The organism is Paenarthrobacter sp. GQ52 (assembly GCF_059759005.1).
Map to the genome: position 1 here is coordinate 1 of NZ_JCAXEJ010000004.1, position 54,552 is coordinate 54,552.

The 54,552-nt window shown below is 62.5% G+C and carries 60 protein-coding genes and 1 tRNA gene (1 of these 61 only partly in view); 35 read left to right on the forward strand and 26 right to left on the reverse strand.

Annotated features, from left to right (window positions below):
* Positions 1–64: 64 nt before the first annotated feature.
* The 4 genes from AC6CH8_RS07020 to AC6CH8_RS07035 form a co-directional block, all read right to left on the reverse strand.
* The gene (locus AC6CH8_RS07020; RefSeq protein WP_178994066.1) at positions 65–958 is read right to left on the reverse strand and encodes a glucose 1-dehydrogenase; all 894 of its coding nucleotides are present in this window, start codon (positions 956–958) and stop codon (positions 65–67) included.
* A 186-nt stretch (positions 959–1,144) separates the two neighbouring features.
* The gene (locus AC6CH8_RS07025; protein ID WP_420179633.1) at positions 1,145–1,978 is read right to left on the reverse strand and encodes an alpha/beta fold hydrolase; all 834 of its coding nucleotides are present in this window, start codon (positions 1,976–1,978) and stop codon (positions 1,145–1,147) included.
* 60 nt (positions 1,979–2,038) lie between these two features.
* Positions 2,039–2,893 carry an alpha/beta fold hydrolase gene (locus tag AC6CH8_RS07030; protein ID WP_498189579.1) on the reverse strand — a complete coding sequence of 285 codons (855 nt, stop codon included), beginning with the start codon at positions 2,891–2,893 and terminating at the stop codon, positions 2,039–2,041.
* Positions 2,894–2,902: 9 nt separating this feature from the next.
* Positions 2,903–3,799 carry an alpha/beta fold hydrolase gene (locus AC6CH8_RS07035; RefSeq protein ID WP_498189581.1) on the reverse strand — a complete coding sequence of 299 codons (897 nt, stop codon included), beginning with the start codon at positions 3,797–3,799 and terminating at the stop codon, positions 2,903–2,905.
* Positions 3,800–3,874: 75 nt separating this feature from the next.
* Between AC6CH8_RS07035 and lysS the strand changes: the two genes are divergently transcribed.
* From lysS to AC6CH8_RS07065, 6 genes are all read left to right on the forward strand, one after another.
* Complete coding sequence (gene lysS / locus AC6CH8_RS07040) at positions 3,875–5,404, forward strand: lysine--tRNA ligase (protein WP_498189583.1); 1,530 nt, start codon at positions 3,875–3,877, stop codon at positions 5,402–5,404.
* Between the two features lie 2 nt (positions 5,405–5,406).
* Positions 5,407–5,580: a hypothetical protein gene (locus AC6CH8_RS07045; RefSeq protein ID WP_011772935.1), complete on the forward strand. Its 174-nt coding sequence runs from the start codon at positions 5,407–5,409 to the stop codon at positions 5,578–5,580.
* Between the two features lie 131 nt (positions 5,581–5,711).
* Positions 5,712–6,038 (forward strand): histone-like nucleoid-structuring protein Lsr2, encoded by a 327-nt coding sequence (locus tag AC6CH8_RS07050; RefSeq protein ID WP_014920382.1) that lies wholly within the window; start codon positions 5,712–5,714, stop codon positions 6,036–6,038.
* A 362-nt stretch (positions 6,039–6,400) separates the two neighbouring features.
* The gene (locus tag AC6CH8_RS07055) at positions 6,401–8,893 is read left to right on the forward strand and encodes an ATP-dependent Clp protease ATP-binding subunit (RefSeq protein ID WP_017196999.1); all 2,493 of its coding nucleotides are present in this window, start codon (positions 6,401–6,403) and stop codon (positions 8,891–8,893) included.
* Positions 8,894–9,045: 152 nt separating this feature from the next.
* The gene (locus AC6CH8_RS07060; protein ID WP_498189586.1) at positions 9,046–10,263 is read left to right on the forward strand and encodes a glycosyltransferase; all 1,218 of its coding nucleotides are present in this window, start codon (positions 9,046–9,048) and stop codon (positions 10,261–10,263) included.
* 129 nt (positions 10,264–10,392) lie between these two features.
* A complete protein-coding gene (locus tag AC6CH8_RS07065; protein WP_498189588.1) occupies positions 10,393–12,489 on the forward strand; it encodes a S9 family peptidase in 2,097 nt (698 codons plus the stop codon).
* A 21-nt stretch (positions 12,490–12,510) separates the two neighbouring features.
* On the opposite strand, the gene AC6CH8_RS07070 is transcribed toward AC6CH8_RS07065, so the two are convergent.
* The gene (locus AC6CH8_RS07070) at positions 12,511–13,749 is read right to left on the reverse strand and encodes a Fic family protein (protein WP_498189590.1); all 1,239 of its coding nucleotides are present in this window, start codon (positions 13,747–13,749) and stop codon (positions 12,511–12,513) included.
* A gap of 98 nt (positions 13,750–13,847) precedes the next feature.
* Here AC6CH8_RS07070 and AC6CH8_RS07075 point away from each other — a divergent pair, with 98 nt between their 5' ends.
* The 8 genes from AC6CH8_RS07075 (at position 13,848) to AC6CH8_RS07110 (ending at position 19,708) form a co-directional block, all read left to right on the forward strand.
* Positions 13,848–14,357: an amino-acid N-acetyltransferase gene (locus AC6CH8_RS07075; protein ID WP_498189592.1), complete on the forward strand. Its 510-nt coding sequence runs from the start codon at positions 13,848–13,850 to the stop codon at positions 14,355–14,357.
* Between the two features lie 171 nt (positions 14,358–14,528).
* Positions 14,529–15,977: an FAD-binding oxidoreductase gene (locus AC6CH8_RS07080; protein ID WP_498189594.1), complete on the forward strand. Its 1,449-nt coding sequence runs from the start codon at positions 14,529–14,531 to the stop codon at positions 15,975–15,977.
* Positions 15,978–16,364: 387 nt separating this feature from the next.
* On the forward strand, positions 16,365–17,366 hold the full coding sequence (dhaK, locus tag AC6CH8_RS07085) for a dihydroxyacetone kinase subunit DhaK (protein WP_498189596.1): 1,002 nt from the start codon (positions 16,365–16,367) through the stop codon (positions 17,364–17,366).
* A gap of 2 nt (positions 17,367–17,368) precedes the next feature.
* Complete coding sequence (gene dhaL / locus AC6CH8_RS07090; RefSeq protein WP_420179639.1) at positions 17,369–18,031, forward strand: dihydroxyacetone kinase subunit DhaL; 663 nt, start codon at positions 17,369–17,371, stop codon at positions 18,029–18,031.
* Complete coding sequence (gene dhaM, locus AC6CH8_RS07095; RefSeq protein WP_498189598.1) at positions 18,028–18,720, forward strand: dihydroxyacetone kinase phosphoryl donor subunit DhaM; 693 nt, start codon at positions 18,028–18,030, stop codon at positions 18,718–18,720. Before dhaL ends, dhaM begins: the two co-directional genes overlap by 4 nt.
* A gap of 90 nt (positions 18,721–18,810) precedes the next feature.
* Positions 18,811–18,987 (forward strand): CsbD family protein, encoded by a 177-nt coding sequence (locus AC6CH8_RS07100; RefSeq protein WP_035760998.1) that lies wholly within the window; start codon positions 18,811–18,813, stop codon positions 18,985–18,987.
* 97 nt (positions 18,988–19,084) lie between these two features.
* Positions 19,085–19,345: a DUF4235 domain-containing protein gene (locus AC6CH8_RS07105; RefSeq protein WP_420179641.1), complete on the forward strand. Its 261-nt coding sequence runs from the start codon at positions 19,085–19,087 to the stop codon at positions 19,343–19,345.
* Positions 19,346–19,348: 3 nt separating this feature from the next.
* Positions 19,349–19,708, forward strand: a complete 360-nt coding sequence (locus AC6CH8_RS07110) for a VOC family protein (protein WP_498189601.1) — start codon at positions 19,349–19,351, stop codon at positions 19,706–19,708.
* A 30-nt stretch (positions 19,709–19,738) separates the two neighbouring features.
* Here AC6CH8_RS07110 and AC6CH8_RS07115 read toward each other — a convergent pair whose 3' ends face one another.
* Positions 19,739–20,251 carry a VOC family protein gene (locus AC6CH8_RS07115; RefSeq protein ID WP_498189603.1) on the reverse strand — a complete coding sequence of 171 codons (513 nt, stop codon included), beginning with the start codon at positions 20,249–20,251 and terminating at the stop codon, positions 19,739–19,741.
* Positions 20,252–20,328: 77 nt separating this feature from the next.
* Here AC6CH8_RS07115 and AC6CH8_RS07120 point away from each other — a divergent pair, with 77 nt between their 5' ends.
* Positions 20,329–21,138, forward strand: coding sequence for a helix-turn-helix transcriptional regulator (locus AC6CH8_RS07120; RefSeq protein WP_498189605.1), 810 nt, complete (start codon positions 20,329–20,331; stop codon positions 21,136–21,138).
* On the opposite strand, the gene AC6CH8_RS07125 is transcribed toward AC6CH8_RS07120, so the two are convergent.
* The 4 genes from AC6CH8_RS07125 to AC6CH8_RS07140 form a co-directional block, all read right to left on the reverse strand.
* Entirely contained in the window at positions 21,135–21,932 is a 798-nt protein-coding gene (locus AC6CH8_RS07125; protein WP_498189607.1) for an SDR family NAD(P)-dependent oxidoreductase, read from the reverse strand. The genes AC6CH8_RS07120 and AC6CH8_RS07125 overlap by 4 nt on opposite strands.
* A 33-nt stretch (positions 21,933–21,965) precedes the next feature.
* Positions 21,966–22,448: a MepB family protein gene (locus AC6CH8_RS07130; protein WP_498189609.1), complete on the reverse strand. Its 483-nt coding sequence runs from the start codon at positions 22,446–22,448 to the stop codon at positions 21,966–21,968.
* A gap of 28 nt (positions 22,449–22,476) precedes the next feature.
* Positions 22,477–22,959, reverse strand: a complete 483-nt coding sequence (locus tag AC6CH8_RS07135) for a hypothetical protein (protein ID WP_498189611.1) — start codon at positions 22,957–22,959, stop codon at positions 22,477–22,479.
* 113 nt (positions 22,960–23,072) lie between these two features.
* Entirely contained in the window at positions 23,073–24,023 is a 951-nt protein-coding gene (locus tag AC6CH8_RS07140; protein ID WP_498189613.1) for an iron-sulfur binding domain-containing protein, read from the reverse strand.
* 135 nt (positions 24,024–24,158) lie between these two features.
* On the opposite strand from AC6CH8_RS07140, the gene AC6CH8_RS07145 reads away from it, so the two are divergent.
* On the forward strand, positions 24,159–24,887 hold the full coding sequence (locus AC6CH8_RS07145) for a hypothetical protein (protein WP_454809087.1): 729 nt from the start codon (positions 24,159–24,161) through the stop codon (positions 24,885–24,887).
* 20 nt (positions 24,888–24,907) lie between these two features.
* Here the strand turns inward: AC6CH8_RS07145 and disA are convergent, their stop codons facing one another.
* From disA to AC6CH8_RS07165, 4 genes are all read right to left on the reverse strand, one after another.
* On the reverse strand, positions 24,908–25,984 hold the full coding sequence (gene disA, locus AC6CH8_RS07150) for a DNA integrity scanning diadenylate cyclase DisA (protein ID WP_017197017.1): 1,077 nt from the start codon (positions 25,982–25,984) through the stop codon (positions 24,908–24,910).
* 288 nt (positions 25,985–26,272) lie between these two features.
* Positions 26,273–26,896: a Pr6Pr family membrane protein gene (locus tag AC6CH8_RS07155; RefSeq protein ID WP_498189616.1), complete on the reverse strand. Its 624-nt coding sequence runs from the start codon at positions 26,894–26,896 to the stop codon at positions 26,273–26,275.
* Positions 26,897–26,951: 55 nt separating this feature from the next.
* Positions 26,952–28,325 (reverse strand): DNA repair protein RadA, encoded by a 1,374-nt coding sequence (radA, locus tag AC6CH8_RS07160; protein WP_017197019.1) that lies wholly within the window; start codon positions 28,323–28,325, stop codon positions 26,952–26,954.
* A 104-nt stretch (positions 28,326–28,429) separates the two neighbouring features.
* Positions 28,430–29,557 (reverse strand): FUSC family protein, encoded by a 1,128-nt coding sequence (locus AC6CH8_RS07165; protein WP_498189618.1) that lies wholly within the window; start codon positions 29,555–29,557, stop codon positions 28,430–28,432.
* 236 nt (positions 29,558–29,793) lie between these two features.
* Between AC6CH8_RS07165 and pstS the strand changes: the two genes are divergently transcribed.
* The 4 genes from pstS to pstB all read left to right on the forward strand — a co-directional run bounded on the left by pstS (position 29,794) and on the right by pstB (position 33,936).
* Positions 29,794–30,915, forward strand: coding sequence for a phosphate ABC transporter substrate-binding protein PstS (pstS, locus tag AC6CH8_RS07170; RefSeq protein ID WP_420179650.1), 1,122 nt, complete (start codon positions 29,794–29,796; stop codon positions 30,913–30,915).
* A 136-nt stretch (positions 30,916–31,051) separates the two neighbouring features.
* Positions 31,052–31,984, forward strand: coding sequence for a phosphate ABC transporter permease subunit PstC (pstC, locus tag AC6CH8_RS07175; protein ID WP_017197022.1), 933 nt, complete (start codon positions 31,052–31,054; stop codon positions 31,982–31,984).
* Positions 31,985–33,088: a phosphate ABC transporter permease PstA gene (gene pstA, locus AC6CH8_RS07180; protein WP_178994029.1), complete on the forward strand. Its 1,104-nt coding sequence runs from the start codon at positions 31,985–31,987 to the stop codon at positions 33,086–33,088.
* 68 nt (positions 33,089–33,156) lie between these two features.
* Positions 33,157–33,936, forward strand: coding sequence for a phosphate ABC transporter ATP-binding protein PstB (gene pstB / locus AC6CH8_RS07185; RefSeq protein WP_017197024.1), 780 nt, complete (start codon positions 33,157–33,159; stop codon positions 33,934–33,936).
* Positions 33,937–34,096: 160 nt separating this feature from the next.
* Here pstB and AC6CH8_RS07190 read toward each other — a convergent pair whose 3' ends face one another.
* Positions 34,097–35,113 (reverse strand): inorganic phosphate transporter, encoded by a 1,017-nt coding sequence (locus AC6CH8_RS07190; RefSeq protein WP_420179651.1) that lies wholly within the window; start codon positions 35,111–35,113, stop codon positions 34,097–34,099.
* A gap of 1 nt (position 35,114) precedes the next feature.
* The gene (locus AC6CH8_RS07195; protein WP_043469600.1) at positions 35,115–35,732 is read right to left on the reverse strand and encodes a DUF47 domain-containing protein; all 618 of its coding nucleotides are present in this window, start codon (positions 35,730–35,732) and stop codon (positions 35,115–35,117) included.
* A 195-nt stretch (positions 35,733–35,927) separates the two neighbouring features.
* Between AC6CH8_RS07195 and AC6CH8_RS07200 the strand changes: the two genes are divergently transcribed.
* Positions 35,928–36,659, forward strand: a complete 732-nt coding sequence (locus tag AC6CH8_RS07200) for a hypothetical protein (RefSeq protein ID WP_498189622.1) — start codon at positions 35,928–35,930, stop codon at positions 36,657–36,659.
* Between the two features lie 235 nt (positions 36,660–36,894).
* Here AC6CH8_RS07200 and AC6CH8_RS07205 read toward each other — a convergent pair whose 3' ends face one another.
* Positions 36,895–37,554, reverse strand: coding sequence for a hypothetical protein (locus AC6CH8_RS07205; protein WP_091464593.1), 660 nt, complete (start codon positions 37,552–37,554; stop codon positions 36,895–36,897).
* A gap of 240 nt (positions 37,555–37,794) precedes the next feature.
* Here AC6CH8_RS07205 and AC6CH8_RS07210 point away from each other — a divergent pair.
* A tRNA-Lys gene (locus tag AC6CH8_RS07210) sits at positions 37,795–37,867 on the forward strand.
* A 139-nt stretch (positions 37,868–38,006) separates the two neighbouring features.
* Here AC6CH8_RS07210 and AC6CH8_RS07215 read toward each other — a convergent pair.
* Positions 38,007–38,612 carry a class I SAM-dependent methyltransferase gene (locus AC6CH8_RS07215; protein ID WP_498189624.1) on the reverse strand — a complete coding sequence of 202 codons (606 nt, stop codon included), beginning with the start codon at positions 38,610–38,612 and terminating at the stop codon, positions 38,007–38,009.
* Positions 38,613–38,812: 200 nt separating this feature from the next.
* Between AC6CH8_RS07215 and arfA the strand changes: the two genes are divergently transcribed.
* Entirely contained in the window at positions 38,813–40,339 is a 1,527-nt protein-coding gene (arfA, locus tag AC6CH8_RS07220) for an arabinosylfuranosidase ArfA (RefSeq protein ID WP_498189626.1), read from the forward strand.
* On the opposite strand, the gene AC6CH8_RS07225 is transcribed toward arfA, so the two are convergent.
* The 6 genes from AC6CH8_RS07225 to AC6CH8_RS07250 all read right to left on the reverse strand — a co-directional run bounded on the left by AC6CH8_RS07225 (position 40,336) and on the right by AC6CH8_RS07250 (position 43,759).
* Positions 40,336–40,710, reverse strand: coding sequence for a hypothetical protein (locus tag AC6CH8_RS07225; RefSeq protein ID WP_364307183.1), 375 nt, complete (start codon positions 40,708–40,710; stop codon positions 40,336–40,338). The genes arfA and AC6CH8_RS07225 overlap by 4 nt on opposite strands.
* A 97-nt stretch (positions 40,711–40,807) precedes the next feature.
* Positions 40,808–41,116, reverse strand: coding sequence for a hypothetical protein (locus AC6CH8_RS07230; protein WP_420179709.1), 309 nt, complete (start codon positions 41,114–41,116; stop codon positions 40,808–40,810).
* Between the two features lie 12 nt (positions 41,117–41,128).
* Positions 41,129–41,851 carry a GAF and ANTAR domain-containing protein gene (locus AC6CH8_RS07235; RefSeq protein ID WP_498189629.1) on the reverse strand — a complete coding sequence of 241 codons (723 nt, stop codon included), beginning with the start codon at positions 41,849–41,851 and terminating at the stop codon, positions 41,129–41,131.
* A gap of 123 nt (positions 41,852–41,974) precedes the next feature.
* Entirely contained in the window at positions 41,975–42,403 is a 429-nt protein-coding gene (locus AC6CH8_RS07240) for an ANTAR domain-containing protein (RefSeq protein WP_498189631.1), read from the reverse strand.
* A complete protein-coding gene (locus AC6CH8_RS07245; protein ID WP_498189633.1) occupies positions 42,388–42,756 on the reverse strand; it encodes a hypothetical protein in 369 nt (122 codons plus the stop codon). Before AC6CH8_RS07245 ends, AC6CH8_RS07240 begins: the two co-directional genes overlap by 16 nt.
* Positions 42,757–43,039: 283 nt before the next feature.
* Positions 43,040–43,759 carry a GAF and ANTAR domain-containing protein gene (locus tag AC6CH8_RS07250; RefSeq protein ID WP_498189635.1) on the reverse strand — a complete coding sequence of 240 codons (720 nt, stop codon included), beginning with the start codon at positions 43,757–43,759 and terminating at the stop codon, positions 43,040–43,042.
* 207 nt (positions 43,760–43,966) lie between these two features.
* On the opposite strand from AC6CH8_RS07250, the gene AC6CH8_RS07255 reads away from it, so the two are divergent.
* The 3 genes from AC6CH8_RS07255 to AC6CH8_RS07265 are packed head-to-tail and all read left to right on the forward strand — an operon-like array spanning position 43,967 to position 46,439.
* Positions 43,967–44,236 (forward strand): hypothetical protein, encoded by a 270-nt coding sequence (locus tag AC6CH8_RS07255; RefSeq protein WP_498189637.1) that lies wholly within the window; start codon positions 43,967–43,969, stop codon positions 44,234–44,236.
* A gap of 49 nt (positions 44,237–44,285) precedes the next feature.
* Positions 44,286–45,290, forward strand: a complete 1,005-nt coding sequence (locus AC6CH8_RS07260; protein ID WP_498189639.1) for a LacI family DNA-binding transcriptional regulator — start codon at positions 44,286–44,288, stop codon at positions 45,288–45,290.
* A gap of 48 nt (positions 45,291–45,338) precedes the next feature.
* Positions 45,339–46,439, forward strand: coding sequence for a D-TA family PLP-dependent enzyme (locus AC6CH8_RS07265; RefSeq protein ID WP_498189641.1), 1,101 nt, complete (start codon positions 45,339–45,341; stop codon positions 46,437–46,439).
* Positions 46,440–46,541: 102 nt separating this feature from the next.
* On the opposite strand, the gene AC6CH8_RS07270 is transcribed toward AC6CH8_RS07265, so the two are convergent.
* Positions 46,542–47,093: an SRPBCC family protein gene (locus AC6CH8_RS07270; protein ID WP_420179716.1), complete on the reverse strand. Its 552-nt coding sequence runs from the start codon at positions 47,091–47,093 to the stop codon at positions 46,542–46,544.
* Positions 47,094–47,396: 303 nt separating this feature from the next.
* Between AC6CH8_RS07270 and AC6CH8_RS07275 the strand changes: the two genes are divergently transcribed.
* Positions 47,397–48,056, forward strand: coding sequence for a biliverdin-producing heme oxygenase (locus AC6CH8_RS07275; RefSeq protein WP_498189643.1), 660 nt, complete (start codon positions 47,397–47,399; stop codon positions 48,054–48,056).
* Here the strand turns inward: AC6CH8_RS07275 and AC6CH8_RS07280 are convergent.
* The gene (locus AC6CH8_RS07280) at positions 48,042–48,563 is read right to left on the reverse strand and encodes a flavin reductase family protein (protein ID WP_498189645.1); all 522 of its coding nucleotides are present in this window, start codon (positions 48,561–48,563) and stop codon (positions 48,042–48,044) included. The genes AC6CH8_RS07275 and AC6CH8_RS07280 overlap by 15 nt on opposite strands.
* A 205-nt stretch (positions 48,564–48,768) precedes the next feature.
* Between AC6CH8_RS07280 and AC6CH8_RS07285 the strand changes: the two genes are divergently transcribed.
* The 8 genes from AC6CH8_RS07285 to AC6CH8_RS07320 form a co-directional block, all read left to right on the forward strand.
* The gene (locus AC6CH8_RS07285) at positions 48,769–49,071 is read left to right on the forward strand and encodes an urease subunit gamma (protein ID WP_091464608.1); all 303 of its coding nucleotides are present in this window, start codon (positions 48,769–48,771) and stop codon (positions 49,069–49,071) included.
* 12 nt (positions 49,072–49,083) lie between these two features.
* The gene (locus AC6CH8_RS07290; RefSeq protein WP_420179719.1) at positions 49,084–49,455 is read left to right on the forward strand and encodes an urease subunit beta; all 372 of its coding nucleotides are present in this window, start codon (positions 49,084–49,086) and stop codon (positions 49,453–49,455) included.
* A complete protein-coding gene (gene ureC / locus AC6CH8_RS07295; protein WP_498189647.1) occupies positions 49,452–51,182 on the forward strand; it encodes an urease subunit alpha in 1,731 nt (576 codons plus the stop codon). The genes AC6CH8_RS07290 and ureC overlap by 4 nt, the downstream gene beginning before the upstream one ends.
* An 8-nt stretch (positions 51,183–51,190) precedes the next feature.
* Positions 51,191–51,664, forward strand: a complete 474-nt coding sequence (gene ureE / locus AC6CH8_RS07300; RefSeq protein ID WP_091464614.1) for an urease accessory protein UreE — start codon at positions 51,191–51,193, stop codon at positions 51,662–51,664.
* A 138-nt stretch (positions 51,665–51,802) separates the two neighbouring features.
* Complete coding sequence (locus AC6CH8_RS07305; RefSeq protein ID WP_091464616.1) at positions 51,803–52,474, forward strand: urease accessory protein UreF; 672 nt, start codon at positions 51,803–51,805, stop codon at positions 52,472–52,474.
* A 21-nt stretch (positions 52,475–52,495) separates the two neighbouring features.
* Positions 52,496–53,113: an urease accessory protein UreG gene (gene ureG / locus AC6CH8_RS07310; RefSeq protein ID WP_474660154.1), complete on the forward strand. Its 618-nt coding sequence runs from the start codon at positions 52,496–52,498 to the stop codon at positions 53,111–53,113.
* Between the two features lie 124 nt (positions 53,114–53,237).
* Positions 53,238–54,158, forward strand: a complete 921-nt coding sequence (locus AC6CH8_RS07315) for an urease accessory protein UreD (RefSeq protein ID WP_498189650.1) — start codon at positions 53,238–53,240, stop codon at positions 54,156–54,158.
* A protein-coding gene (locus tag AC6CH8_RS07320; RefSeq protein ID WP_498189651.1) for a HoxN/HupN/NixA family nickel/cobalt transporter crosses the window boundary here: on the forward strand, positions 54,158–54,552 show its start. Its footprint extends 658 nt past the window's final position; 395 of the gene's 1,053 nt are visible here — the first part of the coding sequence; the start codon lies at positions 54,158–54,160; its stop codon lies beyond the right edge, outside the window. Before AC6CH8_RS07315 ends, AC6CH8_RS07320 begins: the two co-directional genes overlap by 1 nt.

The following is a 54,552-nucleotide window of genomic DNA, read 5'->3' on the forward strand; positions in this document are numbered from 1 at the left end:
TGGGGGGTCTCCCGCATTTAACAACAAAACCCACACCGCACGCTGACGGCGGCAACGGAACAAACTACGGAGTGGGGCTGCCACCGTTGACGTTCAGCGTTTCCCCGATCACGTAGCTGGACTCCGGTGAGGCAAGAAACACATACGCGGGAGCCAATTCTGCGGGCTGGCCGGCGCGGCCCAGGGGAGTGGATTGCCCGAACTCCGGTAGCGCTTCCTTGGGCTGGCCGCTGCTGACTTGCAGGGGAGTCCAAATGGGGCCGGGTGCCACGGCATTGACCCGGATGCCCTTGGGCGCGAGCTGCTGCGCGAGTCCCTTGGTGAAGTTGTTGATGCTGGCCTTGGTGGTGGCATAGTCCACGAGAGTAGGCGACGGGTTGTACGCCTGAATGGACGTGGTGTTGATGATGGTCGAGCCAGCGGGGAGATGCGGAAGGGCAGCCTTCGTCAGCCAGAACATGGCGTACACGTTGGTCTTCTGCGTGTGGTCGAACTGTTCGTCGGTGATCTCGGCCAGGTCTTCCTGAGCTACCTGTTTGCCGGCGTTGTTGACCAGGATGTCCACTCCGCCGAGGACTGCAATAGCGGTATCCACCACTTCCTGGCATGTGGCGGAGTCCTTGAGGTCTCCGGGCACTTTTACGGCCTTGCGGCCCGCTGCTTCGATGATGCCGGCAATTCTTGCTGCGTCTTCTTCCTCTTCGGGCAGGTATGAAAGGACAACGTCTGCGCCTTCCCGGGCAAAGGCGATGGCCGTGGCCGCGCCGATTCCCGAGTCCGCTCCGGTGACGATCGCCTTGCGGCCTTCCAGCCGTCCTGTCCCCCGATAGCTCTCTTCACCCAGGTCCGCCTTGGGCGTCAGTTCAGCATCGAGGCCCGGCTCGGGCTGGTGTTGTTTGGGCGGTGAAATCTGTTCGTAGGCGGTGACCGGGTTTCGGAACGTGTACTGATCAGTCATGATGGTCCTCCTGTTGCCGAGGTCTGGAACACGAAAGGGTGGTGCCGGGAAACTGAACCGGACACAGCACCCGCCCCTCAAAAGGTAAGGGGGCTTATGATTTACAGCCTAAAGGGGGCGTCAAATATCTGCAAAGACGCCTTCCTGGGCGTCAACACAACTTCGGCTAGTTGTGCTGCCTGGGGCCTAGCCCGAGAAGAACTCGGACAACTCCGAGATGAGCTTGTCCGGCGCCTTGTTGGGACCGTCATGCCCGAACCCGGGGAGGATGGTGTAGCTGGATCCGGACAGGACGTCGTGGATCTGGCCGCACGCGACTCCGAAGTATGCTGGACTCTTTTCGCCCACTACGATCAGGGTCTCCAGGGGCAGTTCAAGGAAAGGCTCGGCAGGCATGTCCGCGGCGATGACTGCCTTAATTTCGCGGACGCCGCAGGTCATCAGTTCGCGCATCTGCTTGCCCAATGGTGTCCCGGCTGCCAGCTTGTTGGCCAAGGTCAGCATGGACAGTGGCATTCGCGCGAAGGCGCCGCCGGTCTCCACTCCCTTGATGAGGACGGCGAGGGCGCGATCATAGTCTCCCGCCGCCGTCGCGCGTTCGTAGTCCGGTGTCCAGTCGGCCTTGACGCTGTGGTTGACCGAGACCGCGGGATCGTAAACCGCGAGGCGCTCGACCGGCAGCGTCCGGGCCGCGTGCAGTGCGACGGCGCCGCCGAAACTGTGCCCGAACACGTCGGTGCTGGACGTGTGCTTCATAACAGCTTCGAGGTCCCGAATGTCGGCTTCGAGCGTGTAATCCTCGGACTGCGGGGAGGAATCACCGCGGCCACGCCGGTTGAAAGTGTGAATGGGGCGGCCAAGGGCCTCGCTGAGTTTCTGGGCGAAACGCGTGTAGTCGGTGGCTGTCACCATGGAGGCAGGAACGACGACGACGCCGGAGCCTGCCGCTGCCAGCTCACCGCCCGTGGTGAGTACTTCGAGGTGTCCGCCGTCGTGGGTCATGATGATGTCGCGCGTCATGACTCGAGCCTAACCGAGCCACCTGAATGCGGGCAGCATGCCGGCGCGTATATGGACAAGTCAGCGCTTAAAGTAGTCCGTGATGTCGGAGACGAGTTCGTTGACCGCCGCCGGGACGGAGCCGTGGAAGCCCTTCGGGGAGACCTCCAACGTGCTGCCAGGGACGGCCCGGTTCAGGCGGGCTGCGGTGACCTTGTAGAACCGGGGACTCTTCTTGCCCACCATGAAGTGCGTGTTGGGAGGTAGGACCGAGAAATCCTGCGGCGTATCGGCGGCGTCGAAGGCTGCTTTGAGTTCACCGACACCCGACGGCATGAGCTCCCGGAAGAGCCTGTTGACCTTAGTCCCCGAGACCACTGCCATGAGTCCGGCCAATACCGGCTCCGGGACCCTGGCGAGGGCGGTTCCGGGATGCATGCCACGCTTCATCCGGGCCATCGCCCGTCCAACATGTCCCTGATTGACGGACTCCGCGAATCCGTCCAGCCAGCCCGTGTCCATGCTGCCGTCAATGTTCACTGCCGCGTCGTACACCGCGAGCTTGTCCGGTTGGTGGTGTGTGCCTGCGAAGGCCTGGGCTGCGTTGAGGGCTACGGCGCCACCCAAACTGTGGCCCATGATGTTGCGGGCACCCGTGGCGTCCATGATGGTGCGGACGTCGGCGATTTCCGTAGCCATGGAGTAGTTGTGGGGTTGCTCGGTTGACTTTCCCCGGCCCCGGCGATCGTACACGTCCACGGCCCAGCCATCGCCCAGGCCCTTTGACAGGGCAACGGAGAAGGGGCGGTAGATCAGTGCGGTGAGGAATGCACCTCCGATGAGCACTACGCGGCGTTCGCCGGGTGCGTCTTCCGTGCCGTAGCTATACAAGGCGAGCTTGCCGCCGTCGTGCGTTCTGATGTCCCGTTCCTTCACCGAAACATCCTAGGTGGCACTGGCGGGTTCTTCCTCCAGGTGCTTCCCGGAGAGGAAACGCGCGATGCGCGACGCGAGGCGCTTCCCGGGCCGGAGCGGGCCTTCATGGAACTGCAGAGGCACAACTGCGAAGTCAATGGAGGGCACTGCCCCGGCCAGGATCCGACCGGTCTCCGCGAAGTACGACGGACTCCAGCCACCGCTGAGCATGAGCGTGGGGGTGGAGAGTTTCATGAAGTCGTGAAGGTGGGCGTCGGCATCGAGGACGGCCCGCATTTCCGTGACCGCAGTGGGTAGGAGGGAGCGCATCTCCAGTCCCAGCCGCGTTCGGGCGGAGAGGACGCTCAGCGCACGGAGCGCGCCCATGGGCAGGTAGGAAATCGGCCCCGCGGTTCCCAGCCCCTGCACCAAGTGGGCCCAGGCATGGTCGAGCTGGCCTGCAGTCACTGCCTCCTCCAGTTCGGGCCGCCACCGGCCGCTGAGGTTGCCGGACAGGGACACTGCCGCGTCGTAGGTGACCAAACGGTTGATTCCGCCGCGCCGGGCGGCCTGCAACGCCACGAACCCGCCATAACTGTGTGCCACAACATCAGTGGAGCCGCTCGTTTCCATGACCGCTTGAAGGTCCGCGATCTCTGTGTCGACGGAATAGCCGGGCGGTTGCGGTGCGGATTGTCCGCGACCACGGCGGTTGTAGCTGTGAACAGGGCGCCCCAGCATGACGCTCAACGTCCGGGCGAAAGGCCAATACAAGGAATCGGTCACCAAGGTGCCATGAACAAGCACGACGCCGGCTGGTTCAGCGGGTGCCTTCGAACCCGGGAACGAGGCACCCGACGCCGGCCGGAAGGTATGCACCTCAAGCTGCCCGCCGCCGTCGTTTGTTTCAACCGTCCACGTTTCCACAGCCCGAGTCTATGCGTTTCCCTGATCTTGATGCCCGGAAGTAAAGGCCCGCAATCACCGGTAAACTTAAGGACTGTGACTTCCGCAAACACCCCCGCCCTGAACACCTCCGCAGAGCCCATCGACGCCAGCGAGCAAATGCGCATCCGTATGGAGAAGCGCGCCAAGCTGATCGAGCGTGGCACCGAGGCCTATCCGGTGGGTGTTGAACGGACCCATTCCCTGAGCGAAATCCGCGAAAAGTACGCGCACCTGGAAGCCGATGAGACTACCGGCGATACTGTGGGCGTCACCGGCCGTGTCGTGTTCGTCCGCAACACCGGCAAGCTGTGCTTCGCAACCCTCCAGGAGGGCGGCGTGGACGGCAAGGGCGTTCGCCTTCAGGCGATGCTGAGCCTGGCGAATGTCGGCGAGGAAGCGCTGGCCGACTGGAAGGCACTGGTTGACCTTGGCGACCATGTTTTCATCAAGGGCGAGGTCATCTCATCCCGCCGCGGCGAGCTGTCCGTCATGGCTGACTCTTGGTCCATGGCGTCCAAGGCACTCCGTCCGCTGCCGGTCCTGCACGCCGAACTGAACGAGGAAACCCGCGTTCGGCAGCGCTACGTGGACCTCATGGTCCGCGACGAAGCCCGCGAAATGGTTTACAAGCGCGCTGCCATCACCCGTTCGGTCCGCGACACCCTTGACCGCCACGGCTATGTGGAGGTGGAAACCCCCATCCTGCAGCTGGTCCACGGCGGTGCTACAGCCCGCCCGTTCGAGACGCACATGAACGCGTTCGACCAGAAGATGACCTTGCGCATCGCCACAGAGCTGTTCCTCAAGCGCGCCGTTGTTGGTGGCATTGACCGCGTGTACGACATGGGTCGCGTGTTCCGCAACGAAGGCGTGGACTCCACGCACAGCCCCGAATTCACCACGCTTGAGTGCTACGAGGCATGGGCGGACCAGTTCGTCATGGCCGAACGCATGAAGGAAATCATCCTGAATGTGGCCGACGTCGTAGGTACCCGCACGATTCAGACGGAGGCCGGCGAAATAAACCTCGACGGCGAATGGGCTTGGATTTCGGTATACCCGGGTATTTCTGAAGCGGTGGGAATTGAAATTACTCCCGACACCACAGTGGATGAGTTGCTGGCAATTGCTGCCAAGCACGAGGTCAAGGTGGACCCCAAGTGGGACGCCGAAAAGATCGTAGTTGAGCTGTTCGGCGAGATTGTGGAACCCACCTTGCTGAACCCCACATTTGTCTACGACTACCCGCCATCCGCGCAACCGCTGGCCCGCCCGCACCGCGAAGACGGCCGTCTCATTGAGGCCTGGGACCTGATCATCGGGGGAATGGAGCGCGGTACGGCGTTCTCCGAGCTCATTGACCCCGTAATCCAGCGTGAGCGCCTTACAGAGCAGTCCCGCCGCTCTGCTGCCGGTGATGAGGAAGCCATGCAGCTGGACGAAGACTTCCTCCGCGCCCTTGAATACGGCGCCCCGCCCATGGGTGGCATCGGGCTGGGCATTGATCGTCTGGTGATGCTGTTCACTGGTGCCGGTATCCGCGAAACCATCCTTTTCCCATTGCTGAAGCCTGAAGGTCACTGATCATGGAGTACATCGCAGTCCTGGCCCCGTCCATTGTGGTGGGATTGATCTTCTGGTTTGCCATGAAGTCGATCTTCAATGCGGACAAATCAGAACGGCAAGCCGAAGCCAAGGCACAAGCCGAAGCGAATTTGAAAAATTCGGGACCTGCATCCGAGGGCCCCGCAGCTAAATAGCCTTCCAATTGGGTTCCGCCCACCGAAGAGAATCCAATAACGCTTTGACGCGGGTGCTTGCCGTGAACGATAATCATCAAAGGAATCCGGGGAATTTCTGATTATCCAACCCTCCAAATGAGAGGCAACTCATGGCACAGAAAGTAAAAATCATCCTCGTCGATGACCTGGATGAAGGGGCAGCGGACGAAACTGTCCGCTTTGGCCTCGATGGCGTGAGCTACGAGATGGACCTGTCCACTGCCAACGCAGCTTCGCTGCGCAAGGCATTGGAGCCCTACGTTGCTAAGGCAAGGAAGACTTCTTCCGGCCGGGCAACCCGGGGCCGTGCTACAGCCGCACGTAACCAGGATTCCGCGCAAATCCGCCAATGGGCCCGTGACAACGGTTACACGGTCAACAGCCGCGGACGTATTCAGGCTGAAATTCAGGAAGCGTACCAAAAGGCAAATTCCTGATTCACCGATTCAATGCCCCGGCAGTCACTGCCGGGGCATTGGTGTTTAACCGGCCAGTTTGTGGTGGCTGTGCAGTGGGGCTTGGAATATTCTGTGAACCGCCTGTGTGGGGAAGGTCCGATTACAGGCACTAATGCCCTCCGGGAAAGCGGTGGAACAACATGCCGCAAAATGTTCACGGGCGGCCGGCGTTCAGTCCACTCAGCCAAGGCGGGAGGGTGCCACCGAGGGGTAGCAGCGGTCAAGGGCTGGAACCGGATTTATTCCACAGCGGCGTCATGTTTCCCCTGTGGCGAACACGCTCCAAAAGTGTTGCTCCGGCACGTAGCATCAAAGTACGTCGTAGCTAGGAGTGTGGCGAAATGTTTGAGAGATTTACGGACCGTGCCCGTCGCGTGGTCGTCCTTGCCCAAGAAGAGGCACGGATGCTTAACCACAATTACATCGGTACCGAGCACATCCTCTTGGGTCTGATCCACGAGGGTGAAGGCGTTGCTGCCAAGGCGCTCGAGTCCCTGAGCATTTCGCTCGATGGCGTTCGCGAACAGGTGCAGGAGATCATTGGCCAGGGCCAGCAGGCCCCGTCCGGTCACATCCCCTTCACTCCGCGCGCCAAGAAGGTGCTTGAGCTTTCCCTTCGGGAGGCACTGCAGCTCGGCCACAACTACATCGGGACTGAGCACATCCTGCTCGGCCTCATTCGCGAAGGCGAAGGCGTAGCCGCCCAGGTGCTGGTCAAGCTTGGTGCGGACCTTAACCGGGTCCGCCAGCAGGTCATCCAGCTGCTCTCCGGCTACCAGGGCAAGGAGACCGCAGGCAGCGGCTCGGGCCAGGGCCAGCCGGAAGGTACTCCTGCCGGTTCGGTGGTGCTTGACCAGTTCGGACGCAACCTGACCCAGGCTGCCCGCGAAAACAAGCTCGATCCTGTGATCGGCCGCGAGCAGGAGATGGAACGCGTCATGCAGGTCCTCTCCCGCCGTACAAAGAACAACCCGGTCCTGATCGGTGAGCCCGGCGTCGGTAAGACTGCCGTCGTCGAAGGTCTCGCCCAGGCGATCGTCCGCGGCGACGTCCCCGAGACCATCAAGGACAAGCAGCTGTACACGCTTGACCTCGGTTCCCTGGTTGCCGGTTCCCGCTACCGCGGTGACTTCGAAGAGCGCTTGAAGAAGGTCCTCAAGGAGATCCGCACCCGCGGCGACATCATCCTCTTCATCGACGAGATCCACACCCTCGTTGGTGCAGGTGCTGCCGAAGGTGCCATCGATGCTGCGTCCATCCTGAAGCCGATGCTGGCCCGTGGTGAACTCCAGACCATTGGTGCGACCACGCTGGATGAATACCGCAAGCACATTGAGAAGGACGCTGCTCTTGAGCGTCGCTTCCAGCCGATCCAGGTCAAGGAACCTTCTGTCGCTCACGCGATCGAGATCCTCAAGGGCCTGCGTGACCGTTACGAGGCACACCACCGCGTGACGATTACCGACGGCGCCCTCGCCTCAGCTGCGCAGCTGGCCGAACGCTACATCTCGGACCGCTTCCTGCCGGACAAGGCGATCGACCTCATCGATGAAGCCGGCGCCCGCCTGCGCATCCGTCGCATGACCGCTCCGCCGGAGCTCAAGGCCATGGACGAGCGCATCGCCGACGTGAAGATGGAGAAGGAATCCGCCATCGACGCCCAGGACTTTGAGGGTGCCGCCTCGCTGCGCGACAAGGAGCAGAAGCTCATTGCCGAACGGGCAGAGAAGGAACGCACCTGGAAGTCCGGCGGCATGGACGATATCTCCGAGGTTGACGAGGACCTGATCGCTGAAGTTCTCGCGAACTCCACGGGCATCCCGGTCTTCAAGCTCACCGAGGAAGAGTCCTCGCGCCTGCTCAAGATGGAAGACGAACTGCACAAGCGGGTCGTCGGTCAGAACGAGGCCATCAAGGCCTTGTCGCAGGCCATCCGCCGTACCCGTGCAGGCCTGAAGGATCCCAAGCGCCCCGGTGGCTCGTTCATCTTCGCCGGCCCCACCGGCGTGGGCAAGACCGAGCTCGCCAAGGCTCTTGCCGAGTTCCTGTTCGGTGAAGAGGACGCCCTCATCACGCTGGACATGTCCGAGTACTCCGAGAAGCACACGGTTTCGCGTCTCTTCGGTGCACCTCCGGGCTACGTCGGCTACGAAGAAGGCGGCCAGCTGACCGAGAAGGTCCGCCGGCGTCCGTTCTCCGTGGTCCTGTTCGATGAAGTGGAGAAGGCCCACGCGGACCTCTTCAACTCGCTGCTGCAGATCCTGGAAGACGGTCGACTGACCGACTCCCAGGGCCGAGTGGTGGACTTCAAGAACACTGTGATCATCATGACCACCAACCTTGGTACCCGCGATATCTCCAAGAGCGTGGCAACGGGCTTCCAGTCCGGAACGGACACCCAGACCGGCTACAACCGGATGCGTGCCCGGGTCACGGAAGAGCTCAAGCAGCACTTCCGCCCCGAGTTCCTCAACCGTGTTGACGACGTCGTGGTGTTCCCGCAGCTGACACAGGACGAAATCATCGAGATCGTGGACCTGTTCGTAACCCGTCTGGAGCGCCGCCTCAAGGACAAGGACATGGGCATCGAGCTCACCCCCGCTGCCAAGGTTCTCCTGGCCACGCGTGGTTACGATCCCGCCATGGGTGCCCGGCCGTTGCGCCGCACCATCCAGCGCGAGATCGAGGACCAGCTGTCCGAGAAGATCCTGTTCGGCGAGCTCCACTCCGGCGACATCGTTGTGGTGGACGTTGACGGCGAAGGTGACGACGCCAAGTTCACGTTCGAAGGAAACGCCAAGCCGCGTATCCCGGAGATCGCTCCGACCGCATAGGGCTCTACAGCACTTAGCCCCGTCCGCTCCCACAAGGAGCGGGCGGGGCTTTTGCTTTGTCCGGCCAGGAAGTTCTGTACAGATAAAGCCCTTATGGTGGCTTCTAAAGGGCTTTATTCATACGAAAGACGGCAGCGGGAAGTAGTGGTGGCATGCGGATACTAATGGTGACTCCGGGGACGCGCGGGGACGTCGCGCCCATGGCCGGGCTGGGTAGCAGCCTGCAGAGCTTGGGCTACGAGGTGGCGATTGCGGCCAACCCCGCCTACGCAGCTCTTGTTGTTGAGTCGGGTTGCGAGTTCAAGCCGTTGCCTGGGGATCTGATCGAGTTGATCACGCAGCCAGCGCCCGGTGCCAAGGCTTCCTCCGGAAGCGTGCTCACCTTTTGGCGGAAGCTCACCGACTATATGGACAACGCCGCAACGGGCACCCTGGCAGCGGCCGAGGCCGGCGCCGACGTGATCCTGGCCAATTCGGTGGCGCCCTATGCATACGACATCGCGGAAGCCATGGGCATTCCGGCCCTCGGCGCACATTTGCAGCCCACGGAACCCAGCGTGGCGTATCCACCTGTGATCATGAATTCGGCCCGAAGCCTTGGTGCGTGGGGAAACAAGATCATTGGCCAGCGCGCAGCGGCAGGCCCGGCGCCTTACGATGCCCCCAGTGCGCGTCTTCGCAAGGAGCTGGGGTTGGGCAAGCAGAGCCGCGCGGCCGGTGAGCGCCGCCGTCGTAAAGCGAATGCCACTATTCTTCACGGCATCAGTCCCTCGGTCCTGCCAAGGCCTGCTGATTGGCACCCGGGCCTGGTTATGGCCGGATATTGGTGGCCGGCAATGAAGTCGGACTGGCAACCGCCAAGGGACCTCCTGGACTTCCTTGCCGACGGTACCCCGCCCGTTTTTGTTGGCTTTGGAAGCAGCGCCCAAATTGATCCGGCATTCATTCTTGAGGCCACCCGCCGGGCTGGAGTGCGGGCTGTTGTGCAGGGCGTCGAGGGCGCGCTGGGCGACGATGCGATCGCCGTCGGTAGCATTCCGCATGAATGGCTGTTCCCGCGGATGGCGGCAGTGGTTCACCATGCCGGAGCGGGAACGACGGCGGCCGGCTTCCGGGCCGGCGTGCCGGCCGTGGGGATTCCGGTGTACACGGATCAGCCGCTCTGGGCTTCACGGATCGCGTCGCTCGGGGCGGGTCCCCGGCCGATTCCCTACAAGATGCTGACTCCGGAGCGCCTTGGTGACGCCATTACGGAAGCTGTCAGCACGCCGTCGTACGCGAAGAGGGCAGCGGAAGTGTCGGCCGCCATCGCGACTGAAGATGGAACCGGGCCAGTGGTCGAAGCCCTGCGAAACCTGCCATCCAAGTAGCAGCAGAGCGCGTTTTGAGCACTCAAAACGCGCTCTGCTGCGACTTACTTGGGTGAATATGTGAAAGTACTGTTTCACTGTGAGTGAACCACTCTGTGATCTGGGGCACAATCCGTGTTGAATCGGAACATGGACTCTGCTGACACCCAGGGCGGGCAGCCCGAAACCCCGTTTCACGACATCGACCATTACCTCGCCATCCCGCGGGTTGGCGGCCTCACCCTCAGCCCGGATGGCAAGCGACTGGTCACCACTGTCACAACACTGAATGCCAAGGGAACTGAGTTCGCCACCGCACTCTGGGAACTCGACCCCAGCGGCCGGAACCACGCCCGCCGCATTACCCGCAGCTCCAAGGGCGAAGCAGGTGCGGTCTTTGCTGCCAACGGCGACCTCTACTTCACCTCGGCGCGCCCTGATCCGGAGAGCCCTGACGCCGACCCCGTCAATGCACTGTGGCTGCTGCCCGCCGACGGGGGAGAGGCCCGAGTGGTGCACTCACGTGCAGGCGGCATCGCTTCAGTGATGGCCGCCAAAGATGCGGACGCCACCTTCGTGAACGCCGAGGTCCTGGCCGGATCCGCCGACGAAGCGAACGACGAGGAACGCCGTAAGGCACGCAAGGACAACAAGGTCTCGGCCATCCTGCACAGCGGCTACCCGGTCCGCTACTGGGACGCCGACCTTGGCCCGGCCGAGCCGCGGCTGTTCGCCGTGGAGCAAGGTGCGGAAGAAGAGCCCGGCAAGCCCTCCACAGTGGATGCGTCAGCGCCACTCCAACTCCGGAACCTGACCGTCGGCGTCGGGAGTTCGCTGCGCGAAGCCAAAACAGTGGTGAGTCCGGACGGCAAGACCATCTACACCAGCATGACCAAGGCGCTGGCGAAGGCTGACAGTCGTGAGGTGCTCGCCGCCGTCGACGTCGCCACCGGGACCGTCAAGGTGCTGCTCGACCACGAAGGCATGAGCTACTTCCCCGGGCCGGTCAGTCCTGACAATCGGACCCTGGTGGTCCAGAGCGAGAGCGACACGACGCCCACCCAGGCTCCCCACGTGAAATTGCACCTGGTGGACGTCAGCGGCGGCGAGACCACGGATCTTGAGCCACTCGCCCACCAGTGGGACCGTTGGGCGACGCCCCTCGCATGGCTCCCGGACGGCACTGCGGTTCTGGCAACAGCGGACGACGACGGCGCGGGGCCGCTTTTCCGGATCGACGTCGCGGACGGTGCTGTCACCCGGGTGACGCCGGATGCTGCCGCCTATTCCGACGTCGTGGTTTCTCCGGACGGGACCACGGCGTACGCGCTTCGAAGCTCGTACGAATTCCCCGCAGAAGCCGTACGGATCAACCTCGCCACCGGCGAAGTGGTCCGGTTGCAGGCGCCGGCGGAGCGACCCCTCTACAGGGGTCGCCTTGAACGCGTGGAAACGACGGCCGAAGATGGCTCGCGCGTACCGGCGTACTTGGCGCTCCCGGAAGGTGCCTCTGCGGGCAATCCGGCACCGCTCCTGCTGTGGATCCACGGAGGACCGCTGAACTCCTGGAATGCCTGGACGTGGCGCTGGAACCCGTGGTTGCTCGTGGCCAAGGGCTACGCCGTTCTCCTGCCTGATCCTGCCCTCTCCACTGGGTACGGGCAGGAATTCATCCAGCGCGGTTGGGGTGAATGGGGAAAGAAGCCCTTCGCCGACCTCATGGCCATCACGGACGCAGTGGTTGCCCGGCCGGACATCGACGAATCGCGGACCGCGGCCATGGGTGGATCCTTCGGCGGCTATATGGCCAACTGGGTTGCCGGGCAAACTGACCGCTTCAAGGCGATCGTCACCCACGCAAGCCTCTGGGCACTGGACCAGTTCGGCCCCACCACCGACGCGGCGCAGTACTGGCTCAAGGAAATGACCGTGGAAATGGCGATGGAAAACTCGCCGCATCTGAACGTGGGCAACATCAAGACGCCCATGCTCGTCATCCACGGAGACAAGGACTACCGCGTGCCCATCGGCGAAGGGCTGCGCCTCTGGTATGAACTCCTGTCCTCATCGCAGCTGCCCGCCGACGACAACGGCCAGAGCCCGCACCGCTTCCTGTACTTCCCGGACGAGAACCACTGGGTCCTCCAGCCGCAGCACGCGAAGGTTTGGTACGGCGTAGTGGAACACTTCCTGGCAAAGCAGGTGCTGGGCGAGGAGGTTGCCTTGCCGGAGGAGCTGGGGGTCTAACGGGGTGGCTGGAGGATCTGATCAGCGCTCTGACATCCGCCGGATCTGGGCGGCATAACCGTCGAGGACCTCGAAGACTCCGGGATGCTGCCACACGCGATTTCGGCCGCGGCCGGACGTTTCGACGAGCACACCGCGGTCAGTGAGAGCGTCGAGCGCGCGCTGCGCTGCCATCTCGCCGAGGCCGAGCTTGCTCATAAGGTACTTCGAGTTCACTGCGGGCTGCCCGATTAGTGTGGGCAGCACCTTCCACGCCGCGGCGTCTGACCGGAGGCCCGTCATTTTCGCATGGGATTCCTCAAGCTGTTCGACAAGGTTGTCCACGAGCCCCGACCCTGTAGTCGCGGCGACCCGGCTTGCCTGGGCGAACTCGCGGACTATTGGCCCGGCGTCGCCGGCGCGGAAGGACCCCAGTGCCTCGAAGTAGCGCTCTGTGTGGACGAGGAGGCCCGCCGAGAGCGGCACCGCAGTTGAGCCGACCAGACCTTTGTTGCGGAGGATCGACTGTGCCAGTGCTCGGCCGGTCCTGCCATTGCCGTCAGGGAACGGATGGATCGTTTCGAACTGTGCGTGGCTGACCGCGACCTGAACGAGCACGGGTAGGTCTTGACGGTCGACGAATCCAATCAGGTCTTTGATGGCACCGCGGATCCGGTCATGGTGTGGGGCTACAAAGTCGGCCAATCGCGGGCCAGCTTCTCCGCGGCCGATCCACACAGCTTCCTCGCGAAAGCGGCCGGCGTCGAGTGGATCGAAGCCGCGCTGATGGATCATCAGCGCCTCGTGCATGGAAAAGATGGTCGCTTCAGTGATGTCGTCGGCCAGTTGGAGGGCCGCCTCCATCGCATGGACGTTGCCGAGGACAGTGAGAGCGTTCGCTTTATCGCCCTCATTGATCTCAGCGAGGGCGAGATGCTTCGCCGACGTCGTCAACTGCTCGATCTGCGAGCTGGAGGCCGACTCCGTGCGCAGCAGGATTGCCGTCATTGGTCCGAGTGCGGGGTTGTTGGTGCCAAGTGTCTGCTGCGCATGCTTGTCGAAATCGACGAGCTGCCGTGTTGCATCCTCAACGTCGGCAAAAATTTCACCGGAGATGCTGGGAGTCCAGCCGGCAATAGACGCGGTGGCGGCCGCTTCATAGGGGCCCGTCTGACGCACCACCTCTGCGCGTGAGAACATCTCAGGCGCTTGCGGCTTCCAGTCGAGGGTCTCGAATGAAACCGGAGTGATCGGGATGCGTGCCTCCGCAGGTGTTGGCATTCGGTCATCTTACCAACACTTAGGTGAATAAGTGTTGGTAAGCGGCAGAGCGCAAGCCATAAAACGCGTGCCCGGCTGCCCGTAGCTAGGATGGGGGAGTGAATTCGACCTTCAGCCTTCGCCCTGCCCGCACCAGCGATGTGGCGGCCATCAAGAGGCTTGTGGCGCCCCTGGCCGAGGAACGGATTCTCATGGCCAAGGAGACAGTGGCGTACTACGAGAGCCTTCAGGAATTCCGGATCGCCGAGTCTGATGAGGGTGAAGTCGTTGGCTGTGGGGCCCTCCATGTGATGTGGGAGGACCTTGCGGAGATCCGCACCCTCGCCGCGGCTGACTCCTGGCGTGGGCGGGGTGTGGGTCACGTCTTGGTGGAGAACCTGCTGGAGGAAGCCCGGGCCCTTGGCGTGAGCCGCGTGTTCTGCCTGACTTTTGAGGTGGACTTCTTCAAGCGCCACGGGTTCGAAGTCATGGCGGACCAGTCTGCCGTGGATCCTCAGGTGTACTCCGAGCTGCTGCGCTCGCATGACGAAGGCGTGGCGGAGTTCCTGGATCTTGCCCGAGTGAAGCCCAATACTCTGGGCAACACCCGCATGATCAAGCAGCTCTAGCGCCATCGGATAGCACTCTCGCGCCACTGATACCGCGCCCACACGGCGGGTCGATCAACCCTGCCCGATTATGAGTGATTTATTAGCTCTTCTCTTATATCCAGTTGATGGATAAACTGGGCTAGGCTTGCTGGGGAAGCTTCCACCACATCGGTCAATTGAGAGAAGATCATGCAGTCCCACGCGTCCTTTTCAGATGTTTCAGAACTCCAACTCAGCGTGCGCGGTCCCGTGTTCACGCCTGCCGATCCGGGCTTTGCTCCCGAAGTAGCGGCCTTCAACCTCTCTGCACAACACCAACCTGATCTGGCCTTCGGCGCCCTCGACGCAGAGGACGTTTCCACGGCTATTCGTTGGGCGGCAGAGCGGGGAATGCCCGTCGCCGTCCAATCCACCGGACATGGTGCCACCAACGCCATTGAAGGTGGCCTGCTCATCAGCACCCGACGAATGCTGGAACTCAGCATTGATCCCATCGAGAAGACGGCCCGCGTCGGTGCGGGCGTCCGCTGGAAGGCCGTGGTGGATCTCGCCGCGACCTTCGGCTTGATGGGGCTCTGCGGTTCCACCACCGACGTCGGAGTGGTGGGCTACACCTTGGGCGGCGGCCTGCCCATCCTGGGGCGCAAATACGGCTTCGCTTCAGACCACGTGATTGCTTTCGAGCTCGTCACCGCCGACGGCACGCAGCGCCGGGTGACCAAGGACGAGAACTCGGAGCTGTTCTACCTCCTCCGGGGCGGCAAGGGGAACCTGGGCATCGTCACTGCCATGGAATTCCACCTCTTCCCGGGGTCGGACCTCTTTGCCGGCGGGCTGTACTACGACGGCGAGCATGCCGCTGCGATCCTCGAGCAGTTCAGCGATTGGGTGACCTCGCTCCCCCAGGAGGCATCGGCGTCGTTGGCTTTCCTGCGGTTGCCGGACATGGACATCGTTCCCGAGCCGCTGCGCGGTAAGTTCGTCGTTCATCTTCGTTACGCCTATCAGGGTGACGCGGCGGTGGCCTCGCGGCTGCTGGAGCCGATGCGCCAGAGTGCGCCTTTCATGATGGACGGGACCGGTCCATTGGATGCCACACAGTTCGACATGATCCATCAGGACCCGGACCAGCCCGTGCCCGTGCGCGAGCGGGGCTTCCTGTTGGACCGTTTGGACAGCGGAGCAAAAGAGGCCATCCTGCGGCACTTCGGCCCCGGCGTCGAAAGTCCCGTGTTGATGGCTGAGCTGCGGCTGCTCGGCGGCGCCTTGGCCAAGAGCGCCGAAGGCGAGGACACCGTTGGCGCCCGCGACGCCGCGTTCAGCTTCTTCATGGCAGGCATGGCGGTCCCGCCGCTGGCGGAGCTGCTTCCGGTAGTGTTCGACGCCGTTCGTGAGGACCTGCGCGACGCCTCCAATGGCGGGACCTTCGTGAACCTGCACGGCCACTTTGTTGACGCTGAGGACCGGGAGCGGGCCTGGGGCCCGACAGTCCGCGAACGGCTGAGGAAGGCCAAAGCGGAGCTTGATCCGAAGAACATGTTCAGTTTCGGGCACGTTGTGGGGCTTCCGGTCATAGATCAGACCGTGCTGCTCGAGGACGTCGTCACCGGCGGCGGCGACGCCGTCCTGAACAGCTGAAGGGGATGCGGACAATGGACCATAGGGTCACGTTCCCGGATTTTTCCGCTTTTCAGATCGACATTCCCCACGGGTCATGGCCGCACGAAGCCTCATGGCAGGACGCGGGGCACTCGAACCCGGATTTGTACTCGGCCTTTTGGCCTGAGTACCGGGTCCGGAACGAGTCCGAGGTGGTGACAACACAAGCCGCCGAGGATTAGCGGATCCAATGATCAGCGAAAGGGACAGTCATTGGGGGCTGTCCCTTCCGCTTTTAACCAGTGGGCACCGTTCTTAGGCGCCGGCACAGCTATTTATGCACAGGCAAGGCCGCAAGGCCTACCGTGGCCCGGGCCGCCGGTAGTAGGGTCAGAGCACCAGCCACAGCACGCCCAGGAGCACCTCATGAAAAAGCTCATCAATGATCCACGCGCCGTGGTGGACGAGTCCGTTGAAGGTTTCGGCATGGCCCATGCCGACATCGTGGACGTCCATCCCGAGCCTAAGTACGTCATCCGGAAAGGTGCTCCTGTAGCGGGCAAAGTCGCCCTGATTTCCGGCGGAGGCAGCGGCCACGAGCCCCTGCATGCGGGCTTCGTGGGCCTCGGCATGCTGGACGCGGCAGTCCCCGGCGCAGTCTTCACCTCGCCTACACCCGACCAAATCATCCCCGCGACCGTGGCGGTGGACTCAGGCGCCGGCGTCGTCCATATCGTGAAAAACTACACCGGCGATGTCCTGAACTTCGAAACCGCCGCCGAAATGGCTCAAGCCGAAGGCGTTCACGTACGTTCGGTGCTGGTGAACGACGACGTCGCGGTGGAGGACTCGCTGTACACGGCTGGCCGGCGCGGAGTTGGCGGAACTGTCCTTGTGGAAAAGATCGCAGGTGCATCCGCCCAGCGTGGCGACGATCTTGACGCGGTCACGGCCATCGCCGAGCGCGTGGTGGCCAATGTGCGGACCATGGGTGTAGCCCTGTCCGGCTGCACGGTTCCGCACGCCGGGACGCCGAGCTTTGAGCTCGCGGAGAATGAGATCGAGATTGGCATCGGCATCCACGGTGAGCCTGGCCGGCACAAGATCGCAATGGAAAACGCTGACGCCATCACGGACCGCCTCTTGGAGCCTGTCCTTGAGGACCTTGCCCTCGCATCCGGGGACAAGGTGCTGCTGTTCGTCAACGGCATGGGCGGCACCCCTCAAAGCGAGCTGTACATCGTGTACCGGCGGGCGGCCCAGGTCCTCGCCGAGCGTGGTGCCACCGTGGAGCGCTCCTTGGTGGGGAACTACGTGACGTCCCTGGAGATGCAGGGATGCTCAGTGTCGGTGCTGCGCCTCGATGAGGAGATGACCAGGCTCTGGGACGCTCCCGTCCACACGGCTGCCCTGCGGTGGGGAGCCTGAGCATGGGGTTGGATGTTGATTGGGCTGTTGATTGGCTGAAGCTCTCCGCAAAAGCCATGGCCGAGCACCGGGTGGAACTGATTGAGTTGGACCGTGCCATTGGCGACTCGGACCACGGCGAGAACATGGACCGAGGTTTCCAAGCCGTGCTGCAGAAGCTCGATGAGAACCCGCCTGAAACTCCGGGAGCAGCATTGAAGGCTGCGGCGATGGCGCTCATGTCCAAGGTGGGTGGGGCTGCGGGACCGCTCTACGGCACAGCGTATCTGCGGGCCGCTACCTCTTTGGGGGACATCAGCGATATTGATGCAGAGGCGCTGGCTGCGGCCCTCGCAGCCGCCCGGGATGGGGTGGTGGCCAGAGGTAAAGCCGAGCTCGGGGATAAGACGATGATCGACGCTTGGACGCCGGCCGTTGAAGCGGCCCAAATGGCCGCAACGGGCGGCTCTGACCCCGTTGGCGTGTTGGAAGCGGCCGCGGAAGCTGCCGAAACAGGGGCCATGGCCACGGACCCGTTAGTGGCACGCAAAGGCCGGGCCAGCTATCTGGGGGAGCGCAGCGCAGGGCATCGCGACCCTGGCGCCGCTTCAACCGCCCTGCTCCTTCGCGCGGCCGCAGCTGCAGCTGCAGGCTCCACCGGTGACACGGGAACCGACGCCGTATGACGGTGGGGATAGTGGTTGTATCGCACAGCAGCAAGATCGCTGAGGGAGCGGTGGAACTTGCCGCACAGATGGCTCCCGACGTCGAACTGGTCGCCGCCGGGGGAACCGACGACGAGCGCATCGGAACCAGCCTTGAGAAGGTGCTTGCCGCCGTCGAACAGTCCCTGGTGGATTCCGGCGGCGATGGCGTGGTGGTGCTGACCGATCTGGGTTCGGCCGTGATGACAGCGGAGTCGGCGGTGGAGTTTGCCAGCGATCCGGACGCTGTGCTCCTTGCTGATGCGCCGCTGGTTGAGGGGCTCGTGGCCGCAGCCGTAGCCGCGCAAGGAGGTGCCGGCGTCGAGGATGTTCGCAAAGCGGCAGAGGCTGTGGCTTTTGGCAACGTGCCCGCAGGCGTGGGTGGTCCCGAGATCCCCGACGACAAGGATGAACCGGACGCAAGCGGCGACTTCGAACTTATTAACCCCCTCGGAATGCATGCACGGCCTGCCGCGAAAATCGCCGGAGGCCTGTCCGGGCTGGACGCGGAGGTGACGGTCAACGGCGTCGACGGCATGTCCATCATGGCGCTGATGGCGCTCGCTGCGGGTAAGGGTTCCACCCTGCGGGTCGAAGCCCGCGGCAAGGATTCGTTGAAGGCGGTTGAATACGTGGGGCGGCTTGTGGAGGAAGGGTTCGGGGAGCTCTAGTTCAGGGAGATTTTCTCTCGAATATTGCTAAGTACACTGATTAGTGATGTTGTAGAGGTACAGGTTCACTACAAGGAAGAGGTGCGACACATGGGTGCTGACGACAAGATGGAGAACGCTGGCGAGAAGCTCGGTGGCAAGGCTAAGGAAGCCGCCGGAAAGCTGACGGACAACGAGCGACTGGAAGCCGAAGGCAAGGGCGACCAGACGAAGGCCGACCTCAAGGGCGCCGGCGAGAAGCTGAAAGACGCTTTCAAGAAGGACTAAGAATCCAGGCAGGGCCGCTGCAATTGCAGCGGCCCTGCCTTGTTTTGACCCTTGTGAGGCGTCGCTCGGCGGCGCGCTATCTGATGGAGGAACTTCGTTGAACATACTGGTGAAAATTTTCGGCCTGGCAATTGGCCTCGGCGCCGGCGCGCTCGCAAACAAGACGCTGGAGGGCCTCTGGGAGAAGAAGACCGGCAAGCCTGCCCCCAAGGACAGCACTGACCTCAACGACTCGCTCCCCGGTGTGCTGGTCTTCGCGGTTGTCTCGGCTGCCGTCGCAGCAGTAGTTCACGTTCTCACCCAGCGGGGCACCAAGAGCGCCCTGGCCCGCATGAAGAAGACAGGTGACGAGGTTTAACAAATGGCTATAGCTAAATTCCCGAGTGTCGTCATCGATTGTCCCGACGCAGCCGCACTGGCCGCCTTCTACGGCGAGCTTTTTGGGTGGGAAATCGAGGACAAAGGTGACTGGTTCGACATCCGACCCAGCGACGGCAGCAACTGCATCTCCTTCCAGCAAGTGGAGGTGTACCAACCGCCAAAATTGCCCGGACAGGCCATCCCGCAGCAAATGCACCTCGACATGGTGGTAGAGGACCTGGACAAGGGTGAGGAAGTTGCGCTTTCCTTGGGAGCGACCAAGGCCGACCATCAGCCTGGAGAGACGTTCAGGGTGTTCCTCGATCCGGCCGGGCACCCGTTCTGCCTCTGCCTGAGCTAAGGTCTCCCGGGTCTTAGCCCTGCTGCTGTCTTAGCCCTGCTGCGCGGCCCACTCGTCAACGCGGCGGTTGCTCTCTTCCTCGGACAAGTCCTCGACGCGCGTCATGATGGACCAGCGTACGCCGAACGGATCACGGATGCTGGCGTAGCGGTCACCTGAGACGAAGGTGGACAGCGGTTCACGGATGGTGGCTCCTGCTTGCTCTGCTTTCCTGACGAGTCCGTCTGCGTCCTGGCAGTAGAGGCCGAGGGAATAGCAGTCGTCCTCCCCGCTCGGCGCCGGGACCAAGTGGAATTCCGGGTTGGGCTCGCCCAGTTGGAGGTGGCCGTTGCCGAAGTCGAGTTCGGCGTGGACCACGATCCTTCCCATTTCGGTTTCGCCCACAACCCGGGCCCCAAACACGTCGCGGTAGAACGCGATGGCTTCCTTGGCGTTGGGCACCGCAAGGAACGGCGTGAGGCTGGTCAGACCGTTCGGGATGCCATGGGTGGTGTATTCGCCATGGGCTGCCGTGGTGGACTCTGTGCTTGTAGTATCTGTCATGGTTACGACGCTACGGGCCTTCTGCCAGCTAGCGCTTGGAGATTTGCGACAGCTTTGATGCGCTTGGGAAAGGTCCAATGGAGGATTCGTTCAAGGGCATCCTCTATCCGGCAAGACTGCCCACCTTCCATCGATTTCCGGCCCCGGCTTCCGTTGCAGACCTGGTGCAGTGGTTCTGGATCCCGGAGTGGAACATCGAGCCCGGCCGGTCATCCCGGCAGCACGTCATCGCCTACCCCACGTCCAATCTGGTGGTGCAGGGCGACGTCGTCGAATTCTCCGGGCCCACTACCCGGGCGTCTTACCGCGACCTGACCGGCCAGGGTTGGGCTGTTGGCGCACTTCTCCGCCCGGCAGCGGTGCCGCTGTTCACTGACAATCCGGGAGCTCTCCGCGATCAGGAAATCGTTCTGGCGCTGGCTGACCTCCACGGGGCCGTGTCGGCAGCCATGACCCCGCCTTCCGGTGACAGGCACGACGGCGGCGCTCGCCGCGAGGGGGCCGTGGAAGCTTTTGTTGCGTGGCTGGTTTCCTTGGAGTTTGTTGCTTCAGAGGAGGCCTTGCTCGCCAACCGGATGGTGGACGTGATCGCTTCAGAGCCTGACGTTTCAAGAATTGAGGACGTGGCTGCTTCCCTGGCGGTCTCACCCAGAACGCTGCAAAGAATCGCCGGAAAGTACGTCGGGCTGAGCCCTTCAGCCCTGATCCGGCGTCGAAGATTGCAGGATGCCGCCGAGCGTACCCGGTCCGACCCAACAGCGGACCTTGCCGCGATCGCCGTCGAACTTGGCTACGCCGACCATGCGCACCTGACGAACGACTTCCGGAAGTACTTGGGCTTCACGCCGAGTTCGTACCGGCGGTGGGTTCCTGGAACCCCGGGCTAGTTGTCGCCTGTGCCTGGCTCGCTCAACTTGCGGTTAAATGCCGCGCCCGGAGCGTCCGGCATGACATTGCTGCCCAAGCCCATGATGCGGGACTTGAGGGAGCCGCCCAATACGTTGCCGTCGCCTTCCATCAGGGCCTTGAATCCCTGTTTCGCCACCAACGCCGGGTCATCTTTGTTGTCCGTCCCCACTTTGGTGTCCAGGAGGTCGGCCCGTTCAAAGAAGTCCGTCTCAGTTGGGCCGGGCAGGAGGGTAGTGACGGTGACTCCTGTGTCCTTCAGTTCATTGCGCAGTGCTTGCCCAAAGGACTGCACAAACGCCTTGGACGCGCCGTAGATGGCCTGGAAGGGCGCCGGCGCCCTTGAGATAACTGAGGAGGTGAAGAGGATTTTGCCCTTGTTGCGTTGGACCATGTCCGAAGCGACCCATTTGGCGATGACAACTGTAGAGGTAACGTTCAGGTCGATCGTCTTGAGTTCTGCTTCCAGGTCAGTTTCCACGAAAGCTCCGCCCACTCCGATGCCGGCGTTGATGGCGACTGCTTCCAGTGGCCGGCCCAATGCTGCCACTGCGGAGTGCAAGCGACCCATGCCTTGCCTGTTGGTGAGGTCTATCTGCTCCGCGTACACCTCTCCGCCCAAGCCTTTCAGCTCCTCTGCGGCAGTGTGAATCTTGTTGTTTTCCGCGACGATGACGGTGTCGAATCCGTTGCTGAGGAACTGCTTCGCCAGCTCGAATCCAATGCCGCTTGAAGCGCCGGTGACCAGAGCCAGCGGCCGGTCGTTAGTGGTCATGGTCATTCCTTTCGGACTGCGGTAACAGACAGGCTACTTAGTATTTTTCGATGTGGCACTACCTGGGATGAAATAGCTGCATTGCCAATGCTGGGTCTTGATGGCCTGCCGGTTGCTCACTTCCGACCATGGCGGATAAACCCGGAAGCCGCGCTTTCCGCCGGAGCCTTTCACGGAAACGATGCCGTGCTTGACCAGCGCCGACTTGGGAAAGGCGAAATGGCCCATGTTGCTCCCTTCCCGTACTGTCACCACCAATAGCCCGATGCCGTCTTCTGCGGAGAAGGGTTCTGTGGATCCGTCTTGGGCGCGGCGCCACACCGCAACGAAGAGGCCCACTTTCGTGGGGGTGAGCTTGCCAACGCGGAACCGGATCCGTTCCGGCCCGAGGCTGCCGACGGCGGCGCCATACTCCTGATTGTCGGCCTCCGGCACTGGCAAGGAGTCCCACGAGACGGACTGACCCAGAGCCTTCAATGCCTCGGCTACGTCGGGGTGGACATCATTGGCAGGCACGCTCCCATCCTAGGGCGCGTTCCCAGGCTCACAGCTGTCGCAACCCGTCTGTATCCAGCGTCAGGGCAGCAATAGTCACCCGCCCGCACTGCTCACCGAACGGGAAATCGCCCTTCGGAGTGAAGGTCAGTGTGCGGACCGGCAACGCAATTCCCGCGGGGGAAGTGCCGGTCACGGTCGCCTCGAGGGGGCTTTCACTGAGGGCGGGCAGCTCAAGAAAACCCTGAAGAGTTCCGTCCGGCGACGACGTCGCTGAGCACACGCCATCCGGAGTGCAGCCTTGGTCCACGGCTGTCGCCCCTTGGTTCAGCATGAGGTCTTTTTCCGTGCAGATTCCGTCCTGGCAGGCCTTCAACCGTAACGATGCAACGTCGTCCGCGTAGTCCGCGGCGACGGTCAGGGAAACACCGGCTACGTGCCCGATCGCCGGGCAGGCCACAGGTTCGGCGAAGCAACCGGGAAGCAGTGCTGCGGTTCCGGCAAGGGTCAAAGCCAATCCGATTCTGCCCATGCTTCAGAGTAGGACGGGGCGCAGCAACTGTCTCCAGCGTCTGCCAAAGAGGCAGCTGCATCGTTACCCGTCGCCCAGTCCCGTGGCCGAACTGATACCGCAGCGGACGAACGCTACGCCGGAAGCCGCAGACCGCCGTCGTGCATTTCCGCCAAACCGTCCACCAACAGGCCCGCAAGTGCCCGCTCCAGCTGCTCGGGCGCGGAGTTGAGCCGGTGCAGTGCGGCGAGCGGGATTCCGACGCCGGACGGCGCGAACCCGAGGTCTGCTGGCGCTTGCTCGAACATCTCGCGGGGGACCGGGGTGGCTGCTTCTCGGAGGACGGCCATCACGGCGCCGCGTACTTGGCGGTCCGTGCCGTGCCAGGACTGGCCCTTCGGGGTGTACGACGGCGGCGGCTCACCGGCCGCGAGCCAGGCGCAACTGGAGCGAACAGGACAGTCAGCGCACTTGGGGCTGCGGGCGGTGCAGACCATGGCGCCGAGTTCCATGACGGACGCGTTCCACCGCACGGATAACTCCCGGTCATCGGGCAGGAGGGCGTCAGCCAGCCGCATCTCCCCGGCGGTCAAGGCAGGAGCGGGGAGCGCACTTCCGGAGATAAGCCGCGCGTGGACGCGCCGGATGTTGGTGTCCACCACGGTTTCGCGGCGGCCGAAAGCAAAGGCTGCGACGGCGGCCGCTGTGTAGTTGCCGACGCCCGGCAACCCCAGAAGTTCAACGTAATTATCAGGGACCTGGCCGTCATGCTGCTCGCGCATTGCGACGGCGGCCGCGTGCAGTCGCAGGGCCCGGCGTGGGTAGCCGAGTCGACCCCAATGGCGGACGGCAGCGCCAGATGGCTCGTCGGCAAGGTGGGCGGGTGTGGGCCAGCGTTCCATCCAGTCCAGCCACACGGGGAGCACCCGCACAACGGGTGTCTGTTGGAGCATCACTTCGCTGACCAGGATGCCCCATGGGGTGCAATCGGGCTCGCGCCACGGAAGGTCGCGGGCGGTCTCGGCGAACCACTGATCAAGGGCTTGGTGGAGGCCTGCCAGCTGGCCTGAATCGGGAAGTGTCATGCTGCCATCCACTGTAGTGGAATCCCGGGGCTGCCACCCTTGGCAGTGCTCATGGCCGACGTCACACAGGCCGGGATTGGACCCATGCGGCGTGGAGGTTAGGTGCCCATGCGACCGCGAGCCTAGCCTAGAACCATGGCCAACAAGGGTAAGCAGCAGTCGACCGCGCGCACATCAGCGCCGGCGAAGGGTGCTGCCCGTGGCTCATCCCGCGCCGGTACGCCGGGCAAAAGTGCCCCGGCGAACAGGCGCCGACCGAGCCCTGCCGTGTATCGCCGTCGTCGGCAGGTGGTTTTTGGCGCCCTGCTGCTGGTCATCGCACTGATCGTTGGCGGAGTCGTGGCGCTCACGGGTGCGCTCGCCGGGAACCCGGAACCGCAGGCAGTCAGCACGCCGGACGCATCAACGGCACCGACGCAGGGGACTGTTCCGACAGGATCAGCGGCGCCTTCGCCTTCGGCCTCGCCAACGCCTGTCTGCGATTTCAACCTGATGACCGTTGCCGCCAAGACCGACAAGCCAGCTTACGGCCCGGAGGAAAAGCCGCTGCTGACCATGACCATCACCAACGGCGGCACCGCTCCGTGCGAGGTCAACGTGGGTACCTCCCAAATGGAGTACCTGCTGATGAGCGGATCGGACCGCATCTTCTCGTCAAAGGACTGTCAGACGGGCGGCGAGGACCTCATCAAGACCATCCAGCCCGGCAAGAGCGAGACCGCAAACTTTCCGTGGCAACGCAACCGGACGCTTGAAGGCTGTGCTGCGATCACCGCCAAGCCGGGCGCTGGAGGGGCCTACTACACGTTTGAAGCGCGCCTTGGGAACAAGTCCAGTGCCAAGGTTGCCTTCCAGCTGAATTAGCAGCCTTCGACGGCGGCGGGCTAGAGGAAGCGGTCCAGGAGACTCGCCTCGGCCATTCGGCTCAGGCCCTCGCGGACTGTGCGGGCACGCTGATCGCCGATGCCGTCCACGGTCATGAGGTCGTCGATCGTTGCTGCCATGAGGTTTTGGAGCCCGCCGAAGTAGTCCACCAAACGGTCTGCTACGGCCTTCGGCACGGACTTCAAGCCGGACAGTAGCCTGTAGCCCCGCGGCTGCACGACGGCGTCCAGCTGCTCCACACCACCGGCGAAGCCGATGATGTGGGCAATCCGGCTGAGGTCGATCAGTTCCGTGGGGCCCAGATTGAGGAGGGCCTGGACGGCTTCCTCGATTTCCTCGGGCGTAGCGTTGGGATCGGAGTAGTCCCGGATGATGACATCGCTGCCCGGGCCGCGACCCACGGTGAGTTCTTCAACCTGGAGGGACAGCAGGCGGCCGTCTTCACCCAGTTCCAGGACATACTGGGCGATTTCCTCGGAGATGCGGCGGACCATTTCCTGGCGCTGCAGGGTGACGGCAACGTCCCGGACGGTCACCAGCGCTTCGATCTCCAACGCCGACAGTGAGCTGGTGACCTGGTCCAAGCGTGCGCTGTACCGCTCCAGGGTTGCGAGGGCCTGGTTGGCGCGGGCGAGGACCTTTTCGGAGCCCTCCAGGACGTGGCGCAGGCCGTTCACGTAGAGCGCGATGATTTGCATGGACTGGCTGACGGAAATGACGGGAACGCCGGTCTGGATCGCGACGCGCTCGGCGGTGCGGTGCCTGGTGCCGGATTCCTGGGTTTCAATGCTTGAATCGGGGACCAGCTGGACAGCTGCCCGGACAATGTTGCTGGCGTCCTTGTCGCAAATGATGGCGCCATCCATCTTGGCCAACTCACGGAGGCGTGTTGGGGAGAAGTCGATGCCGATGTCGAATCCGCCCGAACAGATGGAATCGATGGTGCGATCGTAGCCCAGCACAATCAAGGCGCCTGTGCGTCCACGGAGGATGCGTTCCAGGCCATCACGCAATGGAGTTCCGGGTGCGACTCTGGCCAAGGTCGCCTTGAGCGACTCTTCCGGACTCCGGGCCATAGGGTTTCCCTTCGAAGGTGCAAGCCACGGCTCACAGACAAGCTGAATCGGGCGTCAGTGCGCTCTCCGAAAAATGCCCACATGACGACAAGCACAATGATAGGGCTTCCGGGCACCGTTAACCGCACCAGCAGGCCCCAAAGTGGGTCATTTCGTTATGTTCGGCGCTACCTGCAAGGTGCATTTTCCGGGCTGTCCCACAAGAGCACTTTGCGGAAGTTTGTCTGCTGACATGGGCGAATATAGCCAGTTGCTGTAGTTAATCCGCCCTTCGTGGAGGAAGATCGCCTAGTAATCCACCTGCCGCTTGAGCTTGTTCCCCAGCCACAGCATCGCCAGGCTCACCACCAGGAAGCCCACGGAGATGGCCAGGGCGAACACCACCACGCCACCCCAACCCCCGGCACGGGCGGGATCGATGAACCAGTACGGGTACCAGTCCACGAAGGCACCCCGCACCAGGCTGTACACCAGGTATCCCACGGGGTAGAGCAGCCAGTACCAAACGTGCTTGAACTGCAGGGTGGCCCGCGGCGGTTGGAACAACCAGTCCGCCACCATCACCACGGGGATCAGGTAGTGCACCACGAAGTTGACCCAGGGGAGCAGGGAGCCGAGGTCCTCACCGGCCAGTAGTGCACCAAACACCAGCCCCACAACGGCCATGGCGATGGTGGCTGTGCCTCGAGTGACATCATCGATTTCACTGGGCCGTTTTCGTATCAGCACGCGATAGCCACTGATCAGCAGCACAAGGGCAGCGAAAATGTTGGACAGGTTGGTGAAGTAGCTGAAGAAGTTCCAGAGGTCATAGCCCATGCCCAGATGAACTGTCAGCTGAGTTCCCACTGCCACCAAGGTCAGAAGGCCAAAGAAAAAGCGTCCCCCGATAAGCACATTCCGTTTGGTCATGTCTCTCATCCTCGCCGAAACCGCAGCTCAGAAGGCTCCCGACACCCCGGCAGGATTACGTGATCAGCAGTTCAAGTGCCTCAGCCAAGTGGCCTACTTCGCGCACGGAGAAACCATCCGGGATAACGCCGGCACCTGCCGGGCTGGCCGGAACAATAGCGTGCGTGAACCCAAGACGGTGAGCTTCCTGGATGCGCTGGTTAATCCCTGGCACGGGACGGACTTCGCCAGCCAGGCCCACCTCGCCGAACGCAATGAGCCGTTGGGGGAGTGCTTTGCGGGATTTGGCCGATGCTACTGCCAGAGCAACAGCCAAGTCTGTGGCCGGTTCCGTCAGCTTCACTCCGCCCACGGTTGCCACATAGGAGTCATCCTTGTGAAGCATGCAACCGGCACGCTGCTGAAGCACCGCGAGCAACATGGCAACCCTTGAGCTTTCCAGCCCGCTGGTGGCACGGCGGGGCTGGGAATTGGCGCTCTCAGCGAGAAGGGACTGAACCTCCGCCAGCAGTGGCCTGCGACCCTCCATTGTCACCGTGATGCAGGTTCCGGAGACCGGCTCCCGGGTCCGCGAAACGAACAGTCCGCTGGGATCGGCCAACCCCTCGATGCCGGCCTCATTGAGATCAAAGCATCCGACGTCGTCCGTAGCCCCGTAGCGGTTCTTTACAGCCCGGAGCAGCCGCAGACGTGAGTGGCGCTCGCCTTCGAACTGGCATACGACGTCCACCAGGTGTTCCAGCAAGCGCGGCCCTGCGATGGTGCCTTCCTTGGTCACGTGGCCCACCAGCAGCGTTGTCATGTTGCGTCGCTTGGCCGCAGAAATGATCGACGCCGCAACTTCACGTACCTGGGAGACGCCGCCGGCGCTGCCCTCCACGTCCGCACTGCTCAGGGTTTGCACGGAGTCCACAATCAGCAGCTTGGGCTCAAGCTTCTCCACCTGGCCCAGCGCCTGCCCGAGGTCGGTTTCCGCGGAGAGATAAAGAGTATGGGCGACGGCGTCGATTCGTTCAGCGCGCAGCTTCACTTGCGCCGCAGACTCCTCACCCGTGATGTAGAGGACGTCCTGTCCCGTGCGGGCGAACTTCGCCGCGACGTCCAGCAGGAGTGTGGACTTTCCGACGCCGGGTTCCCCCGCCAGCAGGATGACGGCACCTGGAACGAGCCCTCCGCCCAGGACGCGGTCGAGTTCGTCAACGCCAGTGGGCAGGAACGCCGCTGTGGTCCCATCCACCTCAGCGATACGGCGGGCAGGCTCCAAAACGGTAGCGGCCGCCGTCGTACGCGCTACCGTGGCGCCGTACTCCTCCACCGTTCCCCAAGCCTGGCACTCACCGCAGCGGCCCACCCACTTGATGGCGGTCCAGCCGCATTCGGCGCACTTGTAGGCGGGTGTTTTGGATGCTCGGGAGGTCTTGGAAGCCATGGGTTCAAGCGTAGTGGCGGGCACCGACAGAATTAGCCGCCGAGGTGGCACTTAATGACCGTCCTGGGCCGTGGCATCGTCATCAAATGCCATCTCGGCGAAGGCTACAACGCCGGGAGCACCGCCCGGGCCTCGTCCGCCTCCATCCCGCTCGCTTCCAGCAGGTCCACCATGAGCGGACGGAAAAGCATGACTACGGTTTCGCCCTCGAGCCTCTGGACGTCCAGCATCTTGGGATGCAGGCGGGCTGCGATATCTGAAAGATCATTCCGCGCACGGCGGAGATGCACACGGCGGGTACCCTCACTTTGCTCGGACAAGCCGATGTTCATCTCATCAATCGCGGCCGCAGTTTCCTGAAGGACATCGGAGATGCTGTCGATCGCTTCATCGGACAACGCTGCGTGGTTGATTGCGCTGGTGAGGCGCCGCGCAAACACCCGGCTGTTACGGAGCGCGAGGTCGATGTACTCCAGCGAATGTTCCAAGCTCGCGAGTTCGTCGCGATGCCTGCGGTGGGCCGGAGCCAAGGTGGCAACCTCACCGGAAGCGCGCAAAGTCTGCCGCATCCGGTCCACCAATGGCTGGCAGTTCCGGCCGCGGATCAGGGCGTGCCAAGCAGTAGTGGAGTCGCTCTCGATCATCGCCTTGGCGCACTCACGGAGCACCTCCGCGAGCTCATGAAGAATTTTCTGGACGTCCTTCCGGGGCTCCCGTCGCGGATCTTTGGGCACCAGGATGGTCACCAGCAACGCAAACACTCCACCGATCACGGCGTCGAGGCTTCGCGTAAACGGCCCGCCGGCCGGCGCCGGCAGCAGCACCACCAGCAACGACTGCAGTCCCAGCTGGGTGGTGAAGATCGTGCCGCTGTCCAGGAACCTGGCCAGCAGGATGGAGAAAAGAAGCACGACGGCGGCCTGCCAGATCCCAGCGCCCAGCCAGTGAAGCAACAGGTCACCAACCACGATGCCCAGCGTGCAGCCAAGGCCTACCTCGATCACGCGACGCAGCCTCGGATCGCGGGAGAAGCCAAGGGCAATCAACGACGAGGTAGCCGCGAACAGGGGTCCTTGGTGGCCCAGTACATACTCGGCGAAAGCGTAGGCACCGACGGCGCACACCGTCATCTGAACGGCCGGAGTCAGGGAATTGCGGCTGCGGACCAAACCCGTCCGGACTCTGGCGCGCAGGAACCTCTTGCTTGCAGAAAATCCTTTCGCGGCAGCCATGCCTTCCAGTCTATTTGCCCAACCCCCTCAACTACCGCAAGCCGGGTGCCGCTCAAGGTGGCACGCGCCACATAACCCAATGGTCCGCCGTCGTTCACCTTCCGTTCACCTTTCACCGCAGATCCCGTTACCTGCACTCCTTACCTTCAGTAAAGGAACAAAAAGGTCCACAGCTCGCGCACGCCGAAATCTCCGTTCGGCCCGCATCGAAGAATCCCTGGAAGGGGCACATCCAAGTGAAGGCAACTCACTTCGGCCGCAACGCGGCAATCGCGGTCATCGCAGCCGGCGCTCTCGCGCTCACTGCTTGCGGTTCAGACAACGCAACGGGCACCACTGGCGGCACCCAGTCGGCAGCCTCCGGCCCCAAGGTCACCGGCACCCTGACCGGCATTGGCGCTTCCTCCACCGGCGCAGCCATGGACGCCTGGAAGGCCGGCTTCTCCGCCGCGAACTCCGGCGCAACTGTTCAGTACTCCCCGGATGGTTCCGGCGCAGGCCGCAAGGCCATCATCGACGGCTCAGCGCAGTTCGCCGGCTCCGACGCCTACCTGAAGGACGAAGAGCTCGAGAGCTCCAAGGCCAAGTGCGGCCCCGAAGGCGCCATCAACATCCCGGTGTACATCTCCCCGATCGCTGTTGCCTTCAACGTTCCCGGCGTCACGGACCTGAAGCTGGACGCCCCCACCGTGGCCAAGATCTTCCGCGGCCAAATCGCCAACTGGAACGATCCCGCAATCGCCGCCCTCAACGAAGGCGTCACCCTGCCGGACCTCAAGGTCACCCCCGTGAACCGCTCCGATGACTCCGGCACCACCACCAACTTCACCGACTACCTCGCAGCTGCTGCACCAGAGGTTTGGACGGACAAGGCTGCCGGCATCTGGCCCGCAAGCCTCGCCGGCGAGAACGCCAAGGGCACCTCCGGCGTCGTCAAGACCGTCACCGACACCCCGGGTGCCGTGACCTACGCTGACGACTCCGCTGTCTCCGGCAAGCTGGGCACCGCCTCCATCAAGGTGGGCGAAGAGTTCGTCAAGATCTCCGCAGAAGCCGCTGCCAAGGCTGTCGAAGCAGGCAAGCCTGTTGAGGGCCGCGCCGCCAACGATGTCGCCATCAAGCTGGACCGCAAGACCACCGCATCGGGCGCCTACCCCGTAGTCCTCGTCTCGTACCACGTTGTCTGCTCCACCTACGAGACCAAGGAAGTTGCTGACCTGGTCAAGGGCTTCGAAACTTACGTCGTTTCCGACGAGGGACAGAAGACCGCCGCTGACGCGGCGAAGTCCGCACCGCTCTCCAAGACGCTGCAGGACAAGGCCAAGGCCGCTATCGAAACCATCAAGGCCAAGGCCTAAGGTTTCCCGGCGGGTTTGCTGAACCCGGCTGAACACTGAAGTTCCCTGTCCCGCGCGACGTGGCCGCAGAGCCGCTCGCGCGGGGCAGGGAACTTAGCCATGTAAGACCAGTTCACTGAGATTGAAGGATCGTGAAGTGACCACCAACTCCCTGACAACCTCCCAAGGCGCAGGACGCGCCGGGGACAAGGTTTTCTCCGGGGCCGCCATGGCCGCAGGGTGCCTGATTCTCGCGGTCCTCTTCGGAGTCGCGCTATTCCTTGTGGTGCAGGCAATCCCCGCCCTCACCGCCCCGGCTGAGGACATCCAGGGCGGCAACGGCTTCTTCGCCTATATCGCCCCGATCGTGGTGGGCACGTTGATTGCCGCCGTGATCGCCCTCGTCATCGCCACTCCCGTGGCCATCGGCGTGGCACTGTTCATCTCGCACTACGCCCCGCGTCGGCTCGCTTCGGGCCTCGGCTACGTGGTGGACCTGCTCGCGGCCATCCCCTCCGTTGTCTACGGCGCCTGGGGTGCAGCTTTCCTGGCCAAGGAAATCTCCCCGGCCTACGACTGGCTGGCCACCTACCTCGGCTGGATCCCGATCTTCGAAGGACCGGCATCCGCCACCGGTAAGACCATCCTGACCGCCGGCATCGTCCTGTCCGTCATGGTCCTTCCCATCATCACCTCCCTGTCCCGCGAAATCTTCCTGCAGACCCCCAAGCTGCACGAGGAAGCAGCGCTGGCACTTGGAGCTACCCGCTGGGAAATGATCAAGATGGCCGTGCTGCCCTTCGGCCGCCCCGGCATCATCAGCGCCATCATGCTGGGCCTCGGCCGAGCACTCGGTGAGACCATGGCCGTTGCCTTGGTGCTCTCGTCCGGTGTCCTGACTGCAAGCCTCATCCAGTCCGGCAACCAGACCATCGCCGCGGAAATCGCCCTGAACTTCCCCGAAGCCAGCGGTATCAAGGTCAACACGTTGATCGCAGCCGGCTTGGTGCTGTTCGTCATCACCCTTGGCGTCAACATGATCGCCCGCTGGATCATCACCCGGCACAAAGAATTCTCGGGAGCCAACTAAATGTCCGCCACAGTAGTCCGCAAGCGCTCAGCGCTCACCAAGGGCCAACTGCCCAAGTTCGCGCCCTACATTGTCCTGGCCGTCGCGCTCATTGTCGGCGCGGCCATCCTGGCGCTCATCGGCTTCAACGCCTTCGGCTGGGGCATCGTCTCAGCCATCCTGTTCGCGGTGGGGCTGGTCTCCTGGAGCGGCGCTGTTGAAGGTGCCCGCAAAGCCAAGGACAAGCTCGCCACGTGCCTGGTGGTCGGTGCCTTCCTGGTTGCATTGCTGCCCCTGATCTCGGTCATCGTCACCGTCCTGGTCAACGGCATCCCCGGGCTCATCACACCCGGCTTCCTGGGCACCTCCATGAACGGTGTTACCGGTGCGTTCGATAACAAGGCAGTGGAGGAAGGCGCACCCGTCCTCGGCGGTATCTACCACGCACTGCTGGGCACCATCCAGATCACGCTACTTGCCACGGTGATTTCCGTGCCCGTGGGCCTCCTGACTTCCATCTACCTGGTGGAATACGGCAACGACCGTCCGCTGGCCCGCGCCATCACGTTCTTCGTGGATGTCATGACCGGCATCCCGTCGATCGTGGCCGGCCTCTTCGCGGCAGCGTTCTTCTTCGCGATCGTGGGCCCCGGCACCAAGACCGGTGCGGTAGCCGCCGTCGCGCTTTCCGTCCTGATGATCCCTGTTGTGGTCCGCTCCAGCGAGGAAATGCTCAAGATCGTACCGAACGAGCTCCGCGAGGCCTCGTACGCGCTGGGCGTGCGTAAGTGGCGCACCATCACCAAGGTGGTTATTCCGACGGCGATCTCCGGCATCGCGTCCGGCGTCACCTTGGCGATCGCCCGCGTCATCGGTGAAACCGCTCCGATCCTGGTCACCGCCGGGTTCGCGACCACCATCAACAACAATGTGTTCGGTGGCTGGATGGCCTCGCTGCCCACGTTCATTTACACGCAGATCCTCAACCCGACGTCGCCGTCCAACCCTGGCCCCTCGGACCAGCGTGCCTGGGGCGCCGCGCTGGTGCTGATCATCCTGGTGATGCTCCTGAACCTCGGAGCCCGCCTCATCGCCCGCCTGTTCGCACCCAAAACGGGACGCTAGCCGGCCGGCCACCGGTTTCCCGGCGGCCCCTTCAAACTTCCACACCCCCCAAGGAACAAAGGAACACCATGTCTAAGCGCATCGACGTCAAAGACCTGAATGTCTACTACGGCAACTTCCTGGCCGTCGAGGACGTCAACATCAACATCCAAGCCAAGTCCGTGACGGCTTTCATTGGCCCGTCCGGCTGCGGCAAGTCCACCTTCCTCCGCACGCTGAACCGCATGCACGAGGTCCTTCCCGGCGCACGCGTTGAGGGCGAGGTCCTCCTGGACGGGGACAACCTCTACGGACCCGGTGTTGACCCCGTGACCGTCCGCACCCAGGTTGGTATGGTTTTCCAGCGCCCCAACCCGTTCCCCACCATGTCCATCCGTGACAACGTGCTGGCCGGTGTGAAGCTGAACAACAAGAAGATCTCCAAGGGCGCAGCGGATGCCTTGGTGGAGAAGTCCCTGGTGGGAGCCAACCTGTGGAACGAAGTGAAGGACCGCCTGGACAAGCCCGGCTCCGGCCTTTCCGGTGGTCAGCAGCAGCGCCTCTGCATCGCCCGCGCCATCGCCGTGGAGCCCCAAGTGATCCTCATGGATGAGCCTTGCTCCGCACTGGACCCTATCTCCACTTTGGCCGTTGAGGACCTCATCAACGAGCTCAAGGACCAGTACACAGTGGTGATCGTGACCCACAACATGCAGCAGGCTGCGCGTGTGTCCGACAAGACTGCGTTCTTCAACATTGCGGGCACCGGCAAGCCCGGCAAACTGATCGAGTTCGCTGACACCACCAGCATCTTCAACAACCCTGCCCAAAAGGCAACGGAAGACTACGTCTCCGGCCGCTTCGGATAAGGGGTTCTACAGGTTCCGGCTTCTATGGGGGGAGTCGGCACAGAACGACGGCGGCCGTCGCCTTGGGGGTACGGCCGCCGTCGTTTTTTCTTACCCAAGTAAGTCGCAGCAGAGCGCGTTTTGAGCCTTCATAACGCGCTCTGCTGCGACTTACTTGGGTTTAGAGGTCAGCGAGGGGCGAGAACGCCAGCTCCAGGATGAAGGCCGCAGCTGCCGTGATCAACGGTGTGGCCACCCAGAACAGCAGGACCCTCCTGACCAAGCGCCTGTTGACGGTGTGGAACCGCTGGTTGACGCCCGAACCCAGCACGGAGGCGGTCAACGTATGGGTGGTGGAAAGCGGTAGGTGAAATCCGATTGCGCCGATGAAGAGCATCACGGACGTCAGGGTCTGCGCCACGAAACCGCGCAGCGGATCCACCCGAATGAGTTTGTGGCCGAGGGTGTGGGAGATCCGCCAGCCGCCAAACATGGTCCCTGCCGTGAGCATGATAGCGGTGAGCAGGAGGATCCAGAGAGGTACGTCGCTGCCGCTGGACAAGCCCGCGGCCACCATGGCCAGGACCATGACGGCTGCCGTGCGCTGGCCGTCCTGGAGCCCGTGGCCGAATGCCACAGCGGCGGTTGAGATGGCCTGCGCCCGCCGGAACCGACGGTTTACAACGTTCGGTTGGGTGTAGCGCGCAGCCCACGTCACAGGCCACACCAGCAGGTATGCAGCCACGAAGGCGATGACGGGGGAGAGCACCAGGGGCAGGGCCACCTGGGTCAGCAGGACATTGTCCATGCCTCCCACCGCGTTGCCGCCCACAAGGACACTCGCGGCCCCGGCACCGATCAGGCCGCCAATCAATGAGTTGGTGGAGGACAAAGGAATGCCTCGCCACCACGCGTACACGCCCCACAAGATGGCTGCGGTGAGCGCGGACGCCAGCATGGTGAGCCCACTGGTGCCCTCCGGCAACGTGATCCACGATTGCGTGAAGGCGAGGATGAAGGTGCCGCTGAGCATGGCGCCCACAAAATTGAAGACTGCAGCCAAAAGCACAGCCACTGACGGCGTGAGGGCGCGGGTCCGCGTGGACAGCGCGACGGCGTTGGAGACGTCGCGGAAGCCGTTCAGGAATGCGAACCCGGAGGCCAGAGCAACCACGAGGGCCAGGAAGGCGATGGTCACGTCATGATTCCTTGACGATGATGCTGCCTACCTGGGTGGCGACCTTCCGCATGTCCTTGGTGACTTCCACCAGCTGGTTGGCGATGTCCCGGTGCCGCGCGTACTGCGTGGACTTCATATCCTTAAGCATCTCGGCCACCCAGATCCGGTGCGACCGCTCAGCACGTTTGGCCAGCCGAAGGATCTCGATCCAGTAGTCCTCAAGTTCGTCCAGGTCCTCAAGCTTCCGCATCGCATCCACCGTAAGCTCGGCCTGCCGGCTGATGATCTCCAACTGGTCTGCAGCGCGCTTGGGGAGCCGATCCAGCTTGTAGAGAGCTACAAGATCTCCGGCGGCGTCCAACTTCTCCATGGCCTCATTGAGGTGGCGGGAGAGCGTATACATGTCCTCGCGGGGGAGCGGGTTCACAAAGCTGGTGCGCATGTGCGTCAGCAGTGCGAAATGCAGGTCCAAGGACTTGGACTCGTGCTCGTGCAATTCTTCGGCGAGACGCTGGTGCTCACTGGCGGGCGCCCCGAGTATTTCCGAGAGCGTTCCAGTAGCGGCAACGATGACGCCGGCCATCTGCGCGAGCAGTACGAGCCCGGCAGGTTCCTGGGGAAAAAGGCGCAGCTTCATTTCGCTTCCGGGCTGGGGACGGATGGGCACGGGTGGTTTGACTTGACGCCGCCCGTTTCGCTCCCAACTTTACCGGCACTGCCACGGCGTCGGTGAAGGGCAGGACACCGTGACGGGGAGTAGTCCCCATCGCTGAGCCTCCGTAACCGTGCAACACTGGGTAAGCACTCAATTAATCCACTCAATGGGGGAACTATGCGATTCAACAATGTAGTGAAAATCACGGGCCTTGCCGCTGCCGGCCTGCTGGCCCTGACCGCCTGCGGCGGAGCAACGGCGGGCCCGACGACGGCTGGTCCCGAATCGTCGTCGTCCTCGTCTGCGTCCAACTCGCCTTCAGCGTCTGCTTCCCCGTTGGCCTCGACTTCGTCAGAAGGCGCCGGCACCTCCTCGGGTTCTTACAAGGTAGCGGCCTGGGCGCTGCCCATCTCGGAAGCAGGGGACAAGCTGGGCAGCCTCAAGGGCGACAGCTTCAGCGTGGACATCTACCAGGTGGCCACCGATGTCGCGTCCAAGGACAGCATGTTCGTGGACAAGGAAACCAAGGAAAACCTGCTCAAGAAGGGCGATCCCGTGGTTTACCTGAACTACGTGGTCACCAACACCTCGTCCGCGGACATTCCCCTGAGCCACTCGCTGATCACTCCCAGCGCGAAGTACACGGACTGGAAGTACCTCGGCGGAATGCCGTCCGATTCCAGCAGCGATGGTTACAAAAAGCACGGCCTCAGCAGCTCCGGCACCAAGCTCAAGGAAGAGGCCCCGTTCGTGCTGAAGCCGGGCGAGTCCTTCAATATTGCGGAGAACTTCGCCTACACCGCGGGCAAGGAAACCGAGATCAAGGCGACCATGACTCCTGCTGCAGCAGACGGCAAGCTGGACCACGACAAGAAGGAAAAGGCCGAAACCACGGTCACGCTGAAGTAGTTTTCAGCGCATTTGCCCGGGTCTGCCACAGTGCAAGCCCGGGCAAAGCTGCGTTCGGGCATAAAAATGGTGCCGAACCGGATACGCCTCTCGGCGGTAGGCCGCTCGAAGCGGCTGTAAGTTGAAGCCCGGGGGTTTCGCGGTTCGACACCAGTTTTAGTTTTCACCGTCAGGCGGGCTAAGTCAACATTGACAGTCCGGGCCCGACGTGGGTACGTTTCGCCCTTTTACCTGGTTAGTCGAGCTCTCCCAAGCGCCACGCGTTGGCCGCGTGCTCGAGGTCCTCGGCAGTCTTCACCAGCTGGTGCGAATTACGTGTGAGCTTGCTGGCGTGGCCCTCGTTGCTGTGTTCCGCGCCGTCGGCAAGAGTCGCTTGGCCGAGCGCCACCACGCGGCAGAACGCGGCGGAGCGTTCCAGCGCGACGTCGAACTCGCCGTCGAAAGCGCCGGACAAAATGGCGTCAGCCATGGTCTTCATTTCGTCGGCTCCCGGCGGCTCTGCTGCGCCGGCCACCACGTTGGAAACCTGTGCGGTGTCACGTCCTGCCCTGAAGTAGACGGAGATCCGTTCGGGGTTCTGGATGGTGGCGGCACGGAGGGCGTAGAGCCTCCAAAGAGCGCCGGGCAAGGAACGCGCAGGGCTCTCGGCCCACATCTCGGCGATGGCTTCGAGGCCCTGCTCGTCAGCCAGCTTCACCAGGCGGTGGGTGACCTTGGGGTCATCGCTGTCCCGGCCGCGTCTCACCAGCGCCTGTGCGGCCAGATGGGCTGCCTCCGAAACCCGGGCGGGATCTGCCCCGCCCGCGAACGGCTCGAAATCGATGGGCGCGAAGGGCTTGGGTTTGTGATGCCTGTTCGCTCCGCCGTACGCACGTGATCCTGGCTGTTCGCTCATGAGTTCACCGTACTCCTGTGCTCTGGTGGGGTCGAGTAACGGTTGCCGGGGCTGCCGTTCGTGCTGCCGGCGTGCCGTCACCACCTACTTTGCCGCCGCCCCGGGCCCGACACGCCGCTGCCGCCGCGCGCCGCCGTCGAACTTTCTCCCAAAACAGGTGACGACGGCGCATGCCGCCTTGAGTTCCTCGTCTACCGTGACGTTGGGGTACAGTATTCATGGCTGTTTCTACAGCTGGAGGGGCCTTTAGCTCAGTTGGTAGAGCATCGGACTTTTAATCCGTGGGTCGTGGGTTCGATCCCCACAGGGCCCACCCTCCAAGACAGGCCGGAGACGTTGAGTCTCCGGCCTGTTTTTTGTTTCCCTCGCCCCACGAATCCTGCCTTGGTTCGAATGTCCCGCCGCACAACGGCGGGGTCAGCAAACAAGGGTGAGTGTGGGTGTGCTGAAAGTCAGAGTTTCGCACGCCGGGCAATGATGGCGGCATGTGGGCGGGCTCCGGGGTCGACGCGGGAGTGGGTGCTGACAACTGTGAATCCGGCCATCCGAAGCCGAGCCGAGATCTCCTCCACAGGCCAGAAGTAAGCCGGAGTCACCGCATGAGGGAAAGCCTCAAGGGCGGGGCCCTCGAAGAAACCGAGCAGAAGGCTCCCGCCGGGCTTGATGCACCGGGAGAACTCGTCCAGAGCCGCTTCGATGGCATCAGGGGGAGTGTGAATCACCGAGTACCAGGCGAGGATCCCTGCTAGTGACCGATCCGCCGTCGGCAATCTTTCAATTGATCCGACAGAGAACTGAGCGTCCGGGTAATGCTGCCTGGCAGTTTTGATGAACGCCTGGAGCAAGTCCACGCCCTCGACGGACACTCCGGCGGAGTGCAGGAAATCCGTCCAGTGTCCGGGTCCGCAGCCGGCGTCGATGACCTTGCCGGAAAGGCCCCGTGCCCACGCGAGAATCAGCTGCTGATCGGCCGGATGCGTGCAGCTGATCGATCCGAACAGCGAGGTGTACTCGGCTGCGCGGGCGGAATAGGCGGCTGCAACGTTCCCGGATGACATGGGACTCAGCCTACGTGGGACGCAAACCCGCTTCGGTACGAATCTCCCGCCACACAACGGTGTGCCCGGCAAACAAGAGCGGGCTTGGGAGAGCCGGGTGAAGAAAACCCTTGACTCACACCCCTCGGCACAGTCAGCATAGTTTCTATAACGTTGTAGAAAACGGCAAAGCAGCAACCCAGCAGATAAGGACTCACCCTTTGGGAAATCAAGAGAACCCCACGGCCAAAATCACCCTTGACCCCGCGTTCGTGGTCGGCCCCGTCAGGAGGAAGACTTTCGGCGCTTTCGTGGAGCACCTGGGCCGCTGCGTCTACACGGGCATCTTCGAGCCCGGGCACCCCAAGGCCGATGAGGACGGGTTCCGCACCGACGTCCTGGAGCTCACCAAGGAACTGGGTGTCTCCACGGTCCGGTATCCGGGCGGCAACTTCGTCTCGGGCTATCGCTGGGAAGACGGAGTTGGGCCCAAGGAAGACCGCCCCACACGGCTCGACCTCGCCTGGCACTCCAGCGACCCGAACCTGGTGGGCGTGGACGAGTTCGCCAAGTGGTCCGAGAAGGCCGGCGTCGAGCCCATGATGGCCGTCAACCTGGGCACTCGAGGAACCCAGGAAGCTTTGGATCTGTTGGAATATTCCAACATCAAGGGTGGAACGGCCCTGTCCGAACAGCGCAAGGCGAATGGCGCCGTCGAGCCCCATAACATCAAAATGTGGTGCCTCGGAAACGAAATGGACGGCTTCTGGCAGATCGGCCATAAGAAGGCGGGCGAGTACGCGCGGGTTGCCGCCGAAACGGCGCGGGCAATGCGCATGGTCAACCCGGATCTTGAACTGGTTGCCTGCGGAAGCTCGGCACCCACCATGCCGACGTTTGGTGAATGGGAGCGTGTGGTCCTCAGCGAGACCTATGAACTGGTGGACCTGATCTCGGCGCACCAGTACTTCGAGGACTTCGGAGACCTGCAGGAGCATCTCTCCGCCGGGCACCGCATGGAAGCCTTCATCAAGGACCTCGTGTCCCACATCGACCACGTGCAATCGGCAACGAAATCCGCAAAGCAGGTCAACATTTCCTTCGATGAATGGAATGTCTGGCACATGTCCCGCGACGAGTCCAAGGCCCCCACCGGGGACGACTGGCCTGTCGCCCCCGTGCTGCTCGAGGACCGCTACACGGTGGCGGACGCCGTGGTGGTGGGCGACCTCCTCATCACCTTGCTGCGCAACACGGACCGCGTCCACTCCGCGAGCCTCGCCCAGCTGGTCAACGTGATCGCGCCGATCATGACTGAGCCAGGCGGCCGCGCCTGGAAGCAGACCACCTTCCACCCGTTCGCGCTCACCTCGCAGCACGCCTCGGGCACGGTACTGAATCTCGCCGTCGAATCCCCACAGCTTTCCAGCGAAAAGACGTCCGGATTCACGTCGCTGTCAGCCGTGGCAACCTATGACGCCAAAGCCAACGAGGCCGTGGTGTTCGCTGTGAACCGCTCTGCCGCCGGGGCGCTGACGTTGGATGCCGCGGTCGGAAGTCTCAACGCAAGCAAAGTCATAGAGGCTGTTACCTACACGAATAAAGACCCGTACTGGCAGGCGACGGCTGACGATTCGACGTCGGTCCTGCCGTCCGAAAACGTCAGTGTAAAGCTCGACGGCGGCCGCCTCACCGCCGAGCTTCCGGCCGTGAGCTGGAGCATGATCCGGCTGGCCCTCAACTCCTAGGCAATAGCCTGCGAACCGTCCCTGAAGATCGGGTACGCCGAGATCGGCGTGACCGTGGCAGTCGGGGTGGGCTCCGGTGCCTGCGTTGCAGGTGCCGGGGCTGGCTCGTCGCCAGTCACGATTTCCATTGACTCCATGTCCAGCAGGCGGCGGCTGCCGGTTTCGTCCTGGAGCCAAAAAAGGTCGGTGCCGGCCACTGTTTTCACTACGGTGCCCCGATGATAAAGGCGGCCGTTGTGCCACGCCTCGATGAACTCGCCCGGCTTCAGCGCATGTGGTTCATCCTGGCTTCCGGGCAAAGTGCCGAACGCCTGCGCCAGGCTTGCCTGTGTCTTTAGTGCCTGGAAAAGATCCCTGTTTACAATGCTCATGTCTGCACCCCTCAGCTGGCTGCGCGTCGTCTATGGGACCCAGCTTTGCGCATGTTTGTTGCGGGCGCGTTGCAGGAAAATGAGCGGGGTGTGACAGCTACGAGGAAGCGGGGCCGTCCTCCGTGGAATCGGTTTCCCGCGGAGCATCGAGGGGGAATTCATCGGAGTACGGCGCGTGGGGTCCGGGACCGCTGTTGGACAGTTCGTTAGCAGCCATGGCCAGGAGGTCGCGTTCCAGCTCGGGGAGGGAGAGCATTCCCTGCAGGTAAGCTTCAACCTCGTACTCGCCCACCGATCCGCCGATGCTGAAGTACTGCAGCCATAAAGTGCCTGTGGTGATCCCCGCGCCTGAAAGTGCCGCATGGAGTCGGCGGCGTTGCTCGGGTTCGTTGTTATCGAAGCCCATAGTCCTGCGGCCCTAGTTCCGGTCTGCCGGGATCCCGGCTACGAGCTCCGCACTGACTTCCTGGAGGCTCTGGCTCTGGTTACGAGCCTGCAGTATCAGTTGTTGGAGGGCACGTTCATGAGTAGTTTTGTGGCGTTCCATGAGGATTCCGCAAGCCCGATTGACCAGGTCGCGGCTGTTCAGGGCCACTTGGAGACCCTCGCTGATGCGCTTGGGTGTCTCGGTGCTCTGGATGTGGGCTAGAAGCGTAGCGGCGGGGGAAGCATAGAGCTCCATCAACGAAACAGCGGCGGCGTCAAACACGGAAGGTTCGGAAGCATAAATTTTGATGGCACCGATGCTGTGTCCGTTGGCCATGAGGGGGGCGCTGATGACTGACCTGATGGGCAAAGTGCTGACGGAGGCGCTCCATTCGGGCCAACGGGGGTCTGTGCGGACGTCATGGAGAAGAACCGTCTCCTCAGACGCCCAGGCAGTGAGGCAAGGACCTTGGCCGAGTTCGTACTGCAGATGGTCGGCTTGCTCCACGATGCTGTCCGTGAAACCTGTGCTGGTTCTGCGGGCTTGGGAATCGAGGATGGAAACCCCTGCGCCAATAGTCCCCGGTACGGATTCCTTGATGGCCTGTGAAAGGTTCTGAACCGCGTGATCCACCTTTTCCTCGGTGAGGAGAAGGCCCAGTATCCTGCCGATGGCACCGGAGAGTTCATCCAGAGGAAGTTGCTTCTTCGTCATGGTCTTCTCCCGGCCGTTCATGTCGGCAAGCCGACACGTAAATTCTGTGAATTGCTGGATTTCGTGTTGCAATTCCAGCCTAGTGCTTTTGGAACCTCATACCCCAACCGAGTGGCCCAATTTCTACTCCTCAAATGCGGTGGTGATATTCCGGTCTCCCGCAACATGGCTGATGACGTTCTCCGCTACAGTTCGAAGCTTGATGTTGCGGTGGCTGGAAGCGCTGACCAGAATCTGAAATGCGGCATCGCGGCTGCAGCGGTTCTGCGCCATAACGATTCCGACGGCGGTATCGATCGCCGTGCGTGAGTCCAAGGCGGCTGCGAGGTTCTCCCGGGCATCCCGCAGCTGGGCAATTTTCAGGGCTAAGTACAGCGCTTTCGCTCCCGTTGCTGTGATCCTCTCAGCAGCGGCGATGTCCTCCTGGGAGAAGCCGTGGGGACGCGTTGAGTAAAGGTTTACCACGGATTCTGCGGTGCTGTTCAATTCCATCGGCAGGGCGAGAATTGAGCCTACGTCCGTGCAGACGGCGGCCTTCAATAGTCCGCCCATCGGGTTTCCTCACGGACATTCGGGACGTGCGTGATGGTGCGTGTGCGGAGGGCGGTGAGGCAGGGGCCGTCTCCAAAGCTGTTCTGGATGTCGTCCAGTCTGCGGGCCAGGGGATCGCTGTCCGCCACGGCTACAGGCTTCTTCTGACGAATAACAGTTACGCCGCAAGCGATGGTGTTGCCATTCCGGCTGAGTCTTCCGGCAGTCATGTCGACAAGATCCTGGAGGAATTCCCGAATGTCGGCATTCTCCACGAGTAGCTCCTGAAGGTGCACCAGAAAGTCCGTCAGATCTACGTGGTCCTCGTCAGGGGCCGGGACGGGAATCTGTTCCGAGGGCTGGGTTTCAGTCAATGCGTGTTTCCTTACTACTGCCCGGCCGGTTCCGTCCGACCGTTAGAGCTGAGCTCCTTCAAGGCAGTGTCTACGAGTTGCATCTGACCGGGGGTTAGGGTCAGAAGTTCGTTAAGGTAGGCCTCCAAAGCCAATTCGTCGGCGTTTCCTCCAATCCCGAAATAGTAGGTCCACAATCTATCAAGGCTGATATTTCCCACCTGGAATCTGCAAGACGCCCGCAGACGTTGATCAAATTCTCCATGGTTTCCCGGCACATCCCAGGGTTCAGGGTTCATGAAATCTACCGGCCCTCCTGATCCATGTAGCCGGCACGGTCCAGGATGTCTCCGGCTATTTCATGGAGCCGTTTATTGCTGTTGCGTGAGGCCACTTGTATAAGCCGGAGCGCTGACTCCCGGTTGCAGTGGTTCTGCATCATGATCAGGGCGATTGCAGCATCCACGACGGCGCGGGATTTGAAAGCGGACCTGAGATGTTCAGGATAGGGGTCTTCGGCGTGCAGGCGAAGGGCCAGCCGCAGAATCCTTGACAATGATTCGGCATGCCTTTCCACCCGCGCAACTGTGTCAGGGTCAAAAGTTCCCAGCTCTGTGGAGTAGCAGTTCAGCGCACACTTCGACCCGTCATCGGTTGGGATCGGCACTGCCAGCACAGAACGGATGCCCTCATCCGAGATTTCCCTTGCATAGTGCTGCCAGGACTCATCGGTCTGAAGGTCCGGAATCAACACCGTGCGCTGCTGCCGGAGGGCCGTAAGGCAAGGGCCGTCGTCGAACTCGTATTGTTTTTCATCCAGGCGTCGGGCAGCGTCATTGCTGCTCGCAACTGTGGATGGGCCGCCCTCACGCTCCACCGTGATGGCGCACAACATGGGCGAGTCACCCCCAAGAAGGGACGCCGAAATGGTTGCCAATCCAAGAAGAAATTCGGTGAACCCCGGGCTTTCCAAAAGCAGGTCCTGCAGCTGTTCGGCTGTGGGCACTGCGTCACTCTGGGCCATGCGGCCTCAATTCCAGCATCACCGGAGTCCACGCATCTCCGGCTGGGCGGCAGTGCGCTCGTGTTCGCGCAAAGCCCGGATATTCAACTCCGGACCATTAGCCGCAACCCGAAATCTCCTACTCCCGACACTACGCCGATGCCATTCAACATGACAGGGCGGCGGCCCGTGATGGGATGTACTCAACCGACAAAAAGAAGGACGTCCATGCCCAGCGCAGTAAGCCTGATTCGCTCCGATAAGCTCAGTTCCGTCGCCCAGTACGCCTACGCCGCCACAGCGCCGGCAGAGGCCCGGCTGATCTTCCTCGCGGGATCCTGCCCGTTGAATGCGGACGGCTCCACGGCCGGAATCGGTGACTACAAGGCCCAAGCAGAGAAGGCGATCGAGAACATGCACATGGGCGTCACAGTCCTCGGCTATGACCAGCAGCTGGTGGAAATCGAGGCAGTCGCCGCGGTGATGGACACTGTATGAGGCCCCCTATCTGCAACGATGTTTGACAACGTACAGAAGGAGCATTTGCATGGCGGTCACCATGAACGACGTCGCACGCGCGGCGGGAGTCTCGCTGAAGACGGTCTCCAACGTCATCAACAACTACGAGTTCATCCGGCCGGCCACCAAGCAGCGCGTCCTTGATGCGATCGACGAGCTCGGCTACGAAACCAATCTGACGGCCCGCAGTCTCCGATCCGGAAAGACCAGCATGCTCGGTTTGGTCTTGGCAGATCTTTCCATTCCCTACTACGCCGAACTCGCCTCGGACATCATGAAGGCGGCGTGGGCCCGCGGTTACCGTGTCCTGGTGGAGCAGTCCGGCAACGAGCCCGAGCATGAGAAAGCTGCGCTTCAAGGCCAGTTCCGCAGCCTCACGGACGGTCTCTTGTTCATCCCGCTAGCGCTCGACGCCGAAGAGATCATCGCCGCTGCCGGTAAGAAACCGCTGGTCCTCCTGGGCGAATTCGTGCAGGACCCGCGCTTGGACATGGTCCTCATCCAAAACCAGGAAGCTGCGGCCGCGGTTACCACGCACTTGCTGGCGGGTGGCCGCCGTCGTATAGCAGTCCTGGGCGCGCACGACGGCGACGAAGCCGGCAGCAACGGCCTTCGCCTCCGCGGGTACCGGGCTGCGCTCGCTGCTGCAGGTGTGGAGCATGACCCGGCGTTGGTGGTCCCCTGCGATTGGCGGCGCGACGGCGGTGCGGACGCCATCGCGAGGTTGTTGGAAAGTGGTGTGGAATTCGACGCCGTTTTCGGGCTTAACGACGTCCTCGCCCTGGGGGCACTGCACGAACTGCTGGTTCGCGGCCGGAAAGTCCCAGAAGAGATAGCCGTGGCGGGGTTCGATGACATTGATGAGTCGCGGTTCGCGTCGCCGTCGTTGACTACTGTGGCGCCGGGACGGACGGAAATTGCGGAGCGCGCCGTCGAACTCCTCATCCAGCGAATTGAAAGCAAGGACGCCGCCCTCACTGTTCAGCAACCGAAAGCGGCGTTCGAAATGCGCGTCAGGCAGTCGGCGCCGTAGGGTGGTTGGCTTCGGGGGGTCAGCGTCCCGGCCGTTAGTGTTTGAGGAATGAACGTGATTCCCGCTGAAGTCATCACCCCTGCCGTCCTGATCGACGTCGATGTCCTGGACCGGAACATCGAACGGATGGCGTCGAGCATGCGCGGGCGCGGGCTGGGGCTTCGTCCACACGTGAAGACGCACAAAACGCTGGAGATCGCGCGTAAGCAGTTCGCGGCGGGAGCCGTTGGCATCACTGTGGCCACGATCGGCGAGGCCGAGGTCTTCGCTGCGGACGGCGTGACGGACATCTTCATCGCCTACCCGCTCTGGGTGGAAGCGTCCCACGCGGAACGGCTTCGCGCCTTGGCGGCTCAGTGCCGCCTCGCGGTCGGCGTGGATTCAGCGGAAAGTGCGACGGCGATGGGTCGCCAGCTGGGTACGGATGCCGGAAGCATTGAGGTGCTGATCGAAGTGGATAGCGGACATCACCGGAGCGGCGTGCTGCCGGACGAGGTGGTGGATGTTGCGCGCGCCGCCGCTTCTGCCGGGCTGAACGTGGCAGGGGTCTTTACTTTCCCGGGGCACAGCTACAAGCCCGGCATGCCCGTCGGGGCGGCGAGCAACGAGAATGAATCGTTGGGGACGGCCGCCAAGGCTTTGACGCAGGCCGGCTTTGACGTGAAGACCATCAGCGGGGGATCCACACCTACTGCCCTGATCTCCGGTGACACCGCGGCAACCGAACTGCGCCCCGGAGTTTACGTGTTCGGTGACGCCCAGCAATTGGAACTCGACCGCTGCAACTGGGACGATGTCGCGCTGACCGTCGCCGCTACCGTGGTCAGCAGGCACGAAGCCCGCGGCGGGAACATGCGCCGCGTTGTGGTGGATGCCGGCAGCAAGATCCTGGGCAGTGACCGCCCGGACTGGGCCACAGGATATGGGCGGCTTCCCGAATACCCAGAGGCCCGCGTTACCGCGCTATCCGAGCACCACGCCACGGTTGTGTGGCCGGATTCTTCGGAACTGCCGCCCTTGGGCACGCGGCTCCGGGTCATCCCCAACCATGTGTGCCTCACCATGAACCTCGTTGATGAGGTGACTGTGGTCCGTGCCGGGGCCGTGGTGGAGCATTGGACGGTGGCGGCGCGGGGGCGGAACAACTAAGCCGGGGCGTCTGTTGTGAGGAGGGCGTGTCGGTGGAACGGGTTGCAGCGGGGATTTGACGCCGCGGCTCCGCCGGGGCGGACACCGCGCAGATCCGGACGGTTATGCCAGTACCGAAAGCATGCGGTTCATTCGCTCGTGCCGCGCACGGAATGTCCTCCGCATCTGCCCCAGTAACACCGCACGATCCACACGGGCGCCAAACGGCCCGGCGAACCGCAGAGTGTCGGTGTAGCGACTCCCTGTGCCGTCGTCCACAGCTGTATGGGTGTGGTGGAAGTAGCGGAAAAAGCCCCGAACCTGCTGGTCGCTGAATTCGTGGCCTGGTGTGTACGAGTCGATGAACGCCACCCACTGGACGGGAATCACGTCCTTCAGCCACCAGCGGAAGTGGTACGTGCCGCCCAACTCACCCGTCTCGGTCGACGACCAAATGACCTGCATTCGGTCGGGCATGATCGCGATGAAGTTCTGGCGCTGAAGGCAGAAGTCGATCACAACGTCGGCGGGCTTCGGGAACCACGACTCCACGCGCAGTTCACACACTTCGTCGGGCTCCTCGAGGAGCGCAAGACCACCGATGCGGCTGCGGCCGGCATATGCGAGTGCAGAGCGTTTCTGATCGGCAGTTGCCGATGTTGAGTCGGTGGCCAATGCTTCCCCCAAACATTTGGTCGATGCGACGTTTAACGCGCCGCGGTAGCGACACCTCTGACGAGGCGCTACGAGGGCGAGTATACGCTTAGGCCAGCCCACAAATTCACCTAAATTCACTTGATCCTGGGGCCCACGGCCCCCAAGCGAGAACCCCTTCAGACCCACAGCCGGACCAACCAAGACAGGGTGACGAAGTGCCCTCGCGGAACTGGCGCGAATAAGCTTTACCCCTCGCGGGTCCTGTGACAGAGTGTCATCAAACAGCCTTCTGGTCCGTTAGCTTGATGACTGGAGTCAACTATGACCGCCTTTTCCGAGGAGCTCAAAAGCCATACAGCCTCCGCGCACGAGCATGCCGAGCAGGCTGGATTCGTCACTGAATTGCTGGCCGGCCGGATGGAGGCTAGCCAGGTAGCAGCCATGCTGCTGCAGAACTACGTCATCTATCGGGCTTTGGAATCGGCGTTGGAAGTCAACCCGGACCCTCGACTCGCACCCTTCGCTGACCCGGCGCTCATGCGGGTCCCGGCTCTGCAAAAGGACTTGGCGGTGCACTTCGGAGATGACTGGGAGCGGAAGCTCGGCGCTGGCCAACTGCATGTGACGCCCGGCGCCCAGACGTACGCCGACGAACTCGGTGCACTCGGTCCGGGCTCGGCCACGTATCTTTTGGCACACCACTACGTCCGCTATCTGGGTGATCTTTCGGGTGGGCAGATCATTTCCGCTCTTGTTCAGCGGCATTACGGCCTTAATCCTGAAGGGCTCAGCTTTTACGCTTTTGACAGCATTGGGAAGATCAAGCCGTACAAGGACTCATACCGCAGTCACCTGGACGAGGCCGATTTCTCGGACACCGAGAAGCAGGAAATTCTTCACCATGCCGAAGTGGCCTTCGAAACCAACCGGCAGGTCTTTGTGGACCTGATGGACCAGTACCTGCAGTTAAGCCACGGCTGACACACTCTGGAACAGGGTGTGGAACTCCCTGTTGTGGTAAACCAGCGGAGCTGAAGCTGACGGGTTGGACCGGATGTCCAAAACCCTCGCGGCCAGCAGCACCGAGCCGCCCATCGGTGCGCGGTGGATGATTTCGCACCGCAATGCCCAAATGGCCTCCTTGAGCAGGGGCTCTCCCGTGGGCAGTACCTCCCAGTCCATGGCGTCCGTGAAGCGCGGGGCTGCTGGGTCTGCAAAGGTCCGGACGAGCTCCACCTGATCGGCGCCGACCAGATGGACCACGATTGTCTGTGCGGCTGCGATGTGAGAAGCCGAGCGGCCGCCGGTTACAGAGAATGCCAGCGTTGGTGGATCCACTGCCACGGATGCCACTGAGGATGCCGTCAGCCCCACTGCTCCCTCCGGTCCCGCTGCCGTGACAATCGAGACTCCTGCCGGATGAGCGCGAAACGCGGCCCTGAAAAGCTCGCCGACTGGTTCGGATGGCAGGGGCTTGGGGTGGGTCATTCATACACCTTCGTGGGACTGGAACTGTGTTTGGGAGGGCGCCTCGTGCAGGCACACACCTGATTGATGCTAGGACCTCAACTTAAGTTGAGGTCAATTCCTGAGAAACCGACCCTCGACTGAGACGATTCGGAAACGTAGCCGAAACTTCTGCTCCCTACGCTGGTCACAATCTGTCCAGGTGCCCGGCGTCCAAGGAGTAACCATGCATCTTTTGCCCCGTGAGCAGGAGAAACTCATGATCGTGGTGGCCGCCGACCTTGCGCGGCGCCGCCAAGGGCGAGGGCTCAAACTGAACTACCCGGAAGCCGTGGCGATCATCAGCTACGAACTCATCGAAGGGGCCCGGGACGGCCGAACAGTTGCCCAACTCATGAGCTATGGAACCACCGTGCTCCGCCGCGAAGACGTTATGGAAGGCGTGCCGGAAATGATCCACGACGTTCAGATCGAAGCCACCTTCCCCGACGGCACCAAGCTCGTCACCGTCCACAACCCCATCCGTTAGGAGCCCCCCCCCATGATCCCCGGTGAATACAGGCTCCAACCCGGTTCCATTGCGTGTAATGGCGACCGTACGGCGATCGCCGTCGAGGTTGTGAACCGCGGCGACCGGCCCGTGCAGGTCGGTTCGCATTACCACTTTGCCGAGGCTAACAGCGCCCTGGAGTTCGACCGCGTGGCCGCCTACGGCCGCCGCTTGGACATCCCAGCAGGTACGGCCGCAAGGTTCGAGCCGGGGGACAGGAAGACGGTCCAACTGATTGAACTCGCCGGGACGCGCGAAGTGCACGGGCTCAGCAACGCAATCAACGGAAAGCTCGACGGCGGCACGCGCCCGAGCGGGACTGCTTCGCTGAGCGGGACTGCTCCAGAAGGAGACACCAAGTGAGCTTCGAGATTCCCCGCAAACAGTATGCCGAGCTGTACGGTCCGACGACAGGTGACGCCATCCGTTTGGCCGACACCGAACTGTTCCTCGAAATCGAGAAGGACCACACCGTCTACGGCGAAGAAGTGGTCTTCGGTGGCGGCAAGGTCATCCGCGACGGCATGGGCCAGAACGGCCAGCTCATCCGCGAAGAGGACATTCCGGACACGGTGATCACCAACGTGATCGTGCTCGATTACAGCGGCATTTACAAAGCCGACGTTGCCCTAAGAGACGGGCACATCTTCAAAATCGGCAAGGCAGGCAACCCGCAGATCACCGACGGCGTGGACATCGTGATCGGCGCCAGCACAGAGATCATCGCCGGCGAGCGGAAAATCCTCACCGCCGGCGGCATCGACACCCACATCCATTTCATCTCCCCGGAGCAGGTCCCCGCGGCACTTTGCAACGGCATCACCACCATGGTGGGCGGCGGAACCGGCCCGGCCGAAGGCACCAAAGCCACCACCATCACACCCGGCGCCTGGCACATCTCCCGAATGCTGCAGGCCGCCGAAGGGCTCCCCGTTAATATCGGCCTGTTCGGGAAAGGTCACGCGTCCGCCGTCGAGCCCCTAGCAGAGCAGATCCGCGCCGGTGCCGTCGGGCTCAAAGTCCATGAGGACTGGGGGTCCACCACCTCATCCATCGACATGTCCCTGCGCGTAGCTGATGAATACGACGTCCAGGTTGCCATCCACACAGACACCCTCAACGAGTGCGGCTTCGTGGAAGACACCATCCGGGCGATCGACGGGCGAGTGATCCACACCTTCCACACCGAAGGCGCAGGCGGTGGCCACGCCCCCGACATTATCAAGATCGCCGGCCTGCTCAACGTGCTCCCCGCCTCCACCAACCCCACGCTGCCGTACACCAAAAACACCATCGAAGAGCACCTGGACATGCTCATGGTCTGCCACCACCTCAACCCGGACATCCCTGAGGACGTGGCCTTCGCCGACTCACGAATCCGCGCCGAAACCATCGCCGCGGAAGACGTCCTGCACGACCTCGGTATCTTCGCCATCACGTCCTCGGACTCCCAAGCCATGGGACGCGTAGGCGAAGTGGTGACCCGCACTTGGCAGGTAGCCGACGCCATGAAACGACAGCGCGGGGTCCTGAAGGACCCATCCGGGGCGGCACACGGTTCCGCCGAATCCGACAACTTCCGGCTCAAGCGCTACGTGGCCAAATACACGATCAACGCGGCCATAGCCCAAGGCATGGCCGACGTCATCGGCTCCGTGGAGGAAGGCAAATTCGCGGACCTCGTCCTCTGGGACCCCGCGTTCTTCGGCGTGAAACCCGAACTCGTCATCAAAGGCGGGCAAATCGCCTACGCACTCATGGGCGACGCCAACGCCTCCATCCCCACCCCCCAACCACGGACCATGCGGCCCATGTTCGCCACGTACGGCAAGGCCCTCCAGAAGACGTCCATCACGTTCCTGTCCCAAGCCGCCATCGACGCCGGAGTGCCCGCCCAGCTCGGCCTCGAACGCATCATCAAACCCGTCACCGGCATCCGCAACCTCACCAAAGCGGACCTCAAATACAACGGCGAAACCCCGGACATCGCCGTCGACCCCGAAACCTACAAAGTGAGCGTCGACGGCGTCGAAGTCACCTCCCAGCCCTCCGACGTGCTGCCCATGGCCCAGCGCTACTTCCTCTTCTAGGAGCCCCCGTGATCATCGAAAAAATCCTGGGCAACCTCCACGAACAGCCCAACCACTATGCAGGCCGACACAAAGAAAAAGTGGTCCTGCCCAGCGCCCTGCTGGTCAAACGCATCCAACGCGTCACCACCGACCACGGCAAAGAACTCGGCATCCGCCTCCCCACCGGAACCGGCGACCTCCGCGACGGCGACATCCTCGCCGTCGACGACCACAACATCATCGTCGTGTCCGTGCTGCCCACCGACGTCCTAGTGATCGCGCCGCGCAGCATCCACGAAATGGGGGTCGTGGCACATTCACTCGGCAATCGGCACTTGCAGGCACAGTTCTTCGACGCTTCATCCGAGTACGGCGCGGAGGTCATGGTTTGTCAGTATGACCACACAGTCGAAGATTATCTGAAGAGCGTCGGCGTCCCCTACGACAGGCAAGAACGGGTCATGCCGGTTGCCTTCCGCCATGCCGAGCATTCGCACTAGGCGAATCCCGGTGCTGGCTTTCGGGGTTGGCAAGCCTCCGGCGGGTGATAGGGGCCGTGCCCGCTTCGCGATGCCCTCCACACCGCGGCCCCTATCACCCGCCTCTGCTTGTCGCGACCAGTTCCAGCGCGGTGCGCTTTGAGCGCTGGATATCAGCTGGCGCTGCAGCAACTGACCGACTCTGCGTTGCCTACGGGGGCGTTTGCTCATTCTTTGGGGTTTGAGAGCTACATACATCGGGGGCTGGTGGGGGATGAGGTCACTTTTGGGAAATGGTTGGGTGTTTTTGTGGGGCAGCAGCTGACTTATTCCGATGGGTTGGCTTTGCGGTTCTTGTTTGAGGGGGTGGATGTGGGCTTGCTCGATGGGGTGTTGTCTGCGCAGTTGTTGGCTCGGGAGGTCCGGGAGGCCTCTTTGAAGATGGGTGGGCGGTTGTTGGAGATCGGCGGGGAGGTGTTTCCTTCGGCGGAGTTGGAGGCGTATCGGGGGCTTGTTCGGGAGGGGTTGGCTTCGGGGCATCAGCCCTTGGCATTTGGGGTGATTGCGCGGTCCTTGGGGGTTCCTTTTGAAGCGGCGCTCTCTGCCTATTTGTTTGCCACCGTTACTTCGCTGACCCAAAACGCCGTGCGGGCCATACCGCTTGGGCAGAACGCCGGACAGCGCGTACTTCGCCAAGCACACGACGTCGTCGCTACCGCCGTCGATGATGTAGCACAGCTGTGCTGGGACGACTTCGGGGCCGTCAGCCCCGGCCTTGAAATTTCACAAATGCGGCACGAACGACAACGCGCGCGCATGTTCATGAGCTAGCCAGTGTAAAGGACAGAAAACATGACTGAACCCATCAAAATCGGCGTTGGCGGACCCGTCGGAGCAGGCAAAACCCAGCTCGTGGAACGCATCACCCGGCACATGAGCGGCGACATCTCCATGGCCGCCATCACCAACGACATCTACACCATCGAAGACGCCAAAATCCTCGCCGCCAACGGCATCCTCCCCGAAGACCGCATCATCGGCGTCGAAACCGGCGGCTGCCCCCACACCGCCATCCGCGAAGACACCTCAATGAACACCGCGGCCATCGAAGAACTCAAAGCCAGGCACCCCGACCTCCAAGTCATCTTCGTCGAATCCGGCGGCGACAACCTCTCCGCCACCTTCAGCCCCGAACTCGTCGACTTCTCCATCTACATCATCGACGTCGCCCAAGGCGAAAAAATCCCCCGCAAAGCCGGCCAAGGCATGATCAAATCCGACCTGTTCATCATCAACAAAACAGACCTGGCACCCCATGTTGGAGCGGACCTCGCGGTCATGGAGAGGGACTCCAAGGAGTTCCGCGGCAACAAGCCGTTCTGCTTCACGAACCTCAAAACCGACGAAGGGTTGGACGCCGTCCTCAACTGGATCCGCCGCGATGTCCTGATGCTGGATCTAACTTCGTGACGGTGCTTGGGGCGGCGGCTGCGCCGGATTTTGGGCCGTGCCCGCTTCGCGATGCCCGCCACGCCGCGGCCCAAAAATCCGGCTCCGCCGCCTCGGTGGTTTCGTCACCACGCGAGATGCGCGCATGAACACGAGGACGCAGGTAGGTTTCGGCCGGGACGTTTTGGGGAACGTGGAGCCCGGCTCCATGTTGGCTGTGGGCGGGCAGGGGGTGCGGGGGCGGTTGGAGTTGGGCATTAGTGTGCGGGGCGGGCGGTCCGTTGCTTCGCGGCAGTTTCATGAGGGCGCGTTGAGGGTGTTGCGGCCGCACTATTTGGATGAGTCCGGGCAGGTTTGTTATGTCATGGTCAATCCGGGCGGGGCCTATCTTGGGTCGGATCTGTTTGTTGTTGACGTGGAGGTCGAGGCTCGGGCAGATCTGTTGCTGACCACTCAGTCGGCCACCAAGGTGTATCGGACTCCGGGGTCGTTCGCTGAGCAGCGGATGACTGTGCGGCTGGGGGAGGGCTCGCGGTTGGAGCTGATGCCCGACCAGTTGATTGCGTATCGGGAAGCGAGCTATCGGCAGAATTCACACATCAGTCTCCATCCGACGTCGAGCCTGGTCATGGCCGAGGTCATCACACCGGGATGGTCCCCGGACGGCGGGGCGTTCAGGTACGAAGAGGTGCGGCTGCGCAACGAGATCCGTGTGGAGACCGGTTGTGGGTACAAGTTGTTGGCGCTGGACAACCTTCTGATCCGGCCACCCTGCAACGATGTGACCGGGATGGGGTTCATGGAGGGCTTCAGCCATTTGGGGTCATTGGTAGTGGTGGATCCGAGGGTGGACCAGAGGCTTGCTGATGAGTTGGACCAAATGGTCCGTGGATTTGACGCTCATACCGGGGTGTCTTTGACCGCGACTATTGCCGGGACTGCCGGGATTGTGCTGCGATCGTTGTCCAACAGCACTGAGGAACTCAACAATTTGCTGGGTGCTTGCGCCGGCGTCCTGCGGGAACGTTGGTTCGGGCAGGCGCCTTTGAACCTGAGGAAGTATTGATGACTGCGCTGACCGAGTTCGCCACCATGTACCGGGAGCGGGAGACGCTGTCCTTGCGTACCCGGCTGTTGTTCACGTTCGGCGCCGTCGTCGCTTTGCACCTTGCCGCCGTCGTGCTGTTACTTGTTGGTTCAGCGGGCGGCGCGCAGCCGTTGGCGCTGGGGCTGCTGATCACCGCCTACGTGGCCGGAATCAAGCACAGTTACGACTGGGACCACATCGCTGCAATCGACAATTCCACGCGAAAATTCGTGGCACAACACAAGGACCCTGTGAGTGTGGGTTTCGCGTTCAGCTTGGGCCACAGCTCCGTGGTGATCCTGGCCGGGCTGCTGGTGGTTGCGGGTGCGACGCTGATCGGGCAGTTCATGGAGGACGGGACCACTGGAAACAA

What these genes read in the sequence shown, in the direction of transcription:
- AC6CH8_RS07215 (WP_498189624.1), bottom strand. Translation starts at nt 38,612, where the DNA reads ATGTCATCCGGGAACGTTGCAGCCGCCTATTCCGCCCGCGCAGCCGAG.
- AC6CH8_RS07195 (WP_043469600.1), bottom strand. Translation starts at nt 35,732, where the DNA reads ATGAAGCTGCGCCTTTTTCCCCAGGAACCTGCCGGGCTCGTACTGCTC.
- AC6CH8_RS07140 (WP_498189613.1), bottom strand. Translation starts at nt 24,023, where the DNA reads ATGACACTTCCCGATTCAGGCCAGCTGGCAGGCCTCCACCAAGCCCTT.
- AC6CH8_RS07045 (WP_011772935.1), top strand. Translation starts at nt 5,407, where the DNA reads ATGGAGTACATCGCAGTCCTGGCCCCGTCCATTGTGGTGGGATTGATC.
- AC6CH8_RS07200 (WP_498189622.1), top strand. Translation starts at nt 35,928, where the DNA reads ATGCGATTCAACAATGTAGTGAAAATCACGGGCCTTGCCGCTGCCGGC.
- AC6CH8_RS07060 (WP_498189586.1), top strand. Translation starts at nt 9,046, where the DNA reads ATGCGGATACTAATGGTGACTCCGGGGACGCGCGGGGACGTCGCGCCC.
- AC6CH8_RS07110 (WP_498189601.1), top strand. Translation starts at nt 19,349, where the DNA reads ATGGCTATAGCTAAATTCCCGAGTGTCGTCATCGATTGTCCCGACGCA.
- AC6CH8_RS07125 (WP_498189607.1), bottom strand. Translation starts at nt 21,932, where the DNA reads ATGACCACTAACGACCGGCCGCTGGCTCTGGTCACCGGCGCTTCAAGC.
- AC6CH8_RS07280 (WP_498189645.1), bottom strand. Translation starts at nt 48,563, where the DNA reads ATGACCCACCCCAAGCCCCTGCCATCCGAACCAGTCGGCGAGCTTTTC.
- AC6CH8_RS07100 (WP_035760998.1), top strand. Translation starts at nt 18,811, where the DNA reads ATGGGTGCTGACGACAAGATGGAGAACGCTGGCGAGAAGCTCGGTGGC.
- AC6CH8_RS07055 (WP_017196999.1), top strand. Translation starts at nt 6,401, where the DNA reads ATGTTTGAGAGATTTACGGACCGTGCCCGTCGCGTGGTCGTCCTTGCC.
- AC6CH8_RS07225 (WP_364307183.1), bottom strand. Translation starts at nt 40,710, where the DNA reads ATGAGCATTGTAAACAGGGATCTTTTCCAGGCACTAAAGACACAGGCA.
- ureG (WP_474660154.1), top strand. Translation starts at nt 52,496, where the DNA reads ATGACTGAACCCATCAAAATCGGCGTTGGCGGACCCGTCGGAGCAGGC.
- AC6CH8_RS07205 (WP_091464593.1), bottom strand. Translation starts at nt 37,554, where the DNA reads ATGAGCGAACAGCCAGGATCACGTGCGTACGGCGGAGCGAACAGGCAT.
- AC6CH8_RS07265 (WP_498189641.1), top strand. Translation starts at nt 45,339, where the DNA reads ATGAACGTGATTCCCGCTGAAGTCATCACCCCTGCCGTCCTGATCGAC.
- AC6CH8_RS07050 (WP_014920382.1), top strand. Translation starts at nt 5,712, where the DNA reads ATGGCACAGAAAGTAAAAATCATCCTCGTCGATGACCTGGATGAAGGG.
- radA (WP_017197019.1), bottom strand. Translation starts at nt 28,325, where the DNA reads ATGGCTTCCAAGACCTCCCGAGCATCCAAAACACCCGCCTACAAGTGC.
- AC6CH8_RS07250 (WP_498189635.1), bottom strand. Translation starts at nt 43,759, where the DNA reads ATGGCCCAGAGTGACGCAGTGCCCACAGCCGAACAGCTGCAGGACCTG.
- AC6CH8_RS07115 (WP_498189603.1), bottom strand. Translation starts at nt 20,251, where the DNA reads ATGACAGATACTACAAGCACAGAGTCCACCACGGCAGCCCATGGCGAA.
- pstA (WP_178994029.1), top strand. Translation starts at nt 31,985, where the DNA reads ATGTCCGCCACAGTAGTCCGCAAGCGCTCAGCGCTCACCAAGGGCCAA.
- AC6CH8_RS07235 (WP_498189629.1), bottom strand. Translation starts at nt 41,851, where the DNA reads ATGACGAAGAAGCAACTTCCTCTGGATGAACTCTCCGGTGCCATCGGC.
- AC6CH8_RS07230 (WP_420179709.1), bottom strand. Translation starts at nt 41,116, where the DNA reads ATGGGCTTCGATAACAACGAACCCGAGCAACGCCGCCGACTCCATGCG.
- AC6CH8_RS07285 (WP_091464608.1), top strand. Translation starts at nt 48,769, where the DNA reads ATGCATCTTTTGCCCCGTGAGCAGGAGAAACTCATGATCGTGGTGGCC.
- AC6CH8_RS07260 (WP_498189639.1), top strand. Translation starts at nt 44,286, where the DNA reads ATGGCGGTCACCATGAACGACGTCGCACGCGCGGCGGGAGTCTCGCTG.
- AC6CH8_RS07275 (WP_498189643.1), top strand. Translation starts at nt 47,397, where the DNA reads ATGACCGCCTTTTCCGAGGAGCTCAAAAGCCATACAGCCTCCGCGCAC.
- dhaL (WP_420179639.1), top strand. Translation starts at nt 17,369, where the DNA reads ATGGGGTTGGATGTTGATTGGGCTGTTGATTGGCTGAAGCTCTCCGCA.
- pstB (WP_017197024.1), top strand. Translation starts at nt 33,157, where the DNA reads ATGTCTAAGCGCATCGACGTCAAAGACCTGAATGTCTACTACGGCAAC.
- AC6CH8_RS07065 (WP_498189588.1), top strand. Translation starts at nt 10,393, where the DNA reads ATGGACTCTGCTGACACCCAGGGCGGGCAGCCCGAAACCCCGTTTCAC.
- AC6CH8_RS07165 (WP_498189618.1), bottom strand. Translation starts at nt 29,557, where the DNA reads ATGGCTGCCGCGAAAGGATTTTCTGCAAGCAAGAGGTTCCTGCGCGCC.
- AC6CH8_RS07080 (WP_498189594.1), top strand. Translation starts at nt 14,529, where the DNA reads ATGCAGTCCCACGCGTCCTTTTCAGATGTTTCAGAACTCCAACTCAGC.
- AC6CH8_RS07070 (WP_498189590.1), bottom strand. Translation starts at nt 13,749, where the DNA reads ATGCCAACACCTGCGGAGGCACGCATCCCGATCACTCCGGTTTCATTC.
- AC6CH8_RS07135 (WP_498189611.1), bottom strand. Translation starts at nt 22,959, where the DNA reads ATGGGCAGAATCGGATTGGCTTTGACCCTTGCCGGAACCGCAGCACTG.
- AC6CH8_RS07240 (WP_498189631.1), bottom strand. Translation starts at nt 42,403, where the DNA reads ATGGGCGGACTATTGAAGGCCGCCGTCTGCACGGACGTAGGCTCAATT.
- AC6CH8_RS07255 (WP_498189637.1), top strand. Translation starts at nt 43,967, where the DNA reads ATGCCCAGCGCAGTAAGCCTGATTCGCTCCGATAAGCTCAGTTCCGTC.
- AC6CH8_RS07155 (WP_498189616.1), bottom strand. Translation starts at nt 26,896, where the DNA reads ATGACCAAACGGAATGTGCTTATCGGGGGACGCTTTTTCTTTGGCCTT.
- dhaM (WP_498189598.1), top strand. Translation starts at nt 18,028, where the DNA reads ATGACGGTGGGGATAGTGGTTGTATCGCACAGCAGCAAGATCGCTGAG.
- AC6CH8_RS07020 (WP_178994066.1), bottom strand. Translation starts at nt 958, where the DNA reads ATGACTGATCAGTACACGTTCCGAAACCCGGTCACCGCCTACGAACAG.
- dhaK (WP_498189596.1), top strand. Translation starts at nt 16,365, where the DNA reads ATGAAAAAGCTCATCAATGATCCACGCGCCGTGGTGGACGAGTCCGTT.
- AC6CH8_RS07290 (WP_420179719.1), top strand. Translation starts at nt 49,084, where the DNA reads ATGATCCCCGGTGAATACAGGCTCCAACCCGGTTCCATTGCGTGTAAT.
- AC6CH8_RS07145 (WP_454809087.1), top strand. Translation starts at nt 24,159, where the DNA reads ATGGCCAACAAGGGTAAGCAGCAGTCGACCGCGCGCACATCAGCGCCG.
- AC6CH8_RS07120 (WP_498189605.1), top strand. Translation starts at nt 20,329, where the DNA reads ATGGAGGATTCGTTCAAGGGCATCCTCTATCCGGCAAGACTGCCCACC.
- AC6CH8_RS07025 (WP_420179633.1), bottom strand. Translation starts at nt 1,978, where the DNA reads ATGACGCGCGACATCATCATGACCCACGACGGCGGACACCTCGAAGTA.
- AC6CH8_RS07315 (WP_498189650.1), top strand. Translation starts at nt 53,238, where the DNA reads ATGAACACGAGGACGCAGGTAGGTTTCGGCCGGGACGTTTTGGGGAAC.
- disA (WP_017197017.1), bottom strand. Translation starts at nt 25,984, where the DNA reads ATGGCCCGGAGTCCGGAAGAGTCGCTCAAGGCGACCTTGGCCAGAGTC.